Below are 56,253 nucleotides of genomic sequence, written 5' to 3' on the forward strand. Positions count from 1 at the left end.
TCTTCGCCGCCGGGTCCGGCGGCGAACTCGAGGTCCTCGGCGAGGGCGCGGCGCGCGTGGACGCCGGCGACCACCACCCACTGCCCGGCGTCGATCAGCCGGGAGATGCCGGGGCCGAAGCGCAGCTCGTTCTGGCGCGCGACCCGCTCCCCCTCGTAGGACACCTCGACCTCGATCGTGCCCAGGCGCAGCGTCCAGGCGTCCTCGCCCGCCTCGGGTTCCGACGTCTCGCCGCCTTCGGGGACGGCCAGGTCGAGGTAGACGTAGCCCTCGGCCAGCGATCTGGCCCGCTCAGGCATACTCGGCCACCAGGTTCCGGTAGGTGTCCCTGACGATGAGCAGGCGGTCGAGGTCGAACCGGCCGGGCTCGCGGGCCAGCAGCTCGAGCCCGCGATCGGACCAGAAGGCCGTCTCCGGCACCGTGTCGTCGCCGGGGCGGATGAACTTGACGACCTCCTCGACGGCGGCGGCGGCGATCGACAGCGCCCTTCTGGCCTCGGCGGAGTCGTCCACGGGCACGTTGCCCGCGCTCAGGTCGGCCACCCACAGCCATTCGCCGGCGTCGAGCAGCTCCGACGGCTCGGGGCCGCCGAAGGTCGGGTAGCCGGCCGGGATGACGGGCCGCGCGGGCAGGCCGAACAGGAACTCGCGCTCGGCGCCGCAGCCCTGGCAGCGCCCGGCGTAGCGGTCGGCGCGCTCGCCCTCGGCCTCCACCAGCCCCCGGCTCCAGGTCGTCTCGACGGAGCCGCACCGCTCGCACGGGTTCAGGTCGAGGTAGAGGTGCGCCTCGTCCCTCGTCCGCGCCACCGCGAATCCCATGGCCGTCCCTTCGTCCGCCTCCATCATGGCGCATCCACCCGATCGGCCGGGACGGGGAACTCCTTGTCGCGGTACCGGTACCCGCACACGCAGGGCTCGTCATCCGGGCACAGGCACTCGTAGAGGTAGTAGCCGGTGCCGTTGGCGAGCCGGCGGGCGTGCTGGGCCCGGTCGGTCGGCGGCGTGCCGCCGTCCAGGAGCTCGCGGATCGACTGGACGACGGAGACGCGCTCGTCGACGCGCCCGCGCCCGTCGACGAGCCTGACCAGTGCCTCGTTGAGCTCGGACGGAAGCCGGCCGCGCAGGTGCGGGCCGTCGCCCACGCCCAGCGAGTTCGCCATCTCCACGAGCACACGCAACCGCGCCGGTCTCTGGTACGGCGTGGCCGCGTCGACCTGGCGCACCGCCTCCCGCAGCCGGGCGATCGCCTTGTGGTCCTCCACGGACAGCGTGGTGGGGGCGGTGGCCGGGTCGGCGGGCGGGTCGCGCCTGAGCATGGGGGCGCCGGCGGGCACACCCTGCAGCGCGACGATCAGGCCGGCCGCCGCTCCTGCGGCGGCGCGCTCGATGGCGCCGAACGAGCCGAGCGCGGCCACGTGCAGGCGCGCGACGCCCCGGTGGACGTTCACGGTGAGCGGCTCGCCGCGGGTGGCCCGGTGGGAGGTCAGCTCGACGGCGAGCGGCGGCTGCCCTGGGAGGACGAGGTCGAGGAGGGCGTCGCCGTACACCTTGACCTCGGCCCCGGCCTGTTCCGCGGCGCGGGCGGCGGCCGCGGCGGCGGCCCGGACGGGCGGGATCGCGGGCAGGCCGAAGACCGAGTACAGCGCGTTGACGTGGACGGGCGCGAGCTGTCCCGCGCGGGCGGCCAGGATCAGGCGGGTGCGCGCGCTGCCCTGGAACATGCCGGCCTTGAGCCCGGCCTGTTCCGCTGCCGCGCGCAGCTCGTTCTCGCGCTGGGCGCGCAGCGGCTTGGGGGCGTCGGCGAGCGCCCGTACCGCGGTCCTGACGCGCACGAGCGCGGGGACGTCGTCGGCGCCGATCGCCGGGTCGGCCGGGAGGGCGCGGTCGTTCATGATGCCGCCCGGGGGCAGCCCCGCGGTCTGCTCGGCGATCCGCGTGGCGGTCGTGAGCAGGACGTCGGTGGCGTTGAAGGCGGAGACCTCCAGCACGAGCCGGCCGGGCAGGCCGAGGCTCGGGTAGGCGTCCACCTGGCCGGGCGGGACGTCGGACTTGGAGACCAGCAGTTCCATGCTGCCGCCCGGCCACTCGACGGTGAAGCGGCCCGGTCCCGCCGGGGTGATCGAGGTGACGCCCGCGGCGTTGGCCAGGCGGTCCAGCCCGCCCGGCGAGGTGTCGAGCGCGCCGATCGCGGTCGCGGAGTCGACCACCGGGCCGGCGCCCGTGTTGAGCAGGTCGGCGATCGAGCCCTGGCGCGGCACGGTCTTCACGCGCGGGCCGTCGCCCCACGGCGGTGGCGGCGCCGGGTGGCCCCTGGCCTCGATGTCGGCGGCGATCGCCTCGATCGCCTGGGCCAGGTTGAGCTGGGCCACCGCGTCGGTGGCCCGGTTCCACAGGCCGGACAGGTGGGCGTGCTCGTGGAGGCGCGGGGTCAGGCAGTGGTCCTGGCCCTCGCGCAGGTGCTCGCTGGGCAGGAACGTGCGGACCACGCCCTGGACCCGGCCCTCCTGGTTGGCGATCTCCTCCTGAAGGGCGTGGCTGATCTCGTGCACCAGCGTGGACTCGACGGCGTACGGGTGCAGCCTCGGCCGGATCACCGCCAGGAGGGCGTCGTCCTGGGTGGCGCCGGTGGAGATCCGGGCGTTGTCGGCGGCGCCGGGGTCGCCGATCGTGAAGCGTACGTACAGGATGCCGTGCTTGGAGGTGACGACCTCCATGGTCTGGCCGTCGGCCAGCCAGCGCAGGGCGGTGACACCGCCGCCGAAGGAGCTCGGCGTGAGCTGGATGGCCTTCAGCTCGTCGTGGTCCAGGTCGGGCATGGAGGCCGGGCGGGCGTCGACGGCGAACGGCGAGCCGGGCAGGGCGGGAGACGGCGCGGACGGGCCGGGGGTTCCCGGCGCGGACGTGGCGGACGGACCGGGCGAGGCCTGGGCGGCGCTGCCGGCCGCGGGAGACCCGGCGGCGGGGGTCCCTGAGGCGGGCTTCGCGGAGGCGGGCGGGAACGCCGGAGCGGGGGTCTCGTACGAGATCTTGCGGTTGTCCAGCTCGGCCCGGATCTTGTCCGACAGCGTGCCTTCCACGGGTGAGGTGTGGAAGAGGTGACGCAGGTCCACGTTGTGGTCGCGGGCGATCTGGACGAGGTGGTCGGGCACGGTGCCGAACGCTTCGGCGAACCCGAGGTCCCGCTCGTCACTGCGGACGCTGCCGTCGGGCCCGACCAGGTAGCCGCGCACGGTGCCGTCGTGCTCGGTCACCGTGAGATGGATGGAAACCTGCTCATCGAAGGCCTTCCGCCTGGCATCGACCAGCGGGCCGAGTGGGTCGGCGGCCGTGGCCTGCTTGTGCGTGGACACCGTGCCGTCCGCCGCAGGGGCCGGAGTGAAAGCCCAGCCCGACCCGAGCGGCACGCCGGCTTCGACGTCGGCCATCATGGCCGCGTAGTCGCCCTCGAACATGGCGACGACGACGGTGGCGGTGCCCACGTTGGGGATCTCGTCGCGTTTGCCGTACTTCACGCGCCCGCGGATGCTCCGCTTGACCCGCGTCAGCGTCGCGTCGTAGGCGACGTGGAGCTCCACCTTGATCAGCTTGCCGCGCTGGTTGTCGGTGCCCTCGTCCCGGTTGCCCAGCGACGTGGTGACGCGGTCGCTGGACTGGTCTCCGACGGTGTAGCCGCCCTTCAGCGTGGTCACGGCCTCGCCGCCACCGACACCCCTGGTGAGGGGGAAGAGCTGGCTGCGGCCCGTGGACCCGCTGGCCATCCGCTGGAAGCGGGCGATGCGGCCGAGTTCGCGCGCGTCCAGGGGGCCGACGACGACCGCGCTCACGTGCGACCGCGCCCTGAAGCCGAGGTCGACGGCGGCGCCGGAGCCCGTGGTCCGGTTCAGCCGCCCATTGTTCAGGCCGCCCTCGCCCGCCATACGGCTGAACAGGGTCGCCAGCGCCAGGTCGTTGATCAGCGCCTCGATCTCGTGCATGCGCTCGCGCAAGGCGCGCTTGCTCAGGTACTTCTTTTCGACCAGCGCGGCGCCGACGTTCGTGGTGATCGTGTCGTCGGTGAGCAGCGTCTCGGTGGTCGCCATGACCGGCAGCCGGCGAACCGGCCGCGGGTCGATCTGTACCGTCGCGGGCTGGGTGGCGGGGGCGTTCTCCGCCGGCATCACCTCGTCGGACTCGATGAGACGGACCATCTCGACCTTGAGCTCGACAGGCTCCGTTGCGCGCCGCCCGGGGTGGAACACCTTGTCGGCCAGGCGGCGCGGGCCCTTCCTGAGCGCGGCGAAGCGCACCCGCTCGGGCCTGCGCTCCACCGAGATGGTCACCGTGCCGCTCTGCTTGACCCGGTGCATGTCGGCGGCGCCGCCGTAGCGCTCAACCGAGGTCTCCTGGCTGGAGTAGGAGCCCGAGCGGGAGCGGTTCCTGTCCGTGGACGCGGACATGTCCTGGCCACCCGAGGTCTCCGAGTCGGCGCCCTTGAGCTCCGTACCGAGGCTGCGGCCGACCGACTGGGTGACGCCGTCCTCCTCGTAGGTGTAGTCCTGGTGGAGGGGCACCTTGGTCTTCGTCCGGCCCAGGTCCTCCGCCTCGGGATTGAGCTTCATCTTGATCTTGATGATGAACCGCTCGGCCCTGCCCGTCGAGCCGACCCGCATCGTGAACGTGTCCGTGTGACCGCGGCCGAGCATGTTGTCGATCTTTCCGCGCCAGCGCTTGCCGGACAGCGAGCCGTCCAGCTTGTCCAGCACGGCCGGGTCGCTGAGCAGCGAGCCGGGCGCGATCTTCTCGATGGCGTCGCGGACCGCGTCGAAGATCTCGGTGCGCTCGCCGTCCTTGGTGAACGTGGCGCTGTCGATCTTGGTCATGCCCATCTGGGTGGCGATGTGCTTCGGCAGGATCACCTTGCGGACCTTCGCGGCCAGCTCGGCCGCCTTGGTCATGCGTGAGCCCTCCGGTTCCTGCTTCAGCTCGGCCATGCCGGGCAGCTTGGCCAGCGCTTCGTACAGGGCCTGGGGCGTGTGCCGGTCGGTCAGCGGGACCTCCTTTAGCCCCGCGCTGTCGTGCGCGCGCAGCTCCATGAGGTAGCGCTTGGCCAGCGGGACGGCGACCGTACGGTCGATCTCCAGGTTTCCGTCGAGGAAACGCTCCACGGCGTCGGCCAGTTGGTGCAGGGGCAGTTGCAGGTCGCCCTGCGCGTACATCCGCAGGACGACCTCCTCCGGCACCGAGAACAGGACGGTGCGGCCGTCCACGTTCACGGTCCTGATCTTGGCGCCGTCACCCGGGTCGAAGGCCGACATCGGGAACTCCGCCGAGGCGCGGAAGATGTACTGCTGGCCGATGTCGATCGTCAGCCGCTCGCGGCCCCAGATCAGCAGCCTGGAGGCGTTGCGGCCCTGGTTCCAGGAGGCGTTCGCGCCGGCGCTGGGGCCGAGACCGCCGTTGTCGGACTCCTGGTGGCCGAACTCGCCGCCGGCGTTGGGTCCGACGTTGGAGGACGTGCCGAGTGAGGTGCCCTGGCTGAACAACTGCAGGAAGATGTCGCCGATCACGAGCGGGCTCGACGTCAGGAACTCCATCTGGCCGAGCTTCCAGTCAAGCTTGAGCCACCCGTGCGCCGGCCCGAACCGCCCCTTCCCCCGTACGGCGAAGCGCGTCAGGTAGGGCGACTTCCTGAACGGGTGCGCCGAGACGTTGTGCACCCCGAGGAAGCCGGCGATGTGGTGGAAGGCGGGCGAGGCCCAGCCCATCAGCCGGGGCACGATCTGCCTGGCCGCGTCCAGGAAGCCGCGCGTGTCGACGTGGAGCAGCGTGGCCTGGTCGATCAGGTCCGCGGGGATCGGCTGCCACTCTCCCGGCGGACGGTCGGGGTCGAGCATCAGGTCGGTCGGCGTCATCATCGTGATGACCACGTCCGCGCGGGAAAGTTCCACCGCTTCCTTGCCCTCCTGCCGGAGGGTGACGATGATCTCGCCATCGGTTCGGGTGACGGCCATCTCCGTCGAGGTCTCGATGAGCGTCACGTCGTTGCCGGTGTCGCCCATGCTGGAGCCGCTGTTCTTGCTGACCCCGGCGCCGGCTCCGGTCCTGGCGCCGTACTTGGCGCCCTCGGTGTCCGGTTCAGGGGCGTGACCGGCGTTCACGCCGCCGTTGGCGTTGGTGGAACGGCCGTGTCCCGACGAGGCGACGCCGGTGTTGGAGCCGATGTTGAGCAGCGCCATCGCCCGTTTGTCGGTGGTGGCGACGATCTCGGTGGTGTCGAGCTTCGCCCTGAGGTCGACCTCGACGGTGAAGTGCTCGGTGGCGTGGAAGCGGCTGTTGATCGTCAGGTCGAAGTGGATGTTCTGCTGGATCGCCTGGTTGAGGCCGGTCCTGACGCGCAGGTTGGTCAGCTGGCTGGAAACCTCGACCAGGTTGTCGTACTGCGAGGCCGCCTTGAGCGCGTCGTCCGACGGGAAGACCGGCCGGCCGTTGACGATGGGGGGCAGCAGGCCGAGCCCAGTCAGGTTCTTGATCGTTTGTTCCAGAACCTGGGGAAGGTTCGACACCTCCCTGACCAGGGCGAACACCGCGTCCGGGATCTGGTGCGCATCATCGCCCTGCCAGATCGGCCGAGCCTTCTCGCCCTTCTTCTCCTCCTTCTCCCGGGCTTTCAGCTCCTTGGGGTCGTCGCGCAGGAGGATACGGCCCTGGCTGTCGCGGCGCGGGGTGCCGTCCCGCTTGTACCGCACGGCGGCGGGATCGAAGGGCAGGCCGGCGCGGGCCGCGTCCGACTCGGCCATGACCATGTGGAGTTCACCCGCGGTTTCTATCGTGTCGAGCGCCACGCCGCTCTCCAGCGTGATCCGCAGCTCGGCCGTGTAGCCGACGATGATGTTCTGCTGGTGCTCCATGCTGCGGTCCACCACGGGCTTGTACGCGGTACCGCCCGCGCTAACCCCCTCGGACCTGGACCTGCCGTGGCCGCTTCCCGCGCCCCACTTACCCTCGGCGCTGGTGTTCAGGAGCTCTCCGGCCTCCTCGCCGAGGTCGTCGAACACCTGCTCGGTGCTGACGGAGCCGTCGACGGAGTACCCGAACGACTGGCCGCCGTTCGCGGTGGTCACCGCTACGCCCAGGTCCTCCCTCCAGCGCTCGTCGGTCGAGACGCCAACCCGGCGGGCCTGGCCGTACACGGGGGTCGTGACCACTTCCACGCGCGCGTACGGGCGGCCGTTCCTGGTGAGCTGCGCCTGCACGCCGGAGTTGATGGAGTTGGCCATCTGGCTGTGCCACTTCTCGTACAGGAAGGTACGCAGCTGGTGGCGCAGGTCGGTGCCGATGCCGGCGGCGCTCCCGAGCGCCGTGACGGCCGCCTCGAACATGTCCTCGGTTCCGCTGATCCCGAGCAGCAGGTGCGGAGGGAATCCGTCGACCAGGTTGGAGACGCCGGGGAACCTGGCCTCCAGCTCCGCCATCGTGATGGACTTGCCGTCGGAGCGGTCGGTGTGCGCCATGCCCACCCACATCCGCACGTCCTTGGCGTCGCTCCTGGTCCCGGTATTGACCGAGTCGACGCTCTTCCAGCCGTCCTTCTGGGAGGTGCGGATGTCGATCTGCCACTCGGCCTCGGCGGCGAACAGGGTGGACTCGCCGCGGTTGTCCTCGACCGCGCCGCCGACTACGTGGTCGGTGGAGCTGCCGTTCACCGAACGGGTACGGGAGTAGTTGAAGTCGGCGCCCGGACCGGACGTCCTGATCACCGCTTCGATGGCGTCTCTGACGTCGCTGCCCTCGGGCAGGAGCTTCACGAACGGCAGCAGGCCCTTCGCCTTCCCGCCGAGCTTCAGGGCGTGCGCGCGGGCGAAGGCGGCCGCGACCGTCAGCCCGCCCTGCGGCAGGCGGCCGACCATCATCTCGGAGGCGTTCGCCGCGTGCCCGAGAACCTCGACCAGTTCCTTGGTCGACAGCTTGACCCGAAGCTCGCCCTGGTGGTGGACGCCGACCCGCAGGACCGCGCCCTCCGTCGTCACCAGCCGCCGGAAGTGGGCTTTCAGCACCCTCTGGAGCTGGTCGGGGGTGAAGGTCTGGTCGATCTTCTGGGCGCGCATGGCCGCGTTGAGCCGCTCGGTCAGCCTCGTGATGTGCGGCAACCTGTCGGTCACCATCGCGTTCGGCAGGATCTCCCGGTCGGGTACCGCCTTGCGCAGCGCCGCGTCGTAGGCGTCGAGCAGGTTCTTGGCCTCCGCCTCCGTGTCGGCCAGCGCGCTCGCGGCCGCGGCCACGACGCCGGGGGTGGCGCTCTTGTGCCAATCCAGGTCGGCGGCCAGCTTCGCGTAGCCCTCCTGCGCCGCCTTCGCGGCGTCCCGCGCCTCGGTGTAGGCGGCCACGATGCGCTGGTGGCGCTCCTGAATCTCCCGGTGCTTCTTCAAGTCCGCCCTCGCCCGCCGCTCGCGCTCGGCGGCGAACTTGTCGCGCTCGTTCCGGGCCTTCTTCACCTCCTTCCTGGCGTCCTGTTTATCCTTTTTCGCCTGCTCTGCCGTTTTCTCGTGCGAGGCGATCCGCGCGTCCAGGCCGGCGACCGCCTGGGTCAGGGCGTCGGCCTGCTCCTGGGCGAGCCGCGCGGAGGCGGCCGCCGGAGTCTCGGGGGCGGGCGGCGGCGGTGGGCGTACGCCCTGGTCACCGGTCTGTTCCGGGGACACCGGCGGGCTCGCGCCACGGCGCGTCAGGTCCTCGGCGATGACCTGGATCAGGCCGAGCAGGTCGCGCTGCTTGGCCGGGTCGTTCGTCTCCAGGTAGCGCCTGGCGAGGTGGCGGTGCTCGTTGTAGCGGGCGGCGACACACGCGTCGGTGGTACGGCCGGCCAGCCGGTCCAGGGTGTTCCTGATCACGCCCTGCCTCGGGGGCGCGGCCAGGTCCTGCAGCGCGTGGGTGATCTCGTGAACCAGCGTCGTGGAGACCAGGCCGGGGTGCAGGCGCGGCGACAGGTGCACCACGTGGGGGTCGGCGGCGGTGCCCACGCCCACCGTGACGGTGGCGTGGGTGTCGAGGCCCGGCCGTTCGTAACGCACCTCGAAGTGCTGGGTGCCCTGGCCATCGCTGGTCACCTGGATCTGCGGGCCGGAGGCCGACCACACGATCGAGCGGACGTCCCCGCCGAAGTCGCCGGGCTTGATCTCGTTGCCGGTGATCAGTGCCTTGACCTCGGGGTCGGCGAGGTCGTTGAGCGGGGTGGGACGGGTGTCCGCGGCGAACGGCGTCCCCGGGACCGCCCGCGACGTGCGCGGACGGCGGCGTCCTGGCGGCGCGCCGGCCGGCGTCCTACGGGTGGTGCCCGGGGCGGGGGTCGTGGTCCGCGGGGTGCCGAGCGCCGTGACCCGCCTGGTCAGCTCGTCGGCGGCGGACTGGTGGTAGCCGGGGCTCAGCCCGAGGTCGGCCGTGGGGTTCTCCTCGGCGAGGGTACGCGCGCGGGTGCCGGGGTTGGCGGCGAGCACCGCCTCGGTCACCTCGGTCGCGGCCTGCCTGGTCTGCGGGGAGCGCTGGGTGAGGAGGGCCAGCGCGTCGAGCGCGCCCTCCGCCTCCGGCCGTCCGGTCGCCCGCGCCATCTCCGCGCCGAGCCACGCCGCCGCCTGCGCGCGCAGGCGGTCCTCGCGCGCGCCGTCCTTGGCGTTCTGCTGCAGCGACTGCGCGGCCTGGGCGAGCGCTTGAGCCGACAGTTGTACGGCCCGGCCGCCGTCGTCGGCCAGCAGCACACTGCCGTCCTGCAGCCAGAGGCCTTCTGGGGCCAGGTGGAGCAGAGCCTCGTCGATCGCCTGCTTGGCGGCGAGCTTGGCTTTCCGCTCCTGGGCGGGCGAGGAGGTGGTGCCGGCCGCCGTCGGATTGCCGGTCTGATTGCCCGTCTGGCCGCCTGTTTGATTGCCGCTCTGGGTGGTCTGCCGGCCGGTCTGCTGGGTGATTCCCGGGGCCGGGACCGGGGTGGGCGGCTGGCCGGGCTGCGAGGTGAGGGCGGGGTCCGGGGTGACACCGGGGGTCTGCTGCGCGCCGGGGTCCGGGCCCGAGGTGGCCGTCTGGGTCGCTCCGGGGTCGGGTGCCGGGGCGGCGTTGGGATCGGGGGCGGACGTCTGGCCCGTGCCGGTGGCCTGGCCCTGCGACGCGCCGGGGTCGGGGTTGGGCGCGGCCTGGGGGTCCGGCGCGGAGGCAGCGTTCGGTGCCTGGCTCGGCGCCGCGTTGGGGTCCGGAGCGGACGCGGCGTTGGGGGCGGCGGGTGCGGCGTTGGGGTCCGGGGCGGCTGGGGCGGCGTTCGGGTCGGGGGTGGGCGCGGACGCGGGGGCGGCGTTCGGGTCGGGAGCGGCTGGGGCGGCGTTGGGGTCCGGGGCGGGCGGCTGGGCCTGGTTCTGGCCGGATCCGGTGGGCTGGCCGGCCCCCGGGTTCGCGGCCGGGTTCTGCGACGTGTTGGGGGCTTGGGGTTGGGGCGTGCTGGGAGCCTGGGGTTGCGGCGCGTTGGGGTCGGGGGCGGGGGCCGCGTTGGGGTCGGGCTGGGGGGCCGCGTTCGGGTCGGGATGGGGGGTGTTCGGGGCGGGCTGGGTGGTGGTGTTGCGGCCGGTGCGCGTGGCGGGGTCGGGGCTCGGCTGCTGCGGGTTCTGGCCGCTCTGGCCGCTACGGCCGGGTGAGCTCGGGCTGTTGGGGGTGTTCGGGCCGGTGCCGGGGGCGGTGTTCATGCCGCCGGTCGGTACCGGGCCGCCCGGCTGGTTGGTGCCGGGGCCGCCGCCGGTGCCCGGCGGAGATGACGGCGGCGGGGGCGTGTCGCCCGAGCGTGCCAGGTCGGCGGCGTTGGCCAGGTCGTTGGCCGAGGCCAGCGAGGACAGCGGGTGGGTCACCGCGGTGAAGACGTCGGGGTTGAAGGGGCTGATCGTCCCGGTACGGCCCACGCCGCCCATGAACGCCCCCAGCATGGCCTCCCCGGTGAACGGATTGCCCGGCGGCTGCTGGTAGACGAGCGTGTTGGCGGCCATGCTGCCCACCGGCGAGGCGAAGGCGTTGGTGATGCCGGTGGTCAGCGCCCGTCCGCCGAAGCCGGGCACGAAGCGGGTGACCCGGGAGACGGGCCTGGTCAGCCACATGCCGACCCCGGCGCCCACGCCCGCGCCGACGGCGGAGGCGGCGGTCTTCTTCCAGTCCCACTCGGTGCGCGTGCCCATCTTCATCTGCTGCCACTGGGCCATGGCGTCGATGAAGGTCTCTTCGCCGATCTCCTCGATGAGTTCCTTGCCGAGCGGCGTGGACAGCAGCCGCAGCAGCGCGGCGCGGCCGGTGGCGCCGCTGAGCACGGTGAGGCGGGCCAGGCCCGCGGCGCCGACCTCGCGCCCGGCCATGGCGGCGAGCCTGGACAGGATGCGGGTGATGGCGGCGCGCGCGGCGGTGGCGAAGGGGCCGACGAGCGGCGCGGAGGAGCCGGCGGTGAAGAACGCCACGAACAGGGCGATGGCGATGGCGACGACCGTGACCCAGAAGGCGACGTTGACGGAGAGCTTGGAGTACTGGGTCTCGATGGCGAAGTTGCCGGCCTCCAGCGAGCGGGCCTCGGCGTCGCGGGCGATGCCGACCATGCCGGCCTGCGGCCCGCACAACTCCTGGGCCCGCCCGACAAATCCGTACATGGAGGGGGTGGCGCAGCCGGAGACGATCTTCCTCGCGGCCCGGCCGGCGTCGTCGAGCTGGGCCGTGGCGCCGACGCCGAGATCAGCGTAGGACTGAGCGAGCTTGGACAGGGCGTGTTCGCTGGCCTTGGGCCACTTCTGGCCGCCCGAGAGCATGGGGATCAGCCAGTTGTTGACCCAGTCGGGGAGCGTCGAGTTCTCCCAGGCGGGCCGTACGTCTCTGTCGATGAGCGCCCAGCCCTGTGGCCGGCCGCCGCCCGCGCCCAGGACCTCGGACCCGGTGCCGGGCTGCCCGCCGCTGGTCGTCGTCACGCCGTTCCCGTCATCCGCTCCTCACTGTCAGACATCTTTGCTCTGGGCGCGGGCCAGCATTTCCTGGCCCATCCCGGTGTCGGTGGTGCGTACGTTGTCGACGACCTGACGGGCACGGTCCCCGGCGTCGCGTAACTGGTTCGGCAGGTCGGTGAAGCGGTAGACCATCTTGTACGGCCCGTCGTCCTGGAAGTGCTTCTGCCAGAAGGCCTTGCCCTCCAGGCCGTCGCCCCAGGGTGTGGTGGCGAGGCAGGCCCGTACCTCCGCGGCCAGCCGCTCGACCTCCCGCTCCATGTCGCCGGCCATCGTGGACCACTGGTTGATGCCCTCGTAGGCGACGGGCTTGTAGATCTCGATACCATGCTCGTCCCGGCTCATCTACGCCCGCCCATCTGATCGGCCAACTGGGCCATCACGGTTTCGAGGTCGCCGTCGAGATGCGCCTGCATCTGCTCGGCGGGGATCAGCGGCGAGAAGAGCTCCAGGAGCTGCTCGCGGACCTTCTCACCGGCCCGCTGGACGGTCTCGGTGATCGTGTCGGCGAGGGTCCTGGCGTCGGGGTGCCGGTAGATGCGCGGATCGAGGTCGAGCCTGATCAGCTCGCCGCGCGAGCCCACGGTGGCGTTGACGAGCCCGTCCCGCGACTTCTCCGTGACCTGCAACGACCTGGCTCTGGCGTGGAGCTCTGCCCCCTCGCTCTGGAGCCGCATGAAGGTCGTGCGGAGCTCGTCGGCGTAGGCCTGTAGTCCCGCGGCGTCCCTCTCGTTGGACGACTCCATTTCACCTCCCTGACCACACAGGTGTTAAGAGGTAGTTTCCGACACATGAACACCATTCGACAAGATCGGGGGAAAAATCCGGGACTCACGGGCTGATGTCGAGTGCCTGTTCGGTGGGTTCGCCGGTTTCCGCACGTGGGACCCAGCGCCGGTAGACGCCGCGCTCGGCGCGTTCCATCCCCAGGGCCACGGCCTCCGGCGCGGAGCCGCCCAGATACTCCAGCAACAACGCGTCCTCGCGCTCGTCGCGGACCAGGAACTCCCGCCCGCCCCACGTGCACACCGTGAACACCGCCCACAGGGCCTCGCACTCGGCCGCGGGCACGATCCTGACGTGGCAGCCCGGCTCGATCTCGGTGAAGCCATCGGCGGGTTCCTCGCAGCGCAGCCGTACCCAGACCTCCAGGGCGGTGGCGTCGGGGCTGGCGGGGTAGTCGGCGCCGCGCCAGCGCGCCCGGTAGCCGCTCACGCGGCCCGCCCGATCGCGAACCAGCGGCGCAGGTCGCCGTGGTAGACCGCGCGCCGGACCTCGGTTCCTGCGGTGGTCAGCTCCCAGATCTCCGCGCCGTGGGTGAGGGCCACGCCGTACACCTTGTATTCGCGGATCACCTGGTCGCGGTTGGGCACCAGGCCGAGCCCGACGAAGGGCGGCTCCTCGACGACCCACCCGGCCACCGCCTCTCTCCCCGCCTCGTCGGTCCCCCCGTACGGCGTGCGGTACATCTCCAGCCCGACCGGCCGCCAGCGCAGCAGGTTGAGCGTGCCTTCGGAGGTGAGGAAGCCCGGCTGCGCGAGCGCGTCGGCCAGTACGGCGGGCGTGGCGATGTGCGAGACGTCGAGGGCGTGGTGGCAGTAGCCGGAGACCCTGGGCTCGCGCTCGATCAGCAGGTCGTGGATCTCGGTCGGATGCAGGAGCTTCTGCACCACCGGCACGCCGGACTCCGGCGCGAGCGCAAGGTCCTGGACCATGGTGGGCACGGCGAGCCTGGCGACGGTGCCCGACTCCAGGTTGAAGTTGACGGTCATGCCGGGGTTGATCGCCAGCCCCCAGTGCGGGTCGGGCCAGCCCGCGGCCAGCTCGACCATGGAGACGATGCGGAAGTGCTCGGTGATCTGGCCGAACCCGGTGGCCATGGCCTCGGGCGAGGTGTAGGCGAGCACCCACGTACGCCCGTCCGCCTCGGCGGTCGGCCACACGATCGGCTCGGTGCCTTCGAAGGCCGCCCGCGACATCGGCAGCGCCAGGTCGGCGTCCTTCAGCAGGCTCAGGCAGAGCGCGGTACGCCCCTCCTCGAACGCCGCCCAGAGCCGTTCCTCGAAAGGCTCCTCCACCACCGTCACCCGAGCCCGTGCCGCTCGCCGAACTCCTCGGCCGTGATCCCGAACAGCACGATGTCGTCGTAGCGTCCCTGGTGGAAGCGGCCCCTGCGGCGGCGGCCCTCCTCGGTGAAGCCGAGATGCCGGTGCAGCGCCAGCGAGCCCGCGTTGGAGGCGTAGACGGTGGCGTCGCACTTCTGGTAGCGGCGCTCGCCGAACATGTACCTGAGCAGGATGACGACGGCCTCGGCGGCGTAACCGTGGCGCTGGTGGGCGCGGCCGACGGCGACGCCGTACTCGAAGGTGCCGTGGTGGGGGTCCACGGCGTGGGTGCTGATGGTGCCGACCGGCTGCCCGCCGGACCGCTCGGCGATCGCCAGGCGCAGGATGTCGGGGCCCTGGTCCTTCTCGGCCACTTCCTTGGCCCACTGCCTGGCCCGTTCCGCCGAGCGCGGCGGGTGGAGGCGGTCGCCGTTGCTCTGGTCCTCGGTGTTCTCGTCGAACTCCTTGAACGCCGCCCAATCCTCGGGCTCGATGGCGCGCAGCCGTACGCGCTCGCCCGTCCATGCCGAAGTCATGCACCCCATGATCCCCGCTATTTGAGCGCGCCCGTCGTCAGCCCCGACTGGATCTGGCGCTGGAAGACCGTGTACACGACGAGCATGGGCAGGATGGCCAGGGTCAGGGCGGCGAAGAGCGCGGCCCAGTCCTGGTCGTAGCCGGCGGCGGTGGAGATGTCGGCGATGCCCTGGGTGAGCACCCACTTGTCGCGCTCCTGCAGCAGCACCAGGGGCAACTGGTACTGGTTCCACTGGCCCAGCACGTTGAAGATCGTGATGCTGATCAGCCCGGGTCTGGCCATCGGCATCATGATCTGGAAGAAGACCCTCGTGTGCGAGGCGCCGTCCACCAGGGCCGCCTCGGCCACCGCCGTCGGCAGCGTACGGAAGAAGGCGGCCAGGAAGAAGATCGTGAAGGGCATCGAGTACGCGATGTAGACCAGCACCAGCCCCGCATGGGTGTTGAGGCCGATGAAGGGGCCGACCAGCGGCACGTTGCCCATGTTCTGCACGACGAAGAACAGCGGCGTCAGGGCCAGGTAGACCGGGAAGGCCAGGCCGGACACGAACATCAGGTAGATGGCCCGGTTGCCCTTGAAGGGGTAGCGCGCCAGCACGTACGCGGCCATCGAGCCGATCAGCATCGTGCCGAACGTGCTGAAGGAGACGACGACGACGCTGTTGAGCATGTACTGCCCGATGTTGGCCTGTTCCCAGGCGCGGGCGAAGTTGTCCCAGCGCAGGGAGGCCGGCAGCGACCAGGCGTCGCCGAAGATCTCGTCCTCGCTCTTCACCGAGGCGAGGAAGGTCCACACGATGGGCACCACGACGAGGACGGTCCAGATGAGCAGCGCCAGGTGGGTCAGCACGGACAGCGGGCCGAGCTGCCGTTTGCGCTCCTTCCTGGCGATCTTGCGGGAGTTCGCGACCGTCCACGAGATCAGCGTTGTCATTAATACTCGATTCGCTCACGCCGGGACAGCCGCAGCGACAGGATCGCGAAGCCGACGGTGAAGAAGAACATGATGACGCCGAGCGCGGAGGCGTAGCCGAACCTGAAGTACTGGAAGGCGTTGCGGTAGATCTCTGCGGCCATCACGGTCGTGGAGAAGTCGGGGCCGCCGTGCTGGTCGGTCATGACCCAGACGATGGCGAACACGTCGAGCGCCAGGACGCCCAGATACACCCAGGCCACCTGGATGGTGTCCCACAGCAGTGGCAGCGTGATGCGGAAGAACAGGCTGATCCGCCCGGCGCCGTCGATCTGGGCGGCCTCGAACATGTCGTTCGGGATCGAGGCGAGCCCGGCCGAGAACAGCACGACGTAGAAGCCGACGGCCTGCCAGACCATGACGCCGAGCACCGACCAGAAGGCGATCCCGGGATCGGACAGGAAGCCGATCGGCTTGACGCCGAGCGCCATCAGCGGGCCGTTCAGCATGCCGCTGCCGTCGGGCCTGAACACCTGCTGGAACAGCACGGCGACCACGGCCACGGCGAGCACCTGCGGGAAGAAGAACACCACCCGGTAGAAGCCGGAACCGGTGATCCCGCTGGTGCCCTTGGCCCCGCCCACATTGAGCAGGAAGGCGAAGAACAGCGCGATGACGATCGTCACGACCGGCAGCAGCACCAGCAGCGCCGCGTTGTGCGTGACCGCCTTCCAGAAGACGCTGTCGTCGAAGAGCCGCCGGTAGTTGTCCAGCCCGATGAAGTTCGGCGTGCCGGACACGCCCCGCCAGTCGGTCAGCGAGATCTGGAACGCCTGGATGTAGGGCGAGATCACATAGACCAGGTAGAGCACCACCGGCGCGACGAGAAAAGAGCCGATGAAGAGGGTACGGCGGTGCCGCTGAAACCACGACGGCACCGCTGCGGCCGGAACTCCCATGTCAGCGCTTGAATTTCTTGATCGAGGAGTCGCCCTTGATCTCGTCGGCCTTCTTCTGCATGCGCTCCAGGAACTTGTCGGGCGTCAGCCGCCCGCTCATGAGCTCGCCGGTCGCGGCGGCGCTCTCGTCCTTGAGCTGCAGGTACCAGGCGTTCCACCGGAAGTAGACGGTGTTCTCCCCGGCGGCGGCGTAGGCCTCGGAGGCGCTCTTGACGCCGGTCGACAGCTGCATGCCCTCGCCGGCGCCCTTGACGGTGGGCACGGTGGAGACGAGCTGGCTGAACTCGCCCGCGGCCTTCTTCGACAGCATGGCCCGCAGGTACTCCATGCCGCCCTTGGCGTTGGCGGCCTTCGCCGGGACGATGAAGTTCTCGCCCGGCTGCGTGTGGAGGGCGCCGTGCGGGAGCTTGTCGGAGCCGGTGACGTCGGGGACGGGGAACATCGCGTAGTCGAAGCCGGGCGGGGTGGTGGTGCGCTGCTCGTTCTCCAGCCAGGAGCCGGAGGGGAGCATGGCGACCTGGTACTTGTTCTGCGCGGTCTGGGTCTGCACGTGGTCGAGCCCGGCGGTGCCCTCCATCAGGTACTTGGCGCCGATCTCGGCCCAGCGGGTGGCCGACTCCTTGAGCGCCTCGGCCTTCCAGGCGCCGTCCTCCAGGTTGTCGAGGTTGAGCAGGATCTCCTTGCCGCCGATCTTCGCGGCCGTGACGAGGATCGGGTCGAGGGCGTAGCCGGGGTGCTTGCCGGCGTAGGTGAAGGGCGCCATCTTGCCGGACTTCTTGATCGCCTCGCAGAGCTTGATGAAGTCGTCCCAGGTCTTCGGCGCCTCCCAGCCGTTCTCCTTGAACGCCTTCATCGAGTACCAGATGCCGTAGATGTAGTTCACGTACCCGACGACCGAGAACTTGCCGTCGTAGGTGCCGATCTCGATCACGGCCGGGTCGAGCGTGTCGCGTACCTTGACCGCCGGGTCGTCCCAGCTCTCCATGTCCAGCAGCGGGGTCAGGTCCTGCAGCTGCCCGTCCTGGGCCAGGGCGCCGAAGTCCATGGCGTTGGCGCCGGAGTTGTCGATCACGTCGGGCGGGTTGCCGCCGGCGAAGCGCGGCTGCAGGACCTTCGTGATCTCCTTGGTGAAGTTGTGCTTGATCGCCACATCGGGATATTTGGTCTTGAACAACGGCTGGTGGATGTCCGTGGCGTACTTGTGCCCGAAGCCGCCGTCGAAGATCCAGACCTCCAGCGCCTTCGCGGCGCCGGGCGCGGTGCTCGCGGGCGTCTGGGGCGCCGGGGTGGCGCACGCGGCCAGGGCTCCGGCGACGGGGACGAGAGCGGCGCTGCGCAAGAGCTGGCGCCGGGAAAGTTGGGGGGTGTCGGACATTGCTATGACTCCTTATGCTCCGCGTCTGATGCGACCTGCGTAGCGGCTCTCCAGTGCCTTGTTGTGTTCGTCCCCGCCGGTCACGTTGACCGACAGGTAGACAGGGGGCGTCTCGCCGAGCGCGACCAGTTCCTCGACCGCGGTGGTGACGACCATCTGCGCGAGCAGCGCGGAGGTGACCGTCGAGACGGCGCCGTAGGCGCCGCCGCCGGGCAGTTCGAGGATGGCGTCGCCGTACGGCGAGCCGTTGTCGAGCACGACGTCGGCCAGGTCGAGCAGCTTGCGCCCGGACGGGTGCCGGGAGGGCATGGCGCTGCTGTGCTCGACCGAGGTGAGGGCGATCAGCGTGTGCCCGCGTTCCTTGACGATCCTGGCCAGCTCGACGACGGTGCCGTTGACGCCGGAGCTGGAGATCAGGACGAACACGTCCTGCGGTTCGACCGGCGCCAGGTCGTAGATCTGCTGGGCGATCTTCGGGTCGCGCTCCAGTTCGCTGGTGAGCACGCTGACGGGCTGCCCGCCGTACAGGACGAGGTCGCGGGGGCTGAGGCGGTTGCTGGGCACGAGGCCGCCGGCCCGTCCGGCGATCTCCATCGCGATGGCCTCGGAGTGGCCGGAGCCGAACGCGTTGACGACGCCGCCGCCGCGCAGCGAGGTCACGATGAGCCTGGCCGCCTGGCGCACCTGGTGCTCCTGGCGGGAGATCACGGACTTGGCCAGGTCCAGGACCTGTGTTGCGTACGACATTCAGCCTCTCTCGACTCTGTGGCTCTCGACCGCGCTGATCGTCCGCTCGAAGGCCTCGTTGGTGCGTTCGTAGGTGCGCTGGGCGACGGCGACGTAGACGGCGTCCAGGACGAAGAGCTGCGAGTGGACGGCGGCCAGCCCGCCGAGCCTGAACGTGGTCTCCCTGCTGGCCGTGGTGAGCACCTGGTCGGCCAGGTCGGCCAGCGGCGAGCGGGCGAAGGAGGTGACCGCGACCGTCAGCGCCCCGTGGCCGGACGCCTCGACCAGGGCCTCCATCACCTCGCGGGTACGCCCGCGGTGGCTGATGCCGACCGCCACGTCGCCCGGGGCGAGCAGGGCCGCGTCCGACAGCGCCACGTGCGCGTCGCACGCGCTCCAGCCCGGTATCCCGATGCGGCGTAACCTGCCTTCGAACATCGTCGCCACGTTACCGCTGGTGGAGACGCCGACCAGGAGGACACGGCGGGCGGCGACGATCGCGTCCGCCACGCGGGCGACGGTGTCGAGGTCGAGCTGGGCGGCGGTGTCCTGAATGAGCCGGGTGTCGGCGGCCGCCATGACCTCGATGGCCGTGTCGAGCGGGTCGTCGGGCCCGATCTCGTGGCCGACGCCCGCGCCCCAGCCGGCCTGCGCGGCCCTGCCGGTCTCGGTGGCGAGCGCCACGCGCAGCTCGGCGTAGCCGGAGAACCCGAAGGCCCGGCAGAACCTGGTCACGGTCGCGGGCGAGCTGCCCGCCCGTTCCGCCAGCGCGATGATCGTGGACCTCGCGGCCTCGGCCGGGTCGCCCAGAATCACCTCGCCCACGCGGCGTAGTGCTTCCGGCAATCCCGGCAATTCTGTCTCAACGCGCCCAAGGGCCCCTGAAGTCACGAATATTCCTTCCGAATACTCGGTCTTCAGGCGAAAATTATTCTTGCTTCTCGGTCGAGTCAAGACCCAAAATCGGGACCGTGACTCATTCGTTGGTCGTCGGCGTGGACGCCGGCGCGACCTCCACCCGCGTCGCCGTCCACACGCTCGACGGCGAGCGCGTCGGCTACGCGCGGGCGGGTGCGGGCAACCCCTCCGCCCACGGCGCCGAGAAGGCGGTGGCCAACATCGCCACCGCCCTGCGCGAGGCGCTGGCCTCGGCCGATGCCACCGCCGTGGTCGGCTCGCTGGCGGGCATCGCCGGCAAGCAGGACGTCATGGACGTCGAGCTCGCCCGGCTCTGGGCCGAGCACGGCATCCCCCGGGCGCCGGAGATGATCGGCGACGTGGCCATCGGCTACGTCGCCGGATCACCCGCCTCGGAAGGCTCGTTGCTGCTGTCCGGAACCGGGGCGATCGCCGCCCGAATCTCCGGCTACCGCCAGTCGGTCATCGCCGACGGGCTCGGCTGGCTGCTGGGCGACGCCGGCTCGGGCTTCTGGATCGGCCGCGCCGCCGCCAAGGCCGTCGTGCACGGCCTCGACCGCGGCGAGCCCGCCGGAGAGCTGTCCGAACTGGTCCTCACGCACTTCCTCGGCGCCGAGCGCGGCACGACCCCGCGCGCCACGGCCGACCGGATCGTACGGCTCGCGCAGGCCGACCACATGTGCCTGGCCGCCCTGTCCGCCCTGGTCAGCCAGGCCGCCTCGGCGGGCGATCCCATGGCCGGGAAGATCGCCCGCGAGGCGGCCGGGCAGCTCGTGGCCACCGTGCGCCGCGTGCACACGACCGGGCCCGTGGTGCTGGCCGGCAGCGTGCTCACCAACCCGGGGCCGGTGCGGCAGGCCGTACAGGAACTGCTGGGTGACACGCCCGTGCGCACGGCGCAGGACGCGGCGGGGGCGGCGGCGTGGCTGGCGGCCCGCGACCTGCTCGGGTCACGGGCCGCTGAGCTGCACGGGAGGTTCGTGGCTACTTCCTGATCACGTGCTCCTTGCTGACCAGGAGGCGGACCACTCCGAGCTGGGCGTCCTCGGCGTCCCAGACCCACCAGTCCTGGCCCACCGCCGCTGACTGGGCATTCGGGTTCATGGCGTGCCCGCCGTCGGGACTGGGCTCGACGATCTGGTAGACGACCTTGAGCCCGCGCCGCTCGGCTTCGGCGGCGACCTCGCTCACCTGCTTGTCCTCGACCTTGTACCCCGTCAGCGAGCCGCCGCCCTCCGTGGCCTGGTTGCCGTTGGCGTAGGGCTCGTTCGCCTTGGCGGGACGGCCGGCCTTGACCCACGCTCCGGACGTGTCCGGCGAGAGCGTGAGCACCATCGTGCAGTCCGGGGCGGTGATCTTGCAGTGCTTGGGCTCGCTGTCGATGGCGATGCTGCCCGGCCGGCCGGGGCCGCCGCCGTTGCCGATCTGGAAGATCTCGCCCACCGCGTCCGGCGTGGCGGGCTGGAGCTGGAGCTTGACCTCGAGCCCGACGGCGCGGAAGGCCTCTTCGTACTTGGCCGGGTCGGCGAACGGGTCCTTGATCCTGGCGACCCACATGCCGTTCTCGAGCTTGATGTCCATGGCCGCGTTGGCGTAGGAGGTGGCGCTGCCGGGCGTGTTGAGGATGCTCGGGCCGAGCACGACGGCGGCGGCCAGCGCCGCGGTGAGCACGCCCGCCGCGGCCAGGCGCTTCCACGGCAGGCGCCGCGGCTCCTTCACCGGCTCCTCCGAGATGATCGAGGCCAGCAACGCCCGCGCCCCCGCGCCGGACGCCTGACCCGCGAGATCCTCGTCGCTCACCCTGGCGAGCTGCCGCAACTCGTTCATGCTGACTCCATCGCGAGGTTGTGGGCGGTCACTCCGGCCTTGGACAGGGCTCGGGAGAACCGCTTGCGGGCGCGGTGCAGGCGGATGCGGACCGCGTTGCGGGACACGCCCAGGACCGTGGCGAGCTGGGCGTGGTCGAGTCCTTCCCAGGCGACCAGCGAGAGCAGCTCGCGGTCGTCGGCGTTCAGCTCGCGGAAGGTGCGGGCGATGGCGCCCAGCTCCACCGTGCTCTCCGGGGTGCGGGAGTAGAGGTCGGCGAGGTCGACGTTCAGCTCGGCGCTGCGCTGCTGCCTGCGGAGCTGGCCACGGCGGTGGTTGGCGAGGGTGTTGCGGGCGATGCCGTACAGCCACAGGCGGGCCTCGTCGCCGTCCGGGAGCCGGTCGGCGCGTCGCCAGGCGGTCGCGTAGGTCTCGGCCACGATGTCCGCCGCGTCCTCGGGGATCTCGCAGCGGCGCATGGCGTAGCCGAGGATCTGTTCGTAGGTCGCCGCGTAGATCGCGGCGAACCTGTCGGCTTGGGTGCTCACATCATGTCCATGTCGGAGATGCTCTGAGCATTTCAGGATTTATGGAGAGGTGAGGAGGGCGGCGCTGCCGTAGGAGCCGCCGAAGCCCGTCACCAGCGCCACCTCGCGGTCCTCCCGCAGCTCCCGTACGGCTTGCGCCACGTTGTTGAGCCCGTGCACGTACCCCTCGGAGAGCAGGCCGCCGTGCCGGTTCACCCAGGCGTGGCGGCGTTCCAGCAGGTAGCCGTCCAGATCCTCGGCCAGCCCGAAGTCGGCCAGTTGTCTCGGCACCAGCCACGAGTAGGCGTCGTAGAGCAGCGCGGCGTCCACGTCGGCCGGCTTCATGCCCGAGGCCCGCCACAACATCGGGGCGACGTGCCCGGAGAAGATCGCGCTGACGTCGGGGGCGCGGTCCATGGCCGAGCATCCCGGGCCGCCGCCGCGCACCACCGCGTGGACGCGCGGGCCGGCGAGTACGCCGCTGACGACCAGCGCGCAGGCCCCGTCGGTCTCCTGGCAGCAGTCGGCGGTGCGCAGAGGCGTGCACACGTACGGCTTGGCCTGGTAGTCCGCCCAGGTCAGGGGTTCGCGGCGGAGGGCACGCGGGTTGGTGGCGGCGTTGTCGCGCGACTGGGCGACGACGGCGTGCAGGTGCTCCTCGGTCAGGCCGGTGTCGTGGAGGTAGCGGGTGGCGGCCAGGGCGAACAGGGGGATGGGGCCGGCCATGCCGTACCGGCGGGTGAGCTCTTCCTGGGGGCCGGTGGAGGCGACGTTGAGCCGCTTGCCCGAGCGGCCGTTCAGCGCCCGATAGATCACGATATTTCGTGCCATACCGCAGTGGATCAGCATCGCGGCGTCGCCCAGGATGGAGGCGGCCTGGGTGCCGCCGCCCGCGATGTCGTTGTGCCAGCCCAGCCGTTCGATTCCCAGGGCCCTGGCGACCTGGACCACCGGGACGGAGTCGTTCATGTGGTAGCTGAGCAGGGCGTCCACCTCGGCTGGCTCGATCCCGGCGTCGCGGCAGGCGTCCCGGACGGCCTCGACGGCAAGATCCAGCTCGCTGCGGCCCGAGGCCCTGGTGAGCGCGGTCATCCCCACGCCCGCTATAGCCGCCCGGCCGGAGAAGGGCTGCACGTCACGGCTCCCTTCTCGAGCTTCTCGGCGGCCGCCCACCGGGCCGGGGCGCGATCCGTCCCGGCGGGCGACGACAGTCGTCACGCTAGCCGGGCGCCCGTTGTTAGGCAAGCGCTTGCTCGGTTACCGGACGCTCGCGAAAAGTCACCGACACGAAACCGGGACTCGATCCGATGAAAGGCCGATGATGAAAGCCGATAAACGAGGTGATGGATGGATCTGCGCCAGGTGCGTTACGCCATTGCGATCGCGCGGGCGGGCAGCCTGCGCCGCGCGGCCGGCGTGCTGCACATCGCCCAGCCCACCCTCTCCGAGCAGCTCAAGGCGCTGGAGAGAGAGATCGGCGCGGAATTGTTCACCCGCTCGTCCAGCGGCGTGCGGCTCACCGAGGCGGGCGAGGTGTTCCTCGCCCAAGCCACCGTCGCCGTCGACGCCTTCGAACGCGCCGTGGCCGCCGCCCGCGGCAAGGGGCAGGCGCTGCGCATCGGCGTGGCGGACGGGCTCGGCGACGTGCAGGCGCGGCTGCTGTCCCACCTGCCCGGCGAGCCCCGGCTGCGCGTGGCGCCCATGAGCACCGCGGAGCAGATCGTCTCGATCACCGACGGCAGCCTGCAGGCGGGGCTCGGCTACGCCCCCGGCACGCTGCCGCGCGGCGTGGCCCGCACACTCATCCAGCGCGCCGCCGTCCACGCCCTGCTCCCCCGCGAGCACCCGCTGGCCACCCAGGACACGCTGCCGCTGGCCGCCCTGGCCGCCGAGCCGCTGGTCATGCCCGAGTCGGACGGCGGCCGGTTCCTGTCCGGCTTCGTCCGCCACCGCCTGCACCCCCGCCTCGGCCCGGCCGCCGCCACCCACGACCTGGCGGTGAACCTGGTCGAATCCGGCGCCGGCTACACCCTGTGCGTACGCAAGGGGACTCCCGTGCCGGAGGCGCTGGCGTTCGTGCCGATCGCGGAGGCGGTGCCGCCCATCGAGGTCGTCTTCCTGTGGAACCGCCAGGCGGAGGTGCACGACCTCGTCACCGCGGCCCGCCAGCTCGCACGCTCCGGCTAGACGTTATGGTCTACCGATGCGCATCTCAGAGCTGAGCGCCGAGTCCGGTGTCGCCCTGCCGACGATCAAGTACTACCTGCGTGAGGGCCTGCTCCACCCGGGTGAACAGCGCTCCGCCACGCGCGCCGACTACGACGACACGCACCTGCGCCGGCTCCGCCTGATCCGCGCCCTGCTGGAGGTGGGCAAGCTCCCCGTCGCCTCGATCAAGAAGATCATCGAGGCGGTGGACGACGAGAGCCTGCCCGTCCACACCATGCTCGGCACCGCCCACTACGCCCTCGCGCCCGAGGTCTCCCCCGCCGAGCCCGGCGACGAGCTGGAGGCCGCCCGCGCCGAGGTGGACCGGGTGGTCGCCGAGCACGGCTGGCGGGTGCTCCCCGACGCGCCGCCCAGGGCGGAGCTGGCCGAGATCCTCCTCAGGATGCGCAGCCTGGGCATGACACCGGACCTCGCCCCCTACGCCGAGGCCGCCGACCGGATCGTGCGCGAGTTCGAGATGGCGACCATCCCGTTCGACGGGCCGCGCGACGCCGCCGTGGAGGCGCTGGTGCTCGGCACCGTCCTGTACGGCAAGGCCTTCGACGCCCTGAGGCGCCTGGCCCAGGAGTCGGAGTCGGCCCGCCGCCTCAACCGCTGACTCAGGCGATCACGTGGGTCTCGCCGCCGTCGACGAGGAGCGAGGCGCCGGTGACGAAGGAGGCCGGTTCGCCGGCCAGGAACGCCACCACGTCGCCGATCTCCTGCGGGCGGCCGATGCGGCCCATGGGCGTGGCGGCGGCACGGGCGGCGAGGTTCTCGGCGCTGCCGGACAGCTCGCGCAGGCGGTCGGTGTCGACCGAGCCCGGCAGGACGTTGTTGATCAGGACGCCTTCCGCGGCCACCTCCCTGGCCAGGGTGCGTACGACGCCGGCGACGGCCGACCGGGTGGCGTTCGACAGGGCCAGGCCGTCGAGGGCCTCGCGGACCGAGCGGCTGGTGATCGTGACGATGCGGCCCCAGCGGCGCGCGCGCATCTCGGGCAGCACGGCGTGGATCAGGCGGACGGTGCCGAGAAGGTTGCGTTGGACGGCCACGTCCCACTCGGCCAGGCCCATGTCCACGAAGCGCCCGGCGGGCGGGCCGCCGGCGTTGGCCACCAGGATGTCCACGGGCCCGAGGACGTCGCGGGTCTCGGCCACCACCCGCGCCGCCGCCGCGGGGTCCTCCACGTCGGCGAGGACGGCGTGCACGACGCCGCCGAACTCCTGAAGCTCGACCACCGCGTCCGCGAGGCGTTCGGGGTTGCGCGCGCTCACGCAGACGTTGGCGCCCTCCCTGGCCAGAGACTTGGCCGAGGCCAGGCCGATGCCCGCGCTGCCGCCGGTGACCAGTGCTACCTTGCCCGCGATGCCGAGATCCATACGGGCGACTATAAGCCGATCATGGGCGGATCCGCGTGAGCTTGTCGGGGTTGAGGACGCCGAGCATGGAGACGATCTTGCCATCGCGGATCTCCAGGCTGACGAGCTGGTCGGCGCCGCCCACCTTGGTGATCAGCGCCGGATGGCCGTTGGTCTCGCCGAGCCGCATGTCGCTGAACAGGTAGCGCGACATGAGGCCGTTCAGGAAGGCGATGACCTTGTCCCGGCCGTGGATCGGCTTGAGCGCCGCGCGCACCTTGCCGCCGCCGTCGTTCCAGATGACCACGTCGTCGTGCAGGAGCGAGGTGAGCGCGGCCAGGTCGCCGCCGGCCGCGGCCTCCATGAAGCGCGTCAGGAGCTCGGTGTGCTGCTGGGCCGTGGGGGTGAAGCGGTCGCGGCCCTCGGCCAGCCGTACGGAGGCCCGGTGGTGCATCTGCCTGGCGTTGGCCTGCGTCACGCCGACGATCTCGGCGATCTCCGGGTACGGGAGCTCGAAGGCCTCCCGGAGCACGAACACCGCCCGCTCCGGCGGCGACAACCGTTCCATGAGATGGAGGGTCGCGAAGGCCACGGTGTCGCGCAGTTCGACGGTGTCGAGCGGGCCCACCTGCGCGGCGGGCACCGGCTCCGGCAGCCACGGCCCGGTGTACGCCTCCCGCTTGACCCGCGCCGAACGCAGCTGGTCCAGCGCCAGGCGCGAGACCACGGTCACCAGGAACGCCCGCGGCTCCCTGACGTCTGCCCGGTCGGTGGCCTGCCAGCGGATCCAGGCTTCCTGGACGACGTCCTCCGCGTCCCACATGCTGCCGAGCAGGCGGTACGCCAGCCCGAGCAGCATAGGGCGGTGTTCCTCGAATGCGTCCACGCCCAGCATCATGCCTTCTCGGGGAGGAAGGCCGAGTGGCGGGGCCGCCAGTTGAGCTGGAGCCGGGCGCGGGTGTTGTCGGCGCCGCGCAGGCCGGTCATGAACGCCACGCCCCAGCCGCCCACGGCCGGCCTCGCCATCTCGACGGGCACGCGCATCGGCTCCGGCGCGCCGAGCCGGGCGGCCAGCGCGGGCAGCCACTCGGCCATGGTGACCGGGGTGTCGTCGACCACGTTGAGCGCGCCGGTGAGATCGCGGTCGAGTGCGGCGACGACCGAGGTGGCCGCGTCGTGGGCGCTGGTGAAGGAGAACACCGAGCCGCCCTCCCCGACGACGGGCAGCTGACCGGCCAGGATCGCCTGAGTGGTGGAGCCGCCGGCGTCGTAGGCGGTGCCGGGGCCGGTCAGGTGGCCGAAGCGCAGCACCAGGCCGCCCGCCCGCGCGGTGAGCGACTCCAGTTCGAGCAGCGCGTCGCGGACCGCCGTGAACTCCGCGGGCGGTTCCCGCCAGAGCGGTGTCTCCTCGTCGGCGGGGCCGTCGCCGGGCTCGTAGGCGTAGGCGAGACTCTGGCTGATGATCCGCGCGTCCGGCGCGGCCTCGATGAGCGTGCGGGTGCCCTCGGTGCGCAGGCGGTTGGTCGGTTCCATGTCCCGCGCGAAGGTGAGCGGGTTGATCGCGTGCGGAATCGCGGTCAGCAGGTTGACGATCACATCGGGCGCGGCCGCGCGGACGTAACGCACCGCCGCGTCGTGGTCGAGCGCGTCAAGACCGGTGGACCGCGCCCCCGCGATCACCTCATGGCCGACCGCGTCCAGCAGCGGGACCAACTGGCGGCCGATCGCTCCGGTGGCTCCGGCGACGAGAACTCTCATGATCACTCCAAGACTTATGGCAGGCGGTGTCGCCTACTGGACGGAACACCCCCTTGGGTTGTGACAACTTCCGTGATGAGGTTTGTGGGTGGCGAGAAATCTGATCCTTTCCGGAGGCCTCTTCCACGACTTCGAGGCCACGTCGGCGGCGTTGGCCGAGGTGCTGGCCGAGGTGGGTGTCGAGTCCGAGATCACCGAGGACATCGCCGGCGCGCTGAGCGAGCCGACGGAGGTGCCGCTCATCACCGTCAACGCGCTGCGCTGGCGGATGGACCTCGACCGCTTCGCCGACCAGCGCGAGCGATGGCGCTTCGAGCTGCCCGCGCAGGCGCGCACGACGCTGCTCGACCACCTCGACCGCGGCGGCGGGCTGCTGTGCATGCACACGGCGGCGATCTGCTTCGACGACTGGCAGGGCTGGCCGAGGGTGCTCGGCGGCTGCTGGACCTGGCCCAAGTCCCATCACCCGCCGCTGGGCTGGACGGGCGTGCGGGTGCACGGCGGCCACCCGATCGTGGCCGGGCTGCGCGACTTCGACCTTGTGGACGAGGTCTACAGCGACCTCGACGTGCTGCCCGACGTTCGGCCGCTGGCCTCGGCGAACGGCCAGCCCCTCGTCTGGGCCCGTCCGGTACGGCGCGGCCGCGTCGTCTACGACGCCCTGGGCCACGACACCCGCTCCTACGACAACGAGGTCCACCGCACCCTGCTGCGCCGGGCGGCGCTGTGGCTGCTGAAGCGGCCGGTGGAGTTCAGCGAGTAGAGGGGTCAGCGAGTAGAGCTGAGCAGGGTGGCGACGACGGCGCGCGCGTAGTCCTCGTCGCTCACCGCCTGGTCCACGAAGTACGACAGGTGGGCCCGGTGGTAGCAGGCGCCCATCAGCAGGGAGGCGAAGGCGTCGCAGTCGGCGCCGGCGGCGATCCGCCCGCTTTCCTGCTCGGAGCGCAGGATCGTGGCCAGGATCCGGATCGGCAGGTGCGGTCCGGCGTCCAGGTTCGCCAGCATCCCGCGGAACGTCCCGAGCAGCGGCGGGTCGCCGATCATGCCGGAGGCGATGGGCGCGGTGCTGGTGTAGAAGGTGATGGCGGCGAGCGCGAACTCTGTCAGGTGGGTGTGCAGGTCGCCTTCCCCCGCCGCGGCGTGCAGCCGTCTCAGCGGCGGGGCGAGCGCGGGCATGCGCTCCAGGATCACCGCCAGGAACAGTTCCTCCTTGGCGTTGAAGTGCTTGTAGAGCAGCGCCTCCGAGCATCCGGCCAGCCGGGCGATGCGCTTGGTGGTGGCACCGGCGATGCCGTGCTCAAGAATGGCCTGGTAGGCGGCCTCGATGATGCGCTCGCGAGTCTGCTCGGCTTGACGGTGAGTAGGCACTCACCCATCATAGAGGTGAGTGAGCATTTACTCACCAGAAGGGACCGTACAGATGAAACTCACCGTCTACGGCGCGACCGGCGGCACCGGTCGCCTCTTCGTCGACCAGGCGCTGCGCGAGGGCCACGTGGTCACCGCGGTCGCCCGCCGCCCGGAGGCGGTCACGGCGGAACATCCGGGGCTCACCGTGGTGGCCGGCGATGTCATGGAGGCCGGGACGCTGACGATCGAGCCCGACTGCGACTCCGTCGTCTTCCTCGCCGGCCCGGCCAGGAGCGGCCCGCCCACGGTCTACTCCGAGGGCGTGCCCAACGTGGTCGGCGCCATGGACGCCGCCGGGGTCAAGCGCCTCGTGCTGGTCACCAACGGCATGATGAACGGCCCGTCCGACACGGCGGCGCAGCGGCTGACCAAGATCGTCATCCGCTCGCTCTTCCTGAGGACGCCCTACCAGGACAACGTCCGCGTGGACCGGTGGATCCGCGACAGCCCGCTCGACTGGACCGTCGTCCGCCCGCCCCGCCTGCTCGACTCCCCCGCCCGCGGCGCCTACCGCACCGCCGTCGACGACTGCGTGCGCGGCGGGATGTCCATCGGCCGCGCCGACCTGGCCGACGCCGTGCTCCGCGTGCTGCCCGACCCGGACACCCACCGGCACACCGTCGACGTCGCGTACTGAGGCGGCGGCTTACCTCTTCATTGGAAAAGCCATGACATCCTTCCCTTAGGAACCTTGGGAAGGGACGGGCATGGACAAGCCGGTCATCGTGACAGTTGACGACGACCCTGGCGTGTCGCGGGCAGTCGCCCGCGACCTCAGACGCCGGTACGGCCAGCAGTACAGAATCGTCCGCGCGGAGGCGGCGCAGCAGGGCATGGACGCCGTCAAGGAGATGCGGCTGCGCGGCGACGACGTGGCGGCCATCCTCGCCGACTACCGGATGCCGCAGATGAACGGCGTGCAGTTCCTTGAGGCCGCGATGGACATGTACCCCTTCGCCCGCCGCGTCCTGCTCACCGCCTACGCCGACACCGACGCCGCGATCCAGGCGATCAACGTGGTCGACCTCGACCACTACCTGCTCAAGCCCTGGGACCCGCCGGAGGAGAAGTTCTACCCGGTCATCGACGACCAGCTCGACGCCTGGCAGCGCACCGACCGCAAGGAGCGGGCCGAGCTGCGGGTGATCGGCGACCGGTGGTCGTCGGGGTCGTACAAGGTGCGAGACTTCCTGTCCCGCAACCAGGTGCCCTACCAGTGGATGCTGGCCGACGACCCGGAGGCGACCCAGCTCATCGCCGCCGCCGGCGAGGACTGCCGGCTGCCGCTGGTGGTCACCGCGGGGGGCGACACGCTGGAGGCGCCCGACCAGGCCACGCTCGCCATGTCCGTGGGCCTGTCCACCACGCCGGCCACCGACTTCTACGACCTGATCGTCATCGGCGGCGGCCCCGCCGGGCTGGGCGCGGCCGTGTACGGAGCCTCGGAGGGCCTCAACACCGTCCTGGTCGAGTCGCTGGCCACCGGCGGCCAGGCCGGGCAGAGCTCCAGGATCGAGAACTACCTGGGCTTCCCCGACGGCGTCTCCGGCGCCCAGCTCGCCGACCGGGCCCGCCGCCAGGCGCTGAAGTTCGGGGCCGAGATCCTCACCGCCCGCAAGGTCGCCAGCCTGGAGCCGCGCGGCCAGGCCCGGGTGATCGGCTTCCACGACGGCGGCGAGATCGCCGCGCACGCCGTCATCCTGGCGACCGGCGTCAGCTACCGCAGGCTGACCGCCCCCGGCCTGGACGACTTCGTCGGCCAGGGCGTCTACTACGGCGCCGCCCTCACCGAGGCCCCCTCGTGCAGGGACAGCGAGGTCTGCATCGTGGGCGCGGCCAACTCGGCCGGGCAGGCCGCCGTCTACCTGTCGGGATTCGCGAGCAAGGTCAATTTGTTGGTGAGAGGTGACGGACTGGAGGCCTCCATGTCGCACTACCTCATCGAGCAGATCGCGGCGATCCCGAACATCGAGGTCCACGTGCAGACGCACGTGACGGCCGGGCACGGTGACGGGCATCTGGAGCGGGTGACCGTCTCCACCAAGGGCGAGGAACGCGACATCGACACCCAGTGGATGTTCGTGTTCATCGGGGCCGAGCCGTACACCGACTGGATGGGCGAGGCCGTGGAGCGTGACACGCGCGGATTCGTGCTGACCGGGCCCGACCTGGTGCAGGGCGGCAAGCGGCCGCGTAACTGGTCGGCGCGGCGGGAGCCGTACTTCCTGGAGACCAATGTGCCCGGGGTGTTCGCGGCCGGCGACGTGCGGGCCGATTCGATCAAGCGGGTGGCCTCGGCCGTCGGCGAGGGGGCGATGGCCGTCTCGCTCGTGCACCGTTACCTGGAGAAGCAATGACCGATCTACACGGTGAACACCTGGACGCGGCGTGCGCGGTCGTCGACAGCGGCCACGGGCCCATCGACATAGACGAACTGCGCAAGCTCTTCCTGTTCGAGAAGCTCACCGACGGGCAGCTCACCAAGCTGGCGATGAGCGGCAAGGTGGTGGAGTTCGCCGCCGAGGAGAACATCGTCACGCAGGGCGAGCCGGCCGAGTGCTTCGCGGTGCTGATCTCCGGTGAGATCCAGATGATCCAGGAGACCCTCAGCGCGGGCACGGTCGCCATGCCCCGCACCTCCCAGCCCGGCGTGTACGGCGGAGCCACCTCCGCGTACCTGGCCGACCGGGCGCCGGACACCTACCAGCACACGCTGCGCGCGACGGCGCCGACGCGGATGTTCATCCTGCCGGGCAAGAAGTTCGCGCACATCGTGACCGAGTGGTTCCCGATGGCGATGCACCTGCTCGACGGCGTGCTGTCCGGCGGCAGGATGCAGCGGGAGATCATCGACCGGCGCCAGCGGCTGACCGCCCTGGGCACGATCACCGCGGGACTGACCCACGAGCTGAACAACCCCTCCGCCGCGGCGGTGCGGGCGGTGGGCGAGCTGCGCCAGCTGATCAAGGACTCCCGCATACAGCTCGCGCAGCTGGCCGAGGACGGGATACCGCCGAGCAAGCTCCGGCACATGATCGAGATGCAGGACGAGTGCGCGAGCGCCGTCGGGCAGCTTCCGCCCCGCAGCCCGCTGGAGATCTCCGACGCCGAGGACGAGCTGGGCGAGGCGCTGGAGGCCATCGGCGTCAGCGACGCGTGGGACCTGGCGCCCGCGCTGGTCAACGCGGGCTTCGACCAGATGAACCTGGACAAGATCACCCAGAAGGTGGGCCGCGAGCACGTGCCCGGCGCGCTGCGCTGGCTGGCCGAGGCGGTCGAGATCTCGCAGATGCTCAACGAGGTGACCGAGGCCACCGAGCGCATCACCAAGCTGCTGGCCTCGGCCAAGCAGTACTCGCAGATGGACCGCGCGCCGTTCCAGATGGTCGATGTGCACGACCTGCTGGACAGCACGGTCACGATCTTCCGCGGCAAGATCGGCCCGGGGATCACCGTGGTCACCGACTACGACCGCACGCTGCCGACGATCCCCGCCTACGCCGGCGAGCTCAACCAGGTGTGGACCAACCTGATCCACAACGCCCTGGACTCCATGGGCGAGGAGGGCACGCTCACGATAAGGACGGCGCACGACGAGGACGAGGCGATCATCGAGATCGGCGACACCGGTCCCGGCGTGGCCGAGGCCATAAAGGATCGTATCTTCGAGCCGTTCTTCACCACGAAGACCGTCGGGCAGGGCACCGGCCTCGGGCTGGACATCTCCTACCGGATCGTGGCGGGGCGGCACAGGGGCGAGCTCAAGTGCCGGTCGGTGCCGGGTGACACCTGGTTCGAGGTACGGCTACCGCTCAAGGAGACCGTCCAGACCCAGGCTTAGCAGGCGGTCCAGGTCACCCAGCCCGGGCCGCGTCCGCTGACCTTCCAGCCCGCCGGGGGCGCGCCCGCCTCCGGCGCGGCCACGACCGTGCACAGGCCCTCTGGCAGGGGGCCGTCGGCCGGTCTCACGCGCTCGACCGCGGTCCAGTGCACCCGGTGGATCAGATGCACCCAGATGTTCCACTTCACCCGGGTGTCCAGGCCGATACGGCCGTGCGTGAGCCTGGGCAGGCCGTCGTTCCCCGTCGCCGGGGCCGACTTGGGCGCGAGGTCCGCCGCGAACGCCACGTTGGGCACGGCCAGCGCGAAGGCCAGCACCAGCGCGCCGCCCGCCGCCCTCGTGCGCATCGGCCCCCTTGTACGGACCAGCGCCGCGGCGGTGATCGCGGCCAGCAGGATGAGCGCCGCGACCGAGGCGCCCACCGGGTCGAACCGGTCGCGTACACCGCTGAGGAAGGCGGTCTCCGGGAAGTCGAAGGCGATGTAGTGGTAGCGGGTCAGCCGGTCGCCCGCGTACCAGGCGGCCAGCCCGCCGGACAGCGCCAGCAGCCCCGCCGCCGACGACGCGCCTGCCAGGGCCGCCCGCCGCCGCGAGCGCAGCAGCGTCGCCAGCCCCACGAGTGTCCACGCCACCGCCACGCAGGCCAGGTAGCGCCCGTAGGCGTAGTTGCCGACCCGGTGCTCGTCGGGCAGGGCCGCCGACGACGCGTACGCGATGCCCAGGGTGAGCGCGAGCGCCGCCCCCGCCGTCACCCGGTACGGCGAGCCCCCGCGCACCAGCACCACCAGGGCCGCCACGATGCCGACCCCGGCCATGCCCCAGGTGGCCGTGACCAGGTACCAGAGCTGCCCGGCCGCCCCGGCCAGCGACCGCGCCTGCCCTTCCAGGCTGGTCATCCGCTCCAGCGCCAGCCCGGACAGGTCCTTGATCCCGCTGGGGTACAGGGCGGCCTTGAGCCGGGCGTTGACCAGCATCCCCGCGCCCCCGGCGACCGCGGCGGCTCCCAGCGCCCAGAGCCCGGCCCGCAGGGACACCCGCCGCGCGACCAGCACCCCGAGCACACCCACCACGAAGACCCCGAACAGGATCGCCCCGCGCATGTGCATGGCCATGGCAAGCCCGGACAGCGACCCGGCCACCACCCCGGGCACCACGACCCGCCCCGCCACGGCCCCGCGCGTCACGGTCTGGCCCGCCACGGCCCCGCGCGTGACCAGGTCGTGGAAGGCGACCAGCCAGCCCAGCACCAGCGTCGGCAGCACCGCGTCCACCAGCGCCAACCCGGCGAACACCAGCAGCGACGGCGCCAGCCCTGCCACGAACGCCAGCGCGAGCGCCGCCCGCCGCCCGAGCGCCAGCCGCCGCAGCACCAGGTACGCCAGCGGAAAGGCCGAGGCGGAGGCCACCGCCCCGAGCCCCGCCACCAGCCGGTAGACGGTGGCCGGGTCGGTGCTCAGCCAGTAGAGGGGCGCCAGCAGCAGTGGGTAGCCGCCCTGGTAGAAGGTGCTGCCGGAGTAGTCGCCGCCGGGCCCGCCGGCCAGCCAGCGGGCGGCCAGCAGGTAGCCGACCTCGTCGGGGTTGGCCACGGGCCCCGTGTGGTAGCGGAACAACCACAGCCGCAACACCAGGTGCGCGAGCCAGCCGCCGGCCAGCAACCACGGCAGGCGCGCGGGACGAGAACGGGATACGGGCGCCGGTCCGGCGACCGGGCGATCGATGACTGACGTCTGCATAGTGCGGCGATTCCATCGATCACCGCCTAACCCGCCCGTTACCCGATCCGGTTATGCGGGCGTTATGCCTGTCCCGCGATCATGTCTATGAGCCGGGCGGAGATCTTCTCGCCGTCGGCGCGGAAGCCGTTGTGCTCGTACTCGTTGGTCACCCAGGTACGGACGTTGCCCACGCGGGCCGCGGTCTCCAGCGACAACCCCGCGTCCACGTACATGTCGTCGTGGTAGACCACCGCGGCCACGGGCACCTGGTTGCCGGCCAGGCGGTCCGGGTCGTAGAGCGGGCCCAGGGTGGCGTCGGCGGCGAGCGCGTGCGCGGCCTCCCGGTAGGGGCGCAGGGCGCGGATCTCGTCGAACATCCACGGGTAGGTCATCTCGCCGGTGAACGTGCCGGGCTCGTCGAGCTCCTTGGGGCGCAGCCGTTCCGCCGACCAGTCGGTGGCGGCGCCCTGGGCGTAGCAGGGCTCGTGCATGAGGGCGTACAGGGGGGCGCCGATGAAGCCGGTCGCGGCCATCACTCCGTAGAGGAAGGTGTCGGACAGGCGATCGCCCGCCCACGCCTCGTCCAGCAGCCAGTGCACGCTCTCGAAGCCGTCGCTCATGCCGAACTGCATGCCGAGCATCTGGAAGCGGCGGTGGGTGAGCACGTCGCCGTCGGGCAGCACGACCTCGTTGGCCAGCAGGTGGTCCGCGACGCGCTCGACCACGGCGGCGTCCTCGGGGTAGCGCCGGTAGTACGCCGCGGTCTTCTCCACGACCCTCGGGTAGGTGCGGGCGTAGACGTCGTCGGCGGTGGCGGTGAGGCCGGGCAGGCCGCCGGTGATGTGGCAGGCCTTGAGGCCCTCGGGGGCCAGCGACAGGTAGGTCATGGTGAGGAAGCCGCCGTAGCTCTGGCCCCAGGTCTCCCACCGCTCGACGCCGAGCGCCTTCCTGATGTGCTCGCAGTCGCGCACGATCGAGTCGGCGCGGAAGTGGCGGTAGTAGCCGGCGCCGGCGGGCTGGGCGGGGGTGCTCCTGCCGGTTCCGCGCTGGTCGAGCAGGAGTACGCGGTGGGTCTTCAGGATGTGGCGGAAGTGGGCCTTGCCGAACAGGCGGGGGGACTTTCCGCCGGGGCCGCCCTGCAGGAACACCGCCCACGGCAGGTCGTCGCCGGCCTTGGGCGGGTCGGCGATCTCGCGGGCGAAGACCTGGATGGCGGGGCCGCCCGGGTCGTCGTGGTCGAGCGGAACGGTGAACTCATGGTCGACGGCGGTCAGGCCGGGCATCGTCACTCTCACCCCGCAACCCTAGCCAGCCCACGTATCTCGGCCGTTCCCGGGCATGTGCCGCGAAGATCTCCGCGGCCAGCCGCCGTACCTCGCCGGACCGCTCGGCCACGGCGCCGTCCGGATGCCACACGAGCAGGTGGCGCATCGTCAGCGGCGTCCCGGCCAGCGGCCTGATCACCAGCCCCGGGCTTTCGGCGAACGTTGCCCGGCAGGGCGCGACCGCGCCGCCCGCGGTGACCATCTCCCTGATCACCCAGCCGTCCGAGGCCTTGTGCGGGGTACGCGGCGCGAACCCGGCGCGTACGCAGGCCAGCAGGAAGCACTCGGGCCAGCCGCCGCCGTCCGGCGGCGCCAGCACGAACGACTCCCCCGCCAGCTCGGCGAGGTCGATCTCCGCCCGTACGGCCAGCCGGTGCCGCTCCGGCAGCGCGATGAAGACCGGCTCCTCGGCGATGACCTCGCAGCGCAGCGGCGTGGGCGGGCGCAGCTCGTGCTCGCGGTAGTCGGCCACGACCGCGGCGTCCAGGCGTCCGGCGGCGACCAGGTCGCACAGCAGCCGGGGCGAGTCGTCGGTGAAGGAGCTGACCTGGTCGCCCAGCCGTTCGATGAGGCCGGGCAGGATCGGGCCGGCGACGCCGCCGAGCCGTACCCCTCCTTGGGGGTGTGCGGCGGCGCCGCGGACGAGCTCGTCCATGCCCATGAGCAGCAGCCGCGAGCGCTCCAGCACGTACTCGCCGAGCGCGGTGGGCTCCACGCCCTGCCTGCCGCGCGCGAACAGTTTGCCGCCGAGCGCCCGCTCGATGCGCTGGAGCTGCGCGGTGAGCGCGGGCTGCGAGGTGCCCAGCGCGGCGGCGGCCTTGGTCAGGCTGCCCGCGTCGGCGATGGCGCAGACGGTGCGCAGGTGGCGTAGTTCCAGGCTCATGGCGTCACTCGGTGAAGTCGGCGGCGCCGAGGCGGCGGCGGTTCACCTCCAGGCGCAGGACGTCCGGCCGGTTGTAGTGGCCGGCCGGGTCGAAGGCCTGGCGTTCGCCGCGCACGACCGCGGGGTCGATGTCGGCGACGACCAGGCGTTCCTCGCCGGAGACCGGCTCGACGATCCACTCGCCGTCGGGTCCGGCGATGGCCGAGCCGCCGTCGGCGCGCGAGCCGAGGTCCTTCAGCGCCTCGTAGAACGGGAAATCGGCGGGCACGTCGGCATAGGAGAACAGGGCGCCGGCGGCCAGCGAGTAGACGCGGCCCTCGCGGGCGACGAAGCGGGTGATGTCCTTGGTCAGGCTCGTGGATCCGGGCCAGACGGAGACGTGCAGGTCGATGCCCTGGGCGTAGAGGGCCTGCCGGGCGGTGGGCATCCAGTTCTCCCAGCAGTTGAGCCCGCTGACCCTGATGTCCTTGTACGCGTGGGCGCGCAGGCCGTGCCCGTCGCCGATGCCCCACACGAGGCGTTCCTCGAAGGTGGGCATGAGCTTGCGATGGGCGGAGACGACGCCGTGGTCGGGCGAGATGGCGACCAGCGTGCAGTAGACGGTGCCGACGGAGCGCTCGGTGATGCCGAGGTAGGTGAAGACGCCGAGGTCGCGCACGGCCTCGGTGATCGTGGCCAGCTCGGGGCCGTTCAGCTCGACGGCGGCGTCCAGGTAGTAGGCGTAGGCCCGCTTCTGGTCGGCGTTGCCGAACTGCGCGCCGTTGGTCTTGTCCACCCAGAACGGATAGCCGGACAGGAACGTCTCGGGGAAGGCGACCAGGTCGATCTCACCGGCGCGGGCCTGCTTGAGAACGTCGAGGACCTTGGCCGTGCCGGCCTGGGGATCGAGCCAGGGGCAGCGGGCCTGGGCGGCGGCGATTCGCATGGCGTGATCCTATAGCTCCTGATACGCTACCCAAGCGAGCGCTTGGTTCACCGTGAGGGGCTGACGCATGAAGTTCTCGACCTTCCACCTTTTCCACCGGTTCGACGGCCAGAGCTTCAAGGACGTCTACGACTACCACCTGGAGCTCATCGAACTGGCCGAAGAACTGGGCTTCGACGGGGTACGGCTGGCCGAGCACCACTTCCGCGACTACGGCGTCGTGCCGAACCTGTTCACGCTGCTGGCCCACGCCGCCGCCCGTACCACGCGGATCAGGCTCGGCACCGGCATCGTCGTGCTGCCCCTGCACAACCCGATCCACGTGGCCGAGGAGGCCGCGCTCGTGGACGTCCTCTCCGGCGGCCGGCTCGACCTGGGCATCGGCCGCGGCTACCAGAGCTTCGAGTTCGAGGGCTTCGGCATCGACCTGGCCGAGGCGCGCGACCGCTTCAACGAGGCGCTGGAGGTCGTGCTCGGCCTCTGGACCTCCACCGAGTTCCGGCACGAGGGCAAGTTCTACAAGACCGGGGCCGAGGTCACGCTGACCCCGCGGCCGCTGCAGAGCCCGCACCCGCCCATCCACGTGGCCGCCGTCTCCCCCGAGACCGTCACCATATACGCCGAGCGCGGGCTGCCCATCCTGGCCGACCCGGCGGCGACGTTCAGGAAGGTCGCGAACGCGGCCGAGCGCTGGCGCGAGACCGCCCGCCAGGCGGGCCACGCCGGGGACGCCGACCTGGTGGTGGCGCGCAGCGTCTACGTCGCGCCGACGGTCGAGCGGGCCCGCGCGGACCAGGCCCGCTTCGAGGCCGCCTTTGACCGCTCGCGCATCTTCAACGAAAAGAGCGCGCCGATCGACCCCAAGACCGGCAAGGCCGCCCAGGGCTTCGAGTACTACCAGGACCGCTACCTCAAGGGCGGCGAGGTCTCCAACGACTTCCGCTGGGAGCAACTGGAGGTGATCGGCGACCCGGCCCGGGTGATCGAGCAGATCACGCTGCTGCGCGACGCCGGCTTCTCGAACCTGCTGTGCGACTTCGGCAGCACCCGGCCGCTGCCGCTGGAGGAGATGAAGCAGGTGATGCGGTTCTTCGCCGCCGAGGTCATGCCCGCCTTCCGCTGATATTTCATGAAGCCTCACCCCCCCACCAGGAGGCGCGATGATCCACAACCTGACCCTCTCCGACGTCCTGTCCGAGCACGCGCGCAGCCGCCCCGGGACCACCGCGGTGGTCGACGGCGAGGTACGCCTGACCTACCCCCACCTCGACGCCCGGGTGTCCAGGCTGGCCAGCGCCCTGGCCGGGCGCGGGGTGGCGGCGGGAGACCGGGTGCTGTGGCTGGGACAGAACGCGCACGCCATCCTGGAACTGCTGCTGGCCTGCTCCCGCCTGGGCGCCGTCTTCTGCCCGGCCAACTGGCGGCAGTCGGCCGGCGAGCTGGGCTTCGTCCTGTCCGACCTCTCGCCGAAGGTCGTGGTGTGGGAGCACTCCGACACCACCGCCGCACTGGTGCCCGGCTCCGGCCTGGCCGACGTCGACACGCCCGCGTCGTGGGTGCGGGCGGGCGAGGAGTACGAGGAGTTCCTTGCCTCGGGGGAACCGCATGACTTCCCGCCGGTCGAGGACACGGCGCCGGTGCTGGCCCTGTACACGGCCGCGTTCGACGGACGGCCGAACGCCGCGTTGCTGAGCAGCGCCGCGCTGGTGGCGCACAGCGCCTCCCTGCTCGTGGTCCGCCAGATGGAGCCCGGCTTCACCTTCCTGGGAAACGGGCCGCTGTTCCACGTGGGCACGATGATGTTCTGCCTGGCCACGTTGCAGATCGGGGGCACGAACGTGCTCATGCCCGCCTTCGACGCCGAGGAGCTGTGCCGGCTGGTCGACGCGGAGAAGGTCACGCAGGCGTTCCTGTTCGGGCAGATGATCGACGCCGTGGTGGCGGCCAACGCGGGCGGCAAGTACGACCTGTCCTCGCTGCGCTTCGTCTCCCACTCGGCCGAGTGGGACGAGATGACCACCGTGGACGACTCGCCGTGGTGCCGCTCCAAGATGGGCGGCTACGGGCAGACGGAGGTGGGCGGAATGCTGACCTTCCTGGGCCTGGCGCCGGGCGCGGCGGGTTTCGCCGGCCGCCCCTCGCCGCTGGTCCAGGTCCGCATTCTGGCTCCCGACGGTACGGAGCTGCCGCCGGGCGAGGTGGGCGAGATCTGCGCTCGCGGCAAGAGCCTCTTTTCCGGATATTTCGCCCGTCCGGAGCTGAATGCCGCTAAGTCGGCGTACGGCTGGCACCACACCGGCGACCTCGGCCGCCGCGAACCCGACGGCACCATCACCTTCGTCGGCCCCAAACTCCGGATGATCAAGTCGGGGGCCGAGAACGTCTACCCCGCCGAGGTCGAGCGGGCGCTCAAGGCGCACCCCGCCGTGGCCGACGCCGCCGTCATCGGGGTGCCCGACGAGCGCTGGCACCAGGCCGTCAAGGCGGTCGTGGTGACCAGGTCCGGGCACACGGCCACAGCGGAGGAGTTGATCGAGCACGTCAGGGCCACGCTGGCGAGCTACAAGAAGCCGCGCGAGGTGGTCTTCGCCGAGGAGATCCCGAAGAAGGGGTTCACCCCCGACTACGACGCCCTCGACGAGAGCTACGGCGGCGGCAACTACCCCGGCGTGTAGTCCAGCGGGAGCCCGGCGGCGAGGTGGGCCAGCGCCCGGTCGATCTCGGCCGGGCCGTCCATGTCCGGATCCTTGGCCCAGTCGAACCAGACGCTGACGACGACGCCGACGATCGCGCCGGTGATGTTGCGCATCTCCGGGTCGCCGGCCGGACGGCCGGACCGCTCCGCCAGCATCTCCTGGATCGTCCTGATCGCCCCGCTGACGTTCTCCAGGCTCGCCGTCCACAGCTCGGGCACGGTCAGCATGAGCTTCTCGCGTTCGAGCCCTTCGGCGACCTCCTCCTCGCTCTGCGCGGCGAAGATGGCCCGCATGGCCTGGCGCATGGCCTCGACCGGGTGCAGGTCGCCGGACAGCGCGTCCAGCGCCTGCACGAACGGAGGGAACTGGTCGAGCAGCACCAGGTCTTCCTTGGTGGCGAAGTAGCGGAAGACCGTGCTGGGCGCGACTTCAGCGGCCTCGGCGACCTGCTCGATCGTGGTGGCCGCGTACCCCTGCTCGCGGAACAGGCGTAGGGCCTCCTTCTGGATCAAGGCCTTCGTCCTGGCTTTCTTGCGCTCGCGCAGCCCGCTCATGATCCCCATTCTGCCGCTCCGCGACGTCTGCCACAAAATGGTGGTCAACTTTGAAATAGGAGTCTACTCTCAAAATTATGGAATTCCCGAAGACGTTCAGCAACCGCCCCGAGCTGCCCATCACCCGCGTGGCGTCCTACGACGGCCACCCCGGCTGGCTGGTCACCCGGCACGCCACGGTCAGGCAGGTGCTGGCCGATCCGCGCTTCAGCGCCCGGCAGGACCTGCGGCGCCCGATGTTCCGGCCCGTACGGGTCAACGGGCCCCGCGAGCCGGCCGCGCCCGGCTGGTTCTCCGCCATGGACGCGCCCGAGCACACCCGCTACCGGCGCCACCTGCACACCTGGTTCACCGCCCGCAACCTCAGGAAGCTCGAACCCCGGGTCACCGAGATCGCCCGCGAGCTCCTGGACGCCATGGACGACCCGGCCGACCTGGTCCGCGACTACGCGCTGCCGCTGCCGTCCCGGGTCATCTGCGAGATCCTCGGCGTGCCGTACACCGACCACGAGTTCTTCGAGGCCGAGACCGCGATCGTCGCCGCCTACGAGCCGGAGTCCGCCAGGGCCGCCATGATCCGGCTGACCGGCTACATCCGCGAACTGGTCGAGCGCGGGCCGGAGGAGGGCGTGCTGGCCGAGCTGATCGAGAACGGCAGCGGCCTCACCCACGAGGAACTCGCCAACATCGGCCTCGGCCTGCTGAGCGCCGGGCACGAGACGACCGCGCACATGATCTCGCTCGGCGTGCTCGCGCTGCTGGAGCACCCCGGCCAGCTCGCCGCGCTGGCCGCCGATCCGGAGCTCATGGACTCGGCCGTCGAGGAACTGCTGCGCTACCTGTCGATCCTGCATCTGGGCGCGCCCAACCGGGTCGCGCTGGAGGACGTCGAGCTGGACGGCGTCCTGGTCCGGGCGGGCGAGACGGTGACCGTCAGCCTGCCCGCCGCCAACCGCGACCCCGAGGTGTTCACCGCCCCGGAGCGCCTCGACCTCGCCCGCCCCGAGGCGCGCGAGAACGTCGGCTTCGGCCACGGCGCCCACCTGTGCCTCGGCCACAACCTCGCCCGGATGGAGATGGCCGTCGCCTATCGGGAGCTGTTCGCGCGCCGTCCGGCGCTGCGGCTGGCCGTACCCTCAGAGCAGGTCGTGCTGCGGCCGGACGCGGTGGTGTTCGGCGCGGTCAGCGTCCCCGTGACCTGGACCTAGAGGATCGCGAGCGGGTTGAGCGGGCTCGCGGTGCCGCCCACCAGCCGCAGCGGCGCCGCCACGAAGACGAAGTCGGTACGGCCGGCCGCCGCGAGCTCCTCCAGCCACAACATCTCGACAAGATGGATGCCGTGGCGGTGCAGCAGGATCAGGTGGAGATCGTCCTCCAGTTCCTCGTCGGCGAGCTGGTGTTCGTTCAGCCCGCCGACCGCCGCGTTGTCGCAGGCCACGACGGCCACGTCGCGCGCGGCCAGCCACCGTCCCGCGTCGGCGGACAGGCCGGGCTGCCCCGACCAGTACTCCTCGGGCGAGCGCCCCCACACCAACGGCCACCCGGTACGGATCACCGCCACGTCACCGGGCGAGACGTCGGCGACGGCGGCCAGTTCCCCGGGCGTGATCCGGTGCCCGGCCGGAAGGTGCTCCACCCCCAGATGGCGCGGCACGTCGAAGAGCACGCCCTTCGCCACCACCCCGCCCACCTGGTCGATCCCGCACTTCTTGGCCCCGTAGGAGCGGACCTCGGCGGCCGGGTGCCCGTTGTACAGTTCCTCGCCCGACCACATGTGGCACAGCGCGTCCATGTGGGTGGTGGTGCCGTGCGCGGAGACGATCAGCGCGTCGTCGGCCATGCGCAGGCCCGCGCCGACCGGCCGGGCGCCCGCGGCGAAGTCGGCGCCGTCGATGGACATGTAGTGCTGCGGCAGCGGCCTGCCGCGCAGGTGGGGGCCGCGGCGTCCGATCGGGCCGGCCAGGCTGACCACCTGGCCGGTGACGGCGGCGCGCAGCGCGCTCAGGACGGCGGGGCCGTTCAGGAGGTTGAGAGTGCCGCGCTGATCGTCTGGGCCGAAGCGGCCCCAGTTGTTAGGCTCGGAAACCAAGTAAGCGCTTCCTTTCATGCGGAGGTCTGATGCACTGCGATCCCCGGTTCTCGCGGGTGCGCGAGGTGTTCGAGCGGCAGTTCGCCGACGGCGAGGAACTTGGGGCGGCCTTCGCCGTCTATCTGGACGGCGAACTCGTCGTGGACCTGTGGGGCGGCGCCGCCGACCGTCACACGGGCCGCGCGTGGGACGCGGGCACACCGGTCTTCGCCTACTCCTGCACGAAGGCGCTGACCGCCGCCGTCGCGCTGAGCGTGATCGACGACGTCACCGCGCCCGTCACCCGCTTCTGGCCGGAGTTCGCCACGCGGGAGACGACCGTGGAACACCTGCTCACGCACCAGGCGGGGCTGCCGGTGATCGAGGACCCGGTGCCCGTCGAGTCGTTCGAGGACCTGCCCGCCATCGCCGGCCGCCTGGCCCGCCAGCGGCCCCTCTGGCAGCCCGGCACCGCCCACGGCTACCACGCGCTGACCTACGGCTTCCTGGTCGGCGAGGTGGTGCGCCGCGTGACCGGCCGTTCGATCGGCTCCCTGGTGGCCTCGGAGATCGCCGGCCCGCACGCCCTCGACCTCTGGGTGGGCGCCCCGGACGACGTGATCGACCGCGCCGCCCGCCTCACCACCCGCCCCCCATCCGGTACGGCTCCCGCTCCCGCCACCCCGATGCCCCCCGGCACCCCGGCGGCCGAGGCGGCCCTGGACCCGGACAGCCTCATGAACCGCGCCCTCGGCAACCCCGGCATGAACCTGCTCAAGGGCGGCGCCAACCACCCCGTCGTCCTGCGCGCCGGCTGGCCGGGAGCGGGCGTGGTCACCACCGCCAAAGCCCTGGCCGGCTTCTACCGGACCTTGATCGCCGGCGACCTCCTCCCCCGTGACCGCCTCAAGGACGCGCTGCGCCGCCGCGTGGAGGGACCGGACCGGGTACTGCTCCTGGACAGCTCGTTCGGCCTCGGCTTCTCCCGCCCCTCGACGACCTTCCTCACCCCGCCCAAGGCGGTGGAGGCGTTCGGCCACGGCGGCCTGGGCGGCTCCCTCGGCCTCGGCGACCCGGCCCGCGGGCTGGCCCTGGCCTACGTCATGAACCGCCTGGCCGGCAGCGTGACGGGCAGCCTGCGCGCGTACCGGCTGACCGAGGCCGTCTACGCCTGTCTCTGACGGGTTCAATGCATGGTGATGCCGCCGCTCACCGAGAGCGTCTGCCCGGTGATGTAGGCGGCCCGATCGGTACACAGGTAGGCGACCAGCCCGGCCACGTCGGCCGGTTCGCCGAGGCGGCGGAGCGGGATGCTCTTGGCGATCTTCTCGACCAGGCCGGGCTTCTCCTCCGCCACCCGGCGCAGCATCGGGGTGTCCGTCGGCCCGGGACAGACCACGTTGGAGGTGACGTTGCCCCGCGCCGCCTCCCTGGCCAGTGTCTTGGCCAGTCCGAACAGGCCCGCCTTGGTGGCCGCGTACGCGCCCTCCCCGCCGGAACCGGCCCGCGCGCCGTCCGATGAGACGAACACCAGCCGCCCCCACTCCCGCTCCAGCATCCCCGGCAGCAGCAGCTTGGTGAGCAGCATGGGCGCGCGCAGGTTGACCAGCCACATGAGGTCCCAGGCGGCCGGATCGCTGTCGACGAACGGCTCCACGATCGACACCCCGGCGTTGTGCACGAGGATGTCCACCGCCCCCACCTCCGCGCAGAACTCGCCGACTGAGTCGGCGTCGGCCAGGTCCACCCGGCGCGCCTCCGCCCGTCCCGGCCCCTCCGACCAGGCGGTCCCCCCTGAGTCCACGACCCAGGGGAACGTGTGCGCCAGTTCGGCCGCCACCTTGTCCGCCGTCTCCTGCTGGACGTCGGCCACGACCACGTGCGCGCCGAGCGACACGAGATCCGCGCAGATGGCGGCCCCGATGGCCCCGGCCCCGCCGGTCACCACCGCCCGCCGTCCGTCCAGCCGCAGTCCTTCCATCTCCCTCACCTCTTCCGCTCAGGAGCACCGCCCCACGCCGCGACGAGGTCCGCGGCACTCACGCGGGTGGCCAGCAGTCCCAGTGTGTGCTTCAGTACGGCTGCCGCATAGTCGTCCGGTACCCCCGCCACCGCGTCCTTGACCACGCTCACGCGGTAGCCGAGGTTGACCGCCTCCAGGGCCAGGCCGGGGATGCCGAGGTTGAGCGAGACCCCGGCCGCCACGACGGTGGTGACGCCGAGGGAGCGCAGCGTCATGTCGAGCGAGGTGCCGGTGAACGGCGAGAAGCCGTGGTGGCGCCGGTTCTCCAGGTCGCCGGGGGCCATCAGCCCGTCGAGGACCTCCACGGCCGCGGTGCCCTCCAGCATGTGCGCGGGGTCGCGGAGCAGTCCGGCGATGAACGGGCAGTTGTCGGTGTGCGAGCCGGCCCGGTCGGGGCGGAAGGCGGCGGTGCAGTGGATGACGGGTATCCCGGCGGCCCGTGCGGCGTCCAGGACGGCCGTGGTGTTGGCGACGACGTCGTGCTTGTCACAGGCGGCGACCAGTTCCGGAAATTTCGTGAGATCGCCGATGACACCCCGCTGCATCTCCATCACCAGCACAGCCGTTCCGCCCATCCAGACCTCCAGCCAAGCGCTTGCTTGCCTTGAAGCCTAACATCACGCGGGCCAGGAAGGCCTGTCGCGCGGCAGCTCCGAGGACGGAGCGTCCTCGTCACCCACCACGCGCTTGATCGCCACCCACAGGCCATAGGGATGCCCCCGCACCGGCAGCGGCCCCGCGCCCGGGTCCACCCGCAGCTCCTTCACCAGGGCGACGCACATCAGCATCATCACCATCACGAACGGCAGCGCGATGATGATCGTGGCCTGCTGCAGCCCGGTCAGGCCGCCGGAGATCAGCAGGACCACCGCCACCGCTCCGATCAGCACGCCCCACACGATCACCAGGGTGCGGGGCGGGTGCAGGGAGCCACGGGTGGAGAGCGAGCCGAGCACGAGCGAGGCCGAGTCGGCGCCGCTGACGAAGTAGAGGGCGATGAGCACCACGGCCACGACGGTGGTGACGGCGGCCAGCGGCAGGTTGTTCAGCAGGGCGAACAGCGCCGCCTCCGAGCCCTTCGCGATGGCGGGGGCGAAGTCGGCGGTCCCGGCGCGCTGCATGGTCAGCGCGCTGCCGCCGCTCACGCAGAACCAGATGACGCTGACCGCGCTCGGCACCAGCATGACGCCGACGATGAACTCGCGGATCGTGCGCCCGCGCGAGATGCGGGCGATGAACGCGCCGACGAACGGCGCCCACGACAGCCACCACGCCCAGTAGAAGATCGTCCAGGTGCCCAGCCACTCCTTGCTGGTGAACGCGCCGGTCCGCGTGGACATGGCGATGAGGTCGGACAGGTAGCCGCCGATCGAGGCGGGCACCAGGTCGAGGATGGCGACCGTGGGGCCGAAGACGAAGATGACGAGGGCAAGCACCAGCGCCAGGTACACGTTGACGGTGCTGAGCCACTGCACGCCCCCGTGCACCCCGGTCGCCGCCGAGATCACGAAGCACAGGGTCAGCACGATGATGATGATCACCTCGGCGCGCCGGCCGCTGAAGTCGAAGAGCTCGTTGAGCCCGTACTCCACCTGGAGGGCGCCGAGTCCAAGGCTGGTGGCGGTGCCGAAGACGGTGGCGAGGATGGCCAGCAGGTCCAGGACCCGGCCGATGCCCTTGCGCCGGCCGAACAGCGGCTCGAACGCGGCGCTGAACTGGTTGCCCCGCCCCTTGCGGAAGGTCGAGTACGCCAGCGCGAGCCCGGTGATCGCGTAGATGGCCCAGGGGTGCAGCGTCCAGTGGAACAGCGTGTACTCCATGGCCGTGCGCGCGGCCTCCGCGGTGCCCGTCTGGACGCCGATGCCGGGCGGCGGCTTGAAGTAGTGGGTCAGCGGCTCGGCGACGCCGTAGAACATGAGGCCGATGCCCATGCCGGCGGCGAACATCATCGCCATCCAGGCCAGCGTGGTGAACTCGGGGGTGTCGTCGTCGCGGCCGAGCCGTACCTTGCCATAGCGGCTGGCGGCGAGCACGAGCGCGAGCACCAGGAAGAAGTCGGCGGCCACCACGAACACCCAGCCGCAGTTGGTCAGGACCCAGCCCAGGGCGCTCGCGCCGACGGCGTTCAGCGACCCGGCGTTGACGGCGCCCCAGATCACGACGCCGAGCAGCAGGACCACGGCGATCGCGAACAACGGGACATCGGGCTTGTGCGTTCTCATTACACAGCGTCATACCCCAATAACGGAGGGCGAAATATCGCGTCGCGTGACAACCGGAACCGTGGGTGAGACCGTCGAACCGGAGACGGCTGTGTTATGGGGGTTCGCTTTGGTCCCTGGTTACCGCGAAGTTCGCCAGCTCGGCGCCGGCCGCACCGGCCGCGTGTTCCTCGCCACCTACCAGGCCACCGGCGCCTATGTGGCGATCAAGTACCTGAACGCCACCCTGCGCAGGGACGACGAGTTCATGGCCCGCTTCCGCGCGGAGTCCCCCCGGCTCGTCGAGATCGACGAGCCGAACGTGGTCACGTTCTACGAGTACGTGGAGACCGCCACCAGGGCCGCGGTGGTCATGGAGGTGGTCGACGGCGTCTCGCTGCGCACGCTGCTGACCGAGCACGGCCGTACCAGCCCGGAGGCGGCGCTCGTACTGCTCAAGGGCACACTGCTGGGGCTGGCCGCGGCCCACGACAAGGGCGTGGCGCACCGGGACGTCAAGCCGGAGAACGTCCTCGTGCAGGCCGACGGCACCGCCAAGCTGGCCGACTTCGGCGTCGTCGTGCACGCCGAGGAGCCCGGCGTGCCCGCGGGCAGCCCGCCGTACATGTCGCCGGAGCTCTGGACCCACGGTACGGCCGGCATCCCCGCCGACCTGTACGCCGCGGCCTGCGTGCTGTTCGAGTGCGTGAAGGGGCGGCCGCCGTTCCGGGCCGACGACATCGCCGCCCTGCGCGACAAGCATCTGGTGGAGCCGGTGCCGGTGGAGGTCGTCCCCGACACGCTGCGGGACCTGCTGCGGCGCGGGCTGGCCAAGGACCCTGCGGTGCGCTACGCCTCGGCCCGGCAGTTCGCGGCGGAACTGGAGGAGGACGCGGTCGCCGGGTACGGCCCCGGCTGGGAGCAGCGGGGCCGCCGCCACCTGGCCGAACTGGCCACGCTGCTGGCGCTGCGCTTCCCACTGGCCAAGCCGGACGCCGGCACCTCCCCGCCGGGCGCTCCGGAGGCGCGCCGCGAGCGCCGCAAGGTGAGCCTGCCCAGGCTGCCCCCGCACCTGTGGGTGGCGGGCGGAGCCGTGGCCGCGGTGCTGATCGGGCTCATGCTGTCGGGCGGGCGGCTGCCGCCCGGCCCCGGCATGCTGCTCGTCCCCCCGGACGAGGCCCCGCAGGGGGTGGCGCAGAGCCCCGCGACCTCCGCCAAGAAACCCGCCCCCTCGCGCTCCACGCCCCCGGCCTCCCCGAAGACCTCGCCGACCGGCCGGCCGGCGCGCACCGCCACCCGAAGCGTCAGCCCGCCCGGCGTGCCGACCGACGCGCCGCCGCCCAACCCGCCCACGTCCACCCCGCCCGCGTCCACCCCGCCCGCGTCCACCCCTCCGCCTGCGCCGACGTCCGCCCCGGCGCCCACGCCCACCGGCCGGGGACTGCCGCGCACCTCCGTGCGGTCGGCGAGCATCATGGGCTGGAGCGGGTCGGCCGGAGCGGTGCGGGTCGCGGCCTCCGGAGCCGGGCCGGTACGGCTGACGGTCTCTTACACGCGGCGCGAGGACGGCGAGAGCTCCCGCGTCGTGCACAGGGAGACGACCACGCTCAGCGGGCAGACCTCCTACACCTCGGGCTTCACCCGCGACCTCGGTGACGTGGGCTGCGGCGAGCGCGCGTACTTCGGCGTGGTGGTCCTGACGACGCCCGCGGCCGCCAACGGGCCGCAGGTGAGCGAGGTCGCCATGGACGGCCCGGCCTGCCCGTCGGCCTCGCCGTCGTCCGCCTCGCCCTCGCGCGGCGCCGCCTCTCCCCCGTCCCCCTCTTCTTCCTCGCCGTCGCCCTCCGAGCCTCTTGTTGACTAACCAAGCGTGCGCTAGCTTGGCAAGCGATGAAGCATGCCACCGTCTGCACGTTCACCGTGGTGTACCGCTCGTTCGTGCCCGAGTTCCGGGGGCGCGAGCCGTACGTGCTGGCCTGGGTTGACCTGCCCGACGGGACCCGCGCGTTCGGCCAGGTGATCGACTGTGCGCCCGGCGGCGTGCGCGTCGGGATGCCCGTCCGGATGACCCTCGTCGACGACCTACCCCAGTGGAGGCCAGCGTGAAGCTCGGCAACGTGTTCATCCCCGTCAAGGACCTCGACGAGGCGATCGCCTTCTACGGGCTGCCGGTCAAGTTCCGCGACGGCGACCGCTTCGCCGCCCTCGACGGCGGCGGGGTCACGCTCGCACTCGCCGCTCCGGCCGAGCACGTCACCGACGCCTGCGCGCCGTCCTACAAGGTCGATGACGTACGGCGGGCCGTACGGGATCTGGAAGCCCGCGGCGCGACCGTCCTCGCGCCGCCCGCGGCCGGTCCCCACGAGATCAGGGCGGTCCTGCGCGACCCCTCGGGCAACGTCTTCGTGCTGTACACGTCCCTCTGAACCGGAGGCCACCCCCATGGCGCGATCACCCTACGGAAACTACGGCCACGCGATCCTGACCGCCGGCGCGCTGCGCACCCCCGACCGGGTCGCGCTCACCTACTGCGGCGAGCAGAGCTTCACCTACGACCAGCTCAACCGGATCGTCAACCGCCGCGCCCACGCCCTGCTCGCCGCCGGCATCGGGCCGGGCCGGCGGGTCGCGGCGCTGCTCAACGAGACGCTCCAGGTGGCCGAGGTCTACCTCGCCCAGGCCAAGATCGGCGCGATCACCGCGGCGCTCAACCCCTACTGGCCCGTCGAGACCCTCCGGGCCGTCGTGGAGCGCTCCGGCTGCACCGCCTTCGTCTACGACTCCACCGTCGAGGAGGTCGTCGAGCGGATCCGCCCCGACCTGCCCGCCGTCACCACCTGGATCAGCGCGGCCGACCTTCAGCACGAGGACGAGAGCGAGCCCCCGCTCGGCGGCCACCACGACGACCCGCTCGCGCTCTACTACACCTCGGGCACCACCGGCCTGCCCAAGGCGGTCGTCCACACGCACGCCTCGTCGCTGGCCACCGCCCAGATCTGGCTCGACGTCCCGCGCGCCGACGACTCCGTCTTCGGCACCGGCGCGATCATCTGGGGCATCGGCTTCCCCGCGATCGTCGGCCCGGCCCTGTACGCCGGGATGCGCCTCGTCCTCGAACAGGACTGGGGCCCGGCCAACTTCCTCGAGGTCGTGCCCCGCGAGAAGGTCACCCACGTCTCCCAGATCCCCTCCTTCTACGCGGCGCTGCTCGGCGGCGACGACCACACCGGGGTCGACCTGACCTCCCTGCGCGTGATCATGCTGGGCGGCGAGCCGCTGACCGCGCCCATGCTCCAGAAGATCAAGGAACGCCTTCCGGAGGCCGGGGTCTACTCCTACTACGGCCAGACCGAGGCCCCGTACACCTGCATGGGCCGCGTCGACGACGGCTCCACCCCGCTCGGCGCCTCCGGCCGGGCCCGCACCGGCAACGCCGTACGGATCACCGGGCCCTCCGGCGAGCGGCTCGTCGGGCGGACCGGCGAGATCAACCTGGCCGGACCGCACCGCATGGCGGGCTACGACGGCGAGCCCGGTCAGACGGCCGACGTGCTGCGCGGCGACTGGTACGTGGGCGGCGACCTCGGCTCCCTCTCCCCCGAGGGCGTGCTGCGGGTGCTCGGGCGGCGCGAGGACGCGATCCTGAAATCGGGCCAGTGGACCCAGCCATCCACGGTCGAGGAGGCGGCCGCCGCGCTCGACGGGGTGGCGGAGGCCGGGGCGGTCGGCGTTCCGGAAGGGGCCTCCGAGCAGCGCGTCCTGCTGGCGGTCGTGCCACGGGCCGGGCATTCGCTGGAGCCGGCGAAGCTCGCGCTCGCCCTGGCCGACACGCTCGCGCCGCACCAGCGGCCGGACACGATCGTGGTCGCCGACGCGCTGCCGCACTTCCAGGACGCCTCCGGCGGGCCCGGCAAGCTGCTGCGCCGCGAGATCCGCGAGACCTACGGACACCTGGCGGAGCACGGTGACCCAGCCTGACCCCACACCGCCCGAGCCCGCGCTGTCTGAGCCCGCTTATACCGAGCCTGAGGCCAAGACTCTGCTGGCGGCGGCCGGGATCGCGGTACCGCGGGGCGTCGTGGTGCGCGACGGCGACTTCTCCGCCGCCGCCGGCCTGACGGCGCCCCTGGTCCTGAAGGGCGTCGGCCCGCTCCACAAGTCCGACGTCGGCGCAGTCCGCCTCGGCCTCACCCACGCCGACCTGCCCGCCGAGGCGACCGCCATGGCCGCGCGGGCCGGCCTCGACGCCTACCTCGTCGAGGAACAGGCCGCGCCCGGCATCGAGCTGATCGCCGGCCTCGTCCACGATCCCGGGTTCGGCCCGGTCCTGCTGACCGGCCTGGGCGGCGTCTTCACCGAGGCACTCCGCGACACCGCCCTGCGCCTGTGCCCAATCACGGAGACCGACGCGCGCCGCATGCTGGCCTCCCTGCGTGGATCGCCCCTCCTGTACGGCTACCGCGGCACGGACCCGGTGGACGTGGACGCGGTGGTCAAGATCCTGCTGGCGCTGGGCGGAGCAGGCGGCCTCTGGGAACGACTGAACCTGGGCGAGTTCGAGCTCAACCCGGTCATCGCCACAGCCGGCGGCGCCGTCGCCGTGGACGCCCGCTACATCCCCGGCCGTCACGAGGCCGCCCGAAGCCGCCCCGTACCCGACCTTCTCCCGCTGTTCGAGCCCAGAGCGGTCGCCGTGGTCGGCGCCTCCACCACCCGGCCGAACTTCGGGAACATGTTCCTGGAGTTCTACAAGGCCGCCGGGACACCCGTCGTGGCCGTCCACCCGACGGCCGAGGAGATCGCCGGGGTGCCCGCCGTGCCGTCGCTGGACGCCGCCGACGTCGACTACGCCCTCGTGGCCGTGCCCGCCGCACGATGCCCCGACGTGGTACGGCAGGCGGGGCGCGTGCCGTACGTGCAGGTGATGAGCGGCGGCTTCGGCGAGAGCGGCGAGCACGACCTGGAGGCGGAGCTGGTGTCGGCGGTCCGCGCGGCGGGAACGCGGCTGCTCGGCCCCAACTGCATGGGGGTCTACTGTCCCCGGGGCCGCCAGACGTTCGTGGGCGGCGGGCTGGGCGAACCCGGCGGCATCGCGCTGGTCTCGCAGAGCGGCGGGCTGGCCGGAGAGGTGATCAAGGTCGGCGAGCGGCGGGGACTGCGGTTCAGCCGCGTGGCCACGGTGGGCAACGCGGCCGACGTGACCCCCGCCGAGCTTCTTCGCTGGCTGTCGGCCGATCCGGAGACCACGGCCGTGGGCCTGTACCTGGAGGATCCTCGTGACGGGCGGGCCCTCTTCGAGGCGGTGGCCGGTTGCCGGAAGCCCCTGGTCATGCTGGTGGGCGGGCGCAGTGCCCAGGGACGGCGGGCCGCCGCCTCCCACACCGGCGGGCTGGTCGGCGACGGGCGCATCTGGCAGGCCCTCGCCGACCAGACCGGCACCACGCTCGTCGCCAGCCAGGACGACCTGATCGGCGTGCTGTCCTACTTCCAGTCGCATGCGCGCCGCCTGCCGTTCGGTGAGCCGGGCGGGGTGCTGGTGGTGGGGCCAAGCGGCGGGGCGAGCGTGCTGGCGGCGGACGTGCTGGACCGGGCGGGGCTGCGGCTGGATCCGCTGGGCGAGGACGCCACGGGCGAACTGCGCGGGCTCGGGGTCGGGGTCGGCAGTTCGCTGGCCAATCCGCTGGAGATTCCGGTGGGGCCGCGTGGGCGGGCCGAGCTGGTGCGCGAGGTGGTGGGGGCGATCGTGCGGCGGCAGCCGTACCCGGACGTGGTCGCGCACGTGAACGCGCAGAGCTTTTTCACCTACGGCACGCGGGCGGAGCCCTTGCTGGATTACGCGCGGGCTTTGGCGGCGGCGCAGGAGGACGTGCGGGCGCGGGTGACTTTGGTGGTGCGGAATGCGGAATGCGCGCCCGGCGGGGTCGAAGAAGAGGTCAGGCGGATCGTCGCCGTGTCGGGGATTCCGGTTTATCGGTCGATGGAGGCGGCGGCCGTGGCCGTCGCGGCTGGAGGGCGTCATGGGACTGCTTGACGGGAAAGTGGCGCTGATCACCGGCGGCGCCCGGGGAATGGGCGCCTCTCATGTGCGCCTGTTTCTCGAAGAGGGCGCGCGGGTGGTGTTCGGGGACGTGCTCGACGACGAGGGAAAGGCGCTCGCGGAGGAGACCGGGGCGGTTTACGTCCGGCACGACGTGACCCGGCCGGAGGAATGGGCGCGGGCCGCCGACGCCGCCGTGGAGGCCTACGGGAAGCTGGACGTGCTGGTCAACAATGCGGGGATTCTCAAGTTCCGGCGGATCGCGGACATGGCGCCGGAGGAGTTCGACCGGGTGGTCGACGTCAATCTCAAAGGAACCTGGCTGGGAATCAAAGCCGTCATCGAGCCGATGAGAGCCGCGGGGCGGGGGGCGATCGTCAACATCTCCTCGATCGAGGGCTTTATCGGGGCGGCCGGGCTTTCCGCCTACGCGGCCTCGAAATTCGCCATCCGCGGAGTGACGAAATCGGCGGCCAGGGAGCTCGCGCCGTACAAGATTCGCGTCAACTCCGTCCATCCGGGGGCGATCAACACGCCCATGACGCTGGACCCGGACATGATGAACGAGGTGGACGCCGATTCCTTCGTGAAATCCATGGTCATCAAGCGTTTCGCCAAGCCCGTGGAAGTGTCGCACCTGGTGGCTTTCCTGGCCTCGGACAAGGCGTCGTACTGCACGGGCAGCGAGTTCACCGTCGACGGCGGGCTCACCACCGGCGCGGGCTACTGAATCGCGGTCAGGTACGGCGGCGCCGCGTCCGGGTGGCGGCCACCGGATCGACCGCGGTCCAGGTGGCGGCCAGCTCGACTGAACGGGCGCGGCCCGCGTGGATGTGCCGCAGCACCTGATCGGCGGCGTTGTCGGGATCATGGGCCGCGATGGCCTGGTAAAGCTCGTGATGCTCGGCGCACTGCTGTTCCGGGTCATAGTGCGTGAGCCGGAACAACCACCGCAGCCGGGCCTCCAGCGGGCGCATCATGTCGGCCAGGAGCGCGTTGCCCGACAGCGCCACCACCGCGGTGTGGAACGCGGCATTGGCCAGCGCGATCGCCCGCGCGTCCCCGCGCCGGGTGGCCTCATCCGCCTGATCCAGTACGGCCCGCAGCGCCGCCAGCCCGTTCCCGTCGGCCCGCTGAGCCGCGAGCCGCGCCGCCAGCACCTCCAGGCTCTCCCGCACGTCGAAGAAGTCCGCCACGTCCTGTGGGGTGAACGGGCTGACCAGCACCCCCTGCCGCGGCACCAGCACCACCAGCCGCTCCGCCTCCAGCCGCCCGAGCGCCTCCCGCACCGGCACCCTGGAAACCTCCAGCTCGGCGGCCAGGTCCCGCTCGATGAGGCGCTGCCCGGGGTGCAGGTCACCCTCGATGATGCGCTCCTTGAGCGTGGCGTAGACGGTCTCCCGGGCCGTGGACATGCCCTCAACCCTACGGTCTCCCCCCGCCCCACCAACGCCGCAAAGACCAGCACCCAAGACCCCCAACCGCCAACACCCCAAGCCCTCCGCAGGGCGACAAACCCGGCGGGCCTACCGAGGGGTGACAGCCCAGGGGGTCGGCAGGCCGGGGGCCTGGAGGGTGGGGGTCAGGGGCGGGGGGTTGGGCGGGTGGTCCAGGCTGTGGGGGTGATGAAGAGGCCGGTGGCCTCGACCAGCGGGGTGCCGTCCGGGGTGGTGATCCGGCCTTCCGACCAGGACTTGCGGCCCTCGGCTCGGACGTGTTCCGCGCTGGCCAGCAGGGGCGCGCCGTACGGGACCGGCTTGAGGTAGCGGACGGTCAGGGAGGCCGTCATCCCGGCCGCGCCCGCCGCGGCGGCGGCCTGGCCGAGCAGGTGGTCGAGGATCATCGCGCTGATCCCGCCGTGCACGGATCCGGGCGGGCCCTCGTGCATGGGCCGGAAGGACAGCCGCGCGTGTACGGCGGTGCCGTCGTGTTCGACGACCAGGGGCAGGGCGTGCGGGTTGGCCCCGCCGGTGACGGCGTTGCCCAGGTGGCGCAGGCTGCCGTCGGGCCCGATCTCGAACGGCTGCGGCGTGTCGCGGGTGGCGGCGCGCAGGCGGGCGGTGGCCTCGGCGAGCATCGCGGTGACGGCGGCGAGTTCGGGTTCCTGGACGTCGGTGAGAGCGGTGGCGTCCATGAGGTCGCGGACCTGCGCGGACAGCTCGCAGAGCGCCTGGAGCCGGGGTTCGACGGTGGCCGCCTCGATCGTCATGACCAGCAGCATACCGAACTATGTTCGGGAGATTTTTCCCCCTTTCCCGGCGATTTCGTGAAATTTCTGGCAGGCTCTTGACCTGCGGTTTTGATACCGCGCTGCACTTGGCGGTTTCTTGGCTCATGCTTGACCTGGCCTTTTGGCGAGGTAGCCTCACTCCTCACGGAAGACAACAGCCCCCCACTGTCGTCACTAGCGTCCCGGGTTGCTCCCTCGTACCCGGGCTGCCCGGAAGGTCCGCAGCACGTACATGACCCCAGAGATGAAGAAGTTCATCGACCTGCTGGAGAAGGAACTCGGGTACTCCGAGAAGGCCGATGCGTACACCAAGTTCGGCGACTGGTACGGCAAGAACATCGAGTTCGACGCCGACTACAGCTCGGCACCTTGGTGTGACATGTACCTCTCCTGGGCGGCGGCCAAGCTGGGCTACGAGGACTGGGTAGGGCAGTTCGCCTGGACCGTGGCGCACGCCGAGTGGTTCCAGGAGCAGGACGCCTGGGGTAAGACGCCCAAACCGGGCGCGTTCGTCTTCTACGACTGGCGCGGCGGCAACGACGTCGACGGCATCGACCACGTGGGCATCGTGACCCGGGTCGAGGGCAACACCATCCACACGATCGAGGGCAACATCGACGGCGGTGTCGCCAAGCGCAAGGAACGCGACACCAGCAAGGTCGTCGGCTACGGCTATCCGGAGAAGATCAAGGCCCGCCTCGACAAGGAGGCCGCCCGCAAGCGGGACGAGCAGGAAATCAAGGCCTCGACCGGCCACCCGGCCGACGGCGACGGCCTGCCGGACCAGGGACTGACCGCGCTGATCCCCCAGACGGCCCCAGAACAGGCGCACAGCCCCCTGTCCGCCCCTTCACCCCAGAAGACCGCAGAAAGCCCCGCAGCGCCCAAATCCGGCGCGAACCGGCCCACTGAGGAGCGGCCCGAGGCCGCCAAACCCGGCGTAGCCAGCACGGCCCCGGAAGCCGGCAAGGCCGTCAAGAAGGGCAAGCACGCCAAGCCCGCCACCGCCGACACGAACGCCGCCACCACCGCACCGCTGCCCGTGATCGTGGACACCAAGCCCGCCGACACGACCACCGCCCTGGGCACGCCCGCGTTCATCGGCTCGGCCCTGATCGCCGCCCTCGCGGTGCTCGCCGTCGCCAAAACCCGCCAGCTCCGTGTACGGCCCGCCGCC

Annotated in this window: 49 protein-coding genes (1 of these 49 only partly in view); 18 read left to right on the forward strand and 31 right to left on the reverse strand. The window is 71.5% G+C overall.

Annotation, left to right across the window (positions count from 1 at the left end; translation table 11 throughout):
* The 13 genes from ACFWYW_RS40305 to ACFWYW_RS40365 all read right to left on the reverse strand — a co-directional run.
* A partial coding sequence (locus ACFWYW_RS40305; RefSeq protein WP_379641238.1) for a hypothetical protein occupies nucleotides 1-299 on the reverse strand: 299 nt, incomplete at its 3' end.
* Nucleotides 292-846 carry a hypothetical protein gene (locus ACFWYW_RS40310; RefSeq protein ID WP_379625076.1) on the reverse strand — a complete coding sequence of 185 codons (555 nt, stop codon included), beginning with the start codon at nucleotides 844-846 and terminating at the stop codon, nucleotides 292-294. The genes ACFWYW_RS40310 and ACFWYW_RS40305, both read right to left, overlap by 8 nt.
* Nucleotides 843-11,942, reverse strand: coding sequence for a hypothetical protein (locus tag ACFWYW_RS40315; RefSeq protein ID WP_379625074.1), 11,100 nt, complete (start codon nucleotides 11,940-11,942; stop codon nucleotides 843-845). The genes ACFWYW_RS40310 and ACFWYW_RS40315 overlap by 4 nt, the downstream gene beginning before the upstream one ends.
* Nucleotides 11,943-11,969: 27 nt before the next feature.
* Nucleotides 11,970-12,320 (reverse strand): hypothetical protein, encoded by a 351-nt coding sequence (locus tag ACFWYW_RS40320; RefSeq protein WP_379625072.1) that lies wholly within the window; start codon nucleotides 12,318-12,320, stop codon nucleotides 11,970-11,972.
* Nucleotides 12,317-12,721 (reverse strand): YbaB/EbfC family nucleoid-associated protein, encoded by a 405-nt coding sequence (locus ACFWYW_RS40325; protein WP_379625070.1) that lies wholly within the window; start codon nucleotides 12,719-12,721, stop codon nucleotides 12,317-12,319. The genes ACFWYW_RS40320 and ACFWYW_RS40325 overlap by 4 nt, the downstream gene beginning before the upstream one ends.
* 85 nt (nucleotides 12,722-12,806) lie before the next feature.
* Complete coding sequence (locus ACFWYW_RS40330; protein ID WP_379625068.1) at nucleotides 12,807-13,190, reverse strand: hypothetical protein; 384 nt, start codon at nucleotides 13,188-13,190, stop codon at nucleotides 12,807-12,809.
* Entirely contained in the window at nucleotides 13,187-14,053 is an 867-nt protein-coding gene (locus ACFWYW_RS40335; protein ID WP_379625066.1) for an SseB family protein, read from the reverse strand. The genes ACFWYW_RS40330 and ACFWYW_RS40335 overlap by 4 nt, the downstream gene beginning before the upstream one ends.
* Before the next feature lie 5 nt (nucleotides 14,054-14,058).
* Nucleotides 14,059-14,616, reverse strand: a complete 558-nt coding sequence (locus ACFWYW_RS40340; protein WP_379625063.1) for a GNAT family N-acetyltransferase — start codon at nucleotides 14,614-14,616, stop codon at nucleotides 14,059-14,061.
* 17 nt (nucleotides 14,617-14,633) lie between these two features.
* Entirely contained in the window at nucleotides 14,634-15,551 is a 918-nt protein-coding gene (locus ACFWYW_RS40345) for a carbohydrate ABC transporter permease (protein ID WP_379625061.1), read from the reverse strand.
* Nucleotides 15,551-16,489, reverse strand: coding sequence for a carbohydrate ABC transporter permease (locus ACFWYW_RS40350; protein ID WP_379625058.1), 939 nt, complete (start codon nucleotides 16,487-16,489; stop codon nucleotides 15,551-15,553). Before ACFWYW_RS40350 ends, ACFWYW_RS40345 begins: the two co-directional genes overlap by 1 nt.
* A gap of 1 nt (nucleotide 16,490) precedes the next feature.
* Nucleotides 16,491-17,864, reverse strand: a complete 1,374-nt coding sequence (gene ngcE / locus ACFWYW_RS40355; protein WP_379625056.1) for an N-acetylglucosamine/diacetylchitobiose ABC transporter substrate-binding protein — start codon at nucleotides 17,862-17,864, stop codon at nucleotides 16,491-16,493.
* Between the two features lie 12 nt (nucleotides 17,865-17,876).
* Nucleotides 17,877-18,611, reverse strand: coding sequence for a sugar isomerase domain-containing protein (locus ACFWYW_RS40360; RefSeq protein WP_379625054.1), 735 nt, complete (start codon nucleotides 18,609-18,611; stop codon nucleotides 17,877-17,879).
* The gene (locus ACFWYW_RS40365; RefSeq protein WP_379625052.1) at nucleotides 18,612-19,481 is read right to left on the reverse strand and encodes a MurR/RpiR family transcriptional regulator; all 870 of its coding nucleotides are present in this window, start codon (nucleotides 19,479-19,481) and stop codon (nucleotides 18,612-18,614) included.
* A gap of 80 nt (nucleotides 19,482-19,561) precedes the next feature.
* On the opposite strand from ACFWYW_RS40365, the gene ACFWYW_RS40370 reads away from it, so the two are divergent.
* A complete protein-coding gene (locus ACFWYW_RS40370) occupies nucleotides 19,562-20,503 on the forward strand; it encodes an N-acetylglucosamine kinase (RefSeq protein WP_379625050.1) in 942 nt (313 codons plus the stop codon).
* Here ACFWYW_RS40370 and ACFWYW_RS40375 read toward each other — a convergent pair.
* From ACFWYW_RS40375 to ACFWYW_RS40385, 3 genes are read right to left on the reverse strand one after another with little or no spacing between them, the layout of a single operon-like run.
* Nucleotides 20,493-21,335, reverse strand: a complete 843-nt coding sequence (locus tag ACFWYW_RS40375; protein WP_379625048.1) for a hypothetical protein — start codon at nucleotides 21,333-21,335, stop codon at nucleotides 20,493-20,495. The two genes, ACFWYW_RS40370 and ACFWYW_RS40375, sit on opposite strands and share 11 nt — an antisense overlap.
* Complete coding sequence (locus tag ACFWYW_RS40380; protein WP_379625046.1) at nucleotides 21,332-21,862, reverse strand: RNA polymerase sigma factor; 531 nt, start codon at nucleotides 21,860-21,862, stop codon at nucleotides 21,332-21,334. The genes ACFWYW_RS40375 and ACFWYW_RS40380 overlap by 4 nt, the downstream gene beginning before the upstream one ends.
* Before the next feature lie 39 nt (nucleotides 21,863-21,901).
* Nucleotides 21,902-22,933, reverse strand: coding sequence for an acetyl-CoA acetyltransferase (locus ACFWYW_RS40385; RefSeq protein ID WP_379625088.1), 1,032 nt, complete (start codon nucleotides 22,931-22,933; stop codon nucleotides 21,902-21,904).
* A 255-nt stretch (nucleotides 22,934-23,188) separates the two neighbouring features.
* Between ACFWYW_RS40385 and ACFWYW_RS40390 the strand changes: the two genes are divergently transcribed.
* Together ACFWYW_RS40390 and ACFWYW_RS40395 are read left to right on the forward strand one after the other, a co-directional pair.
* Nucleotides 23,189-24,028: a LysR family transcriptional regulator gene (locus tag ACFWYW_RS40390; RefSeq protein ID WP_379625044.1), complete on the forward strand. Its 840-nt coding sequence runs from the start codon at nucleotides 23,189-23,191 to the stop codon at nucleotides 24,026-24,028.
* Nucleotides 24,029-24,044: 16 nt separating this feature from the next.
* The gene (locus ACFWYW_RS40395; RefSeq protein ID WP_379625042.1) at nucleotides 24,045-24,668 is read left to right on the forward strand and encodes a MerR family transcriptional regulator; all 624 of its coding nucleotides are present in this window, start codon (nucleotides 24,045-24,047) and stop codon (nucleotides 24,666-24,668) included.
* Between the two features lies 1 nt (nucleotide 24,669).
* On the opposite strand, the gene ACFWYW_RS40400 is transcribed toward ACFWYW_RS40395, so the two are convergent.
* The 3 genes from ACFWYW_RS40400 to ACFWYW_RS40410 are packed head-to-tail and all read right to left on the reverse strand — an operon-like array spanning nucleotide 24,670 to nucleotide 27,168.
* Nucleotides 24,670-25,431: an SDR family NAD(P)-dependent oxidoreductase gene (locus tag ACFWYW_RS40400; protein ID WP_379625040.1), complete on the reverse strand. Its 762-nt coding sequence runs from the start codon at nucleotides 25,429-25,431 to the stop codon at nucleotides 24,670-24,672.
* Nucleotides 25,432-25,450: 19 nt separating this feature from the next.
* Nucleotides 25,451-26,305, reverse strand: coding sequence for an RNA polymerase sigma-70 factor (locus tag ACFWYW_RS40405; protein WP_379625086.1), 855 nt, complete (start codon nucleotides 26,303-26,305; stop codon nucleotides 25,451-25,453).
* Complete coding sequence (locus ACFWYW_RS40410) at nucleotides 26,305-27,168, reverse strand: NAD-dependent epimerase/dehydratase family protein (RefSeq protein WP_379625038.1); 864 nt, start codon at nucleotides 27,166-27,168, stop codon at nucleotides 26,305-26,307. The genes ACFWYW_RS40405 and ACFWYW_RS40410 overlap by 1 nt, the downstream gene beginning before the upstream one ends.
* Nucleotides 27,169-27,256: 88 nt before the next feature.
* On the opposite strand from ACFWYW_RS40410, the gene ACFWYW_RS40415 reads away from it, so the two are divergent.
* Nucleotides 27,257-27,931, forward strand: a complete 675-nt coding sequence (locus ACFWYW_RS40415; protein WP_184967134.1) for a ThuA domain-containing protein — start codon at nucleotides 27,257-27,259, stop codon at nucleotides 27,929-27,931.
* Between the two features lie 5 nt (nucleotides 27,932-27,936).
* Here the strand turns inward: ACFWYW_RS40415 and ACFWYW_RS40420 are convergent, their stop codons facing one another.
* Nucleotides 27,937-28,536, reverse strand: a complete 600-nt coding sequence (locus ACFWYW_RS40420) for a TetR/AcrR family transcriptional regulator (protein WP_379625036.1) — start codon at nucleotides 28,534-28,536, stop codon at nucleotides 27,937-27,939.
* 52 nt (nucleotides 28,537-28,588) lie between these two features.
* On the opposite strand from ACFWYW_RS40420, the gene ACFWYW_RS40425 reads away from it, so the two are divergent.
* The 3 genes from ACFWYW_RS40425 to ACFWYW_RS40435 all read left to right on the forward strand — a co-directional run bounded on the left by ACFWYW_RS40425 (nucleotide 28,589) and on the right by ACFWYW_RS40435 (nucleotide 32,419).
* Nucleotides 28,589-29,215, forward strand: coding sequence for an NAD(P)-dependent oxidoreductase (locus tag ACFWYW_RS40425; protein ID WP_379625034.1), 627 nt, complete (start codon nucleotides 28,589-28,591; stop codon nucleotides 29,213-29,215).
* 70 nt (nucleotides 29,216-29,285) lie between these two features.
* Complete coding sequence (locus ACFWYW_RS40430) at nucleotides 29,286-30,935, forward strand: FAD-dependent oxidoreductase (RefSeq protein WP_379625032.1); 1,650 nt, start codon at nucleotides 29,286-29,288, stop codon at nucleotides 30,933-30,935.
* Nucleotides 30,932-32,419, forward strand: coding sequence for an ATP-binding protein (locus tag ACFWYW_RS40435; protein ID WP_379625030.1), 1,488 nt, complete (start codon nucleotides 30,932-30,934; stop codon nucleotides 32,417-32,419). Before ACFWYW_RS40430 ends, ACFWYW_RS40435 begins: the two co-directional genes overlap by 4 nt.
* On the opposite strand, the gene ACFWYW_RS40440 is transcribed toward ACFWYW_RS40435, so the two are convergent.
* The 4 genes from ACFWYW_RS40440 to ACFWYW_RS40455 form a co-directional block, all read right to left on the reverse strand.
* Nucleotides 32,416-34,152 (reverse strand): hypothetical protein, encoded by a 1,737-nt coding sequence (locus ACFWYW_RS40440; protein ID WP_379625028.1) that lies wholly within the window; start codon nucleotides 34,150-34,152, stop codon nucleotides 32,416-32,418. The genes ACFWYW_RS40435 and ACFWYW_RS40440 overlap by 4 nt on opposite strands.
* A gap of 62 nt (nucleotides 34,153-34,214) precedes the next feature.
* The gene (locus ACFWYW_RS40445; RefSeq protein WP_379625026.1) at nucleotides 34,215-35,429 is read right to left on the reverse strand and encodes an alpha/beta fold hydrolase; all 1,215 of its coding nucleotides are present in this window, start codon (nucleotides 35,427-35,429) and stop codon (nucleotides 34,215-34,217) included.
* The gene (locus ACFWYW_RS40450) at nucleotides 35,389-36,342 is read right to left on the reverse strand and encodes a LysR family transcriptional regulator (protein ID WP_379625023.1); all 954 of its coding nucleotides are present in this window, start codon (nucleotides 36,340-36,342) and stop codon (nucleotides 35,389-35,391) included. The genes ACFWYW_RS40445 and ACFWYW_RS40450 overlap by 41 nt, the downstream gene beginning before the upstream one ends.
* 4 nt (nucleotides 36,343-36,346) lie before the next feature.
* Nucleotides 36,347-37,267 carry a carbon-nitrogen hydrolase family protein gene (locus ACFWYW_RS40455; protein WP_379625021.1) on the reverse strand — a complete coding sequence of 307 codons (921 nt, stop codon included), beginning with the start codon at nucleotides 37,265-37,267 and terminating at the stop codon, nucleotides 36,347-36,349.
* Nucleotides 37,268-37,334: 67 nt separating this feature from the next.
* Here ACFWYW_RS40455 and ACFWYW_RS40460 point away from each other — a divergent pair, with 67 nt between their 5' ends.
* Nucleotides 37,335-38,390 (forward strand): LLM class flavin-dependent oxidoreductase, encoded by a 1,056-nt coding sequence (locus ACFWYW_RS40460; RefSeq protein WP_379625019.1) that lies wholly within the window; start codon nucleotides 37,335-37,337, stop codon nucleotides 38,388-38,390.
* Nucleotides 38,391-38,427: 37 nt separating this feature from the next.
* Nucleotides 38,428-39,942 carry an AMP-binding protein gene (locus ACFWYW_RS40465; RefSeq protein ID WP_379625017.1) on the forward strand — a complete coding sequence of 505 codons (1,515 nt, stop codon included), beginning with the start codon at nucleotides 38,428-38,430 and terminating at the stop codon, nucleotides 39,940-39,942.
* Here ACFWYW_RS40465 and ACFWYW_RS40470 read toward each other — a convergent pair.
* Nucleotides 39,927-40,517, reverse strand: a complete 591-nt coding sequence (locus tag ACFWYW_RS40470; RefSeq protein ID WP_379641239.1) for a TetR/AcrR family transcriptional regulator — start codon at nucleotides 40,515-40,517, stop codon at nucleotides 39,927-39,929. The two genes, ACFWYW_RS40465 and ACFWYW_RS40470, sit on opposite strands and share 16 nt — an antisense overlap.
* 77 nt (nucleotides 40,518-40,594) lie before the next feature.
* Here ACFWYW_RS40470 and ACFWYW_RS40475 point away from each other — a divergent pair, with 77 nt between their 5' ends.
* Entirely contained in the window at nucleotides 40,595-41,725 is a 1,131-nt protein-coding gene (locus ACFWYW_RS40475; protein ID WP_379620643.1) for a cytochrome P450, read from the forward strand.
* Here ACFWYW_RS40475 and ACFWYW_RS40480 read toward each other — a convergent pair.
* On the reverse strand, nucleotides 41,722-42,606 hold the full coding sequence (locus ACFWYW_RS40480) for a cyclase family protein (protein ID WP_379620641.1): 885 nt from the start codon (nucleotides 42,604-42,606) through the stop codon (nucleotides 41,722-41,724). The two genes, ACFWYW_RS40475 and ACFWYW_RS40480, sit on opposite strands and share 4 nt — an antisense overlap.
* Nucleotides 42,607-42,635: 29 nt before the next feature.
* On the opposite strand from ACFWYW_RS40480, the gene ACFWYW_RS40485 reads away from it, so the two are divergent.
* On the forward strand, nucleotides 42,636-43,766 hold the full coding sequence (locus tag ACFWYW_RS40485) for a serine hydrolase domain-containing protein (RefSeq protein ID WP_379620639.1): 1,131 nt from the start codon (nucleotides 42,636-42,638) through the stop codon (nucleotides 43,764-43,766).
* A gap of 5 nt (nucleotides 43,767-43,771) precedes the next feature.
* On the opposite strand, the gene ACFWYW_RS40490 is transcribed toward ACFWYW_RS40485, so the two are convergent.
* From ACFWYW_RS40490 to ACFWYW_RS40500, 3 genes are read right to left on the reverse strand one after another with little or no spacing between them, the layout of a single operon-like run.
* Nucleotides 43,772-44,566, reverse strand: coding sequence for an SDR family NAD(P)-dependent oxidoreductase (locus ACFWYW_RS40490; RefSeq protein WP_379620637.1), 795 nt, complete (start codon nucleotides 44,564-44,566; stop codon nucleotides 43,772-43,774).
* Between the two features lie 5 nt (nucleotides 44,567-44,571).
* Nucleotides 44,572-45,183, reverse strand: a complete 612-nt coding sequence (locus tag ACFWYW_RS40495; RefSeq protein ID WP_379620635.1) for an isochorismatase family cysteine hydrolase — start codon at nucleotides 45,181-45,183, stop codon at nucleotides 44,572-44,574.
* A gap of 42 nt (nucleotides 45,184-45,225) precedes the next feature.
* The gene (locus ACFWYW_RS40500) at nucleotides 45,226-46,830 is read right to left on the reverse strand and encodes a BCCT family transporter (RefSeq protein WP_379620633.1); all 1,605 of its coding nucleotides are present in this window, start codon (nucleotides 46,828-46,830) and stop codon (nucleotides 45,226-45,228) included.
* Nucleotides 46,831-46,939: 109 nt separating this feature from the next.
* Between ACFWYW_RS40500 and ACFWYW_RS40505 the strand changes: the two genes are divergently transcribed.
* From ACFWYW_RS40505 to ACFWYW_RS40530, 6 genes are read left to right on the forward strand one after another with little or no spacing between them, the layout of a single operon-like run.
* Entirely contained in the window at nucleotides 46,940-48,673 is a 1,734-nt protein-coding gene (locus tag ACFWYW_RS40505; RefSeq protein WP_379620631.1) for a serine/threonine-protein kinase, read from the forward strand.
* Nucleotides 48,674-48,699: 26 nt separating this feature from the next.
* Entirely contained in the window at nucleotides 48,700-48,915 is a 216-nt protein-coding gene (locus tag ACFWYW_RS40510) for a Zn-ribbon domain-containing OB-fold protein (protein ID WP_379620629.1), read from the forward strand.
* Nucleotides 48,912-49,235, forward strand: a complete 324-nt coding sequence (locus tag ACFWYW_RS40515; protein ID WP_379620627.1) for a VOC family protein — start codon at nucleotides 48,912-48,914, stop codon at nucleotides 49,233-49,235. The genes ACFWYW_RS40510 and ACFWYW_RS40515 overlap by 4 nt, the downstream gene beginning before the upstream one ends.
* Before the next feature lie 16 nt (nucleotides 49,236-49,251).
* Nucleotides 49,252-50,787 carry a class I adenylate-forming enzyme family protein gene (locus ACFWYW_RS40520; protein WP_379620625.1) on the forward strand — a complete coding sequence of 512 codons (1,536 nt, stop codon included), beginning with the start codon at nucleotides 49,252-49,254 and terminating at the stop codon, nucleotides 50,785-50,787.
* A complete protein-coding gene (locus ACFWYW_RS40525) occupies nucleotides 50,774-52,840 on the forward strand; it encodes an acetate--CoA ligase family protein (protein ID WP_379620623.1) in 2,067 nt (688 codons plus the stop codon). Before ACFWYW_RS40520 ends, ACFWYW_RS40525 begins: the two co-directional genes overlap by 14 nt.
* The gene (locus ACFWYW_RS40530; RefSeq protein WP_379620621.1) at nucleotides 52,827-53,576 is read left to right on the forward strand and encodes a glucose 1-dehydrogenase; all 750 of its coding nucleotides are present in this window, start codon (nucleotides 52,827-52,829) and stop codon (nucleotides 53,574-53,576) included. Before ACFWYW_RS40525 ends, ACFWYW_RS40530 begins: the two co-directional genes overlap by 14 nt.
* Nucleotides 53,577-53,583: 7 nt before the next feature.
* Here ACFWYW_RS40530 and ACFWYW_RS40535 read toward each other — a convergent pair whose 3' ends face one another.
* Both ACFWYW_RS40535 and ACFWYW_RS40540 read right to left on the reverse strand, forming a co-directional pair.
* Nucleotides 53,584-54,261 (reverse strand): GntR family transcriptional regulator, encoded by a 678-nt coding sequence (locus ACFWYW_RS40535; protein WP_379620619.1) that lies wholly within the window; start codon nucleotides 54,259-54,261, stop codon nucleotides 53,584-53,586.
* Between the two features lie 167 nt (nucleotides 54,262-54,428).
* Nucleotides 54,429-55,055, reverse strand: a complete 627-nt coding sequence (locus tag ACFWYW_RS40540; protein WP_379620617.1) for a PaaI family thioesterase — start codon at nucleotides 55,053-55,055, stop codon at nucleotides 54,429-54,431.
* A 265-nt stretch (nucleotides 55,056-55,320) separates the two neighbouring features.
* Here ACFWYW_RS40540 and ACFWYW_RS40545 point away from each other — a divergent pair, with 265 nt between their 5' ends.
* On the forward strand, nucleotides 55,321-56,253 hold the 5' portion of the coding sequence (locus tag ACFWYW_RS40545) for a CHAP domain-containing protein (RefSeq protein ID WP_379620615.1). 711 nt of this gene lie beyond the right edge of the window; only the first 933 of its 1,644 coding nucleotides appear in the window; the start codon lies at nucleotides 55,321-55,323; its stop codon lies off the right edge, out of view.

The organism is Nonomuraea sp. NPDC059023, assembly GCF_042740095.1.
In the GTDB taxonomy this organism is placed as follows: Bacteria; Actinomycetota; Actinomycetes; order Streptosporangiales; family Streptosporangiaceae; genus Nonomuraea.

Excerpts from the sequence above, each read along its gene's own strand:
- ACFWYW_RS40310 (WP_379625076.1), bottom strand. The coding sequence starts at position 846 with ATGATGGAGGCGGACGAAGGGACGGCCATGGGATTCGCGGTGGCGCGG.
- ACFWYW_RS40320 (WP_379625072.1), bottom strand. The coding sequence starts at position 12,320 with ATGAGCCGGGACGAGCATGGTATCGAGATCTACAAGCCCGTCGCCTAC.
- ACFWYW_RS40325 (WP_379625070.1), bottom strand. The coding sequence starts at position 12,721 with ATGGAGTCGTCCAACGAGAGGGACGCCGCGGGACTACAGGCCTACGCC.
- ACFWYW_RS40340 (WP_379625063.1), bottom strand. The coding sequence starts at position 14,616 with ATGACTTCGGCATGGACGGGCGAGCGCGTACGGCTGCGCGCCATCGAG.
- ACFWYW_RS40345 (WP_379625061.1), bottom strand. The coding sequence starts at position 15,551 with ATGACAACGCTGATCTCGTGGACGGTCGCGAACTCCCGCAAGATCGCC.
- ACFWYW_RS40350 (WP_379625058.1), bottom strand. The coding sequence starts at position 16,489 with ATGGGAGTTCCGGCCGCAGCGGTGCCGTCGTGGTTTCAGCGGCACCGC.
- ngcE (WP_379625056.1), bottom strand. The coding sequence starts at position 17,864 with ATGTCCGACACCCCCCAACTTTCCCGGCGCCAGCTCTTGCGCAGCGCC.
- ACFWYW_RS40360 (WP_379625054.1), bottom strand. The coding sequence starts at position 18,611 with ATGTCGTACGCAACACAGGTCCTGGACCTGGCCAAGTCCGTGATCTCC.
- ACFWYW_RS40375 (WP_379625048.1), bottom strand. The coding sequence starts at position 21,335 with ATGAACGAGTTGCGGCAGCTCGCCAGGGTGAGCGACGAGGATCTCGCG.
- ACFWYW_RS40385 (WP_379625088.1), bottom strand. The coding sequence starts at position 22,933 with ATGACCGCGCTCACCAGGGCCTCGGGCCGCAGCGAGCTGGATCTTGCC.
- ACFWYW_RS40390 (WP_379625044.1), top strand. The coding sequence starts at position 23,189 with ATGGATCTGCGCCAGGTGCGTTACGCCATTGCGATCGCGCGGGCGGGC.
- ACFWYW_RS40395 (WP_379625042.1), top strand. The coding sequence starts at position 24,045 with ATGCGCATCTCAGAGCTGAGCGCCGAGTCCGGTGTCGCCCTGCCGACG.
- ACFWYW_RS40400 (WP_379625040.1), bottom strand. The coding sequence starts at position 25,431 with ATGGATCTCGGCATCGCGGGCAAGGTAGCACTGGTCACCGGCGGCAGC.
- ACFWYW_RS40405 (WP_379625086.1), bottom strand. The coding sequence starts at position 26,305 with ATGCTGGGCGTGGACGCATTCGAGGAACACCGCCCTATGCTGCTCGGG.
- ACFWYW_RS40410 (WP_379625038.1), bottom strand. The coding sequence starts at position 27,168 with ATGAGAGTTCTCGTCGCCGGAGCCACCGGAGCGATCGGCCGCCAGTTG.
- ACFWYW_RS40425 (WP_379625034.1), top strand. The coding sequence starts at position 28,589 with ATGAAACTCACCGTCTACGGCGCGACCGGCGGCACCGGTCGCCTCTTC.
- ACFWYW_RS40430 (WP_379625032.1), top strand. The coding sequence starts at position 29,286 with ATGGACAAGCCGGTCATCGTGACAGTTGACGACGACCCTGGCGTGTCG.
- ACFWYW_RS40435 (WP_379625030.1), top strand. The coding sequence starts at position 30,932 with ATGACCGATCTACACGGTGAACACCTGGACGCGGCGTGCGCGGTCGTC.
- ACFWYW_RS40440 (WP_379625028.1), bottom strand. The coding sequence starts at position 34,152 with ATGCAGACGTCAGTCATCGATCGCCCGGTCGCCGGACCGGCGCCCGTA.
- ACFWYW_RS40450 (WP_379625023.1), bottom strand. The coding sequence starts at position 36,342 with ATGAGCCTGGAACTACGCCACCTGCGCACCGTCTGCGCCATCGCCGAC.
- ACFWYW_RS40455 (WP_379625021.1), bottom strand. The coding sequence starts at position 37,267 with ATGCGAATCGCCGCCGCCCAGGCCCGCTGCCCCTGGCTCGATCCCCAG.
- ACFWYW_RS40460 (WP_379625019.1), top strand. The coding sequence starts at position 37,335 with ATGAAGTTCTCGACCTTCCACCTTTTCCACCGGTTCGACGGCCAGAGC.
- ACFWYW_RS40465 (WP_379625017.1), top strand. The coding sequence starts at position 38,428 with ATGATCCACAACCTGACCCTCTCCGACGTCCTGTCCGAGCACGCGCGC.
- ACFWYW_RS40470 (WP_379641239.1), bottom strand. The coding sequence starts at position 40,517 with ATGAGCGGGCTGCGCGAGCGCAAGAAAGCCAGGACGAAGGCCTTGATC.
- ACFWYW_RS40475 (WP_379620643.1), top strand. The coding sequence starts at position 40,595 with ATGGAATTCCCGAAGACGTTCAGCAACCGCCCCGAGCTGCCCATCACC.
- ACFWYW_RS40485 (WP_379620639.1), top strand. The coding sequence starts at position 42,636 with ATGCACTGCGATCCCCGGTTCTCGCGGGTGCGCGAGGTGTTCGAGCGG.
- ACFWYW_RS40490 (WP_379620637.1), bottom strand. The coding sequence starts at position 44,566 with ATGGAAGGACTGCGGCTGGACGGACGGCGGGCGGTGGTGACCGGCGGG.
- ACFWYW_RS40495 (WP_379620635.1), bottom strand. The coding sequence starts at position 45,183 with ATGGGCGGAACGGCTGTGCTGGTGATGGAGATGCAGCGGGGTGTCATC.
- ACFWYW_RS40500 (WP_379620633.1), bottom strand. The coding sequence starts at position 46,830 with ATGAGAACGCACAAGCCCGATGTCCCGTTGTTCGCGATCGCCGTGGTC.
- ACFWYW_RS40510 (WP_379620629.1), top strand. The coding sequence starts at position 48,700 with ATGAAGCATGCCACCGTCTGCACGTTCACCGTGGTGTACCGCTCGTTC.
- ACFWYW_RS40520 (WP_379620625.1), top strand. The coding sequence starts at position 49,252 with ATGGCGCGATCACCCTACGGAAACTACGGCCACGCGATCCTGACCGCC.
- ACFWYW_RS40530 (WP_379620621.1), top strand. The coding sequence starts at position 52,827 with ATGGGACTGCTTGACGGGAAAGTGGCGCTGATCACCGGCGGCGCCCGG.
- ACFWYW_RS40535 (WP_379620619.1), bottom strand. The coding sequence starts at position 54,261 with ATGTCCACGGCCCGGGAGACCGTCTACGCCACGCTCAAGGAGCGCATC.
- ACFWYW_RS40540 (WP_379620617.1), bottom strand. The coding sequence starts at position 55,055 with ATGACGATCGAGGCGGCCACCGTCGAACCCCGGCTCCAGGCGCTCTGC.